The organism is Faecalimonas sp. LCP19S3_D12, from assembly GCF_052121495.1.
GTDB lineage: Bacteria > Bacillota > Clostridia > Lachnospirales > Lachnospiraceae > Faecalimonas.
In genome coordinates this window covers 1-55,810 of sequence record NZ_JBQKED010000012.1, presented here as the reverse complement: position 1 = coordinate 55,810, position 55,810 = coordinate 1, and the positions used below count along the sequence as shown (strand labels likewise).

At 38.0% G+C, this 55,810-nt stretch carries 73 protein-coding genes, 1 tRNA gene and 2 pseudogenes (1 of these 76 cut by a window edge); 71 read left to right on the top strand and 5 right to left on the bottom strand.

What is annotated here, in order from left to right; genetic code table 11:
• From ACTQXY_RS05405 to ACTQXY_RS05295, 23 genes and pseudogenes are all read left to right on the top strand, one after another.
• A protein-coding gene (locus ACTQXY_RS05405) for a glycosyltransferase (RefSeq protein ID WP_441658625.1) crosses the window boundary here: on the top strand, positions 1-159 show its end. Its footprint begins 930 nt before the window's first position; only the last 159 of its 1,089 coding nucleotides appear in the window; its start codon lies off the left edge, out of view; its stop codon occupies positions 157-159.
• Between the two features lie 26 nt (positions 160-185).
• Complete coding sequence (locus ACTQXY_RS05400) at positions 186-1,286, top strand: aminotransferase class I/II-fold pyridoxal phosphate-dependent enzyme (RefSeq protein ID WP_441658624.1); 1,101 nt, start codon at positions 186-188, stop codon at positions 1,284-1,286.
• Positions 1,287-1,292: 6 nt separating this feature from the next.
• Positions 1,293-2,165: a glucose-1-phosphate thymidylyltransferase RfbA gene (gene rfbA, locus ACTQXY_RS05395; RefSeq protein WP_441658623.1), complete on the top strand. Its 873-nt coding sequence runs from the start codon at positions 1,293-1,295 to the stop codon at positions 2,163-2,165.
• Position 2,166: 1 nt separating this feature from the next.
• On the top strand, positions 2,167-3,189 hold the full coding sequence (gene rfbB, locus ACTQXY_RS05390) for a dTDP-glucose 4,6-dehydratase (RefSeq protein WP_441658622.1): 1,023 nt from the start codon (positions 2,167-2,169) through the stop codon (positions 3,187-3,189).
• A gap of 12 nt (positions 3,190-3,201) precedes the next feature.
• A complete protein-coding gene (locus tag ACTQXY_RS05385) occupies positions 3,202-3,858 on the top strand; it encodes a NeuD/PglB/VioB family sugar acetyltransferase (RefSeq protein ID WP_441658621.1) in 657 nt (218 codons plus the stop codon).
• Positions 3,859-3,881: 23 nt separating this feature from the next.
• Complete coding sequence (locus tag ACTQXY_RS05380; protein WP_441658620.1) at positions 3,882-4,829, top strand: glycosyltransferase; 948 nt, start codon at positions 3,882-3,884, stop codon at positions 4,827-4,829.
• Positions 4,830-4,852: 23 nt separating this feature from the next.
• On the top strand, positions 4,853-6,292 hold the full coding sequence (locus tag ACTQXY_RS05375) for an oligosaccharide flippase family protein (RefSeq protein ID WP_441658619.1): 1,440 nt from the start codon (positions 4,853-4,855) through the stop codon (positions 6,290-6,292).
• Between the two features lie 58 nt (positions 6,293-6,350).
• Complete coding sequence (locus ACTQXY_RS05370; protein WP_441658618.1) at positions 6,351-7,265, top strand: glycosyltransferase; 915 nt, start codon at positions 6,351-6,353, stop codon at positions 7,263-7,265.
• 18 nt (positions 7,266-7,283) lie between these two features.
• Positions 7,284-7,682 carry a GtrA family protein gene (locus ACTQXY_RS05365; protein WP_441658617.1) on the top strand — a complete coding sequence of 133 codons (399 nt, stop codon included), beginning with the start codon at positions 7,284-7,286 and terminating at the stop codon, positions 7,680-7,682.
• Between the two features lies 1 nt (position 7,683).
• Complete coding sequence (locus ACTQXY_RS05360; RefSeq protein ID WP_441658616.1) at positions 7,684-9,516, top strand: DUF6020 family protein; 1,833 nt, start codon at positions 7,684-7,686, stop codon at positions 9,514-9,516.
• Between the two features lie 218 nt (positions 9,517-9,734).
• Positions 9,735-10,796 carry an LCP family glycopolymer transferase gene (locus ACTQXY_RS05355; protein WP_441658615.1) on the top strand — a complete coding sequence of 354 codons (1,062 nt, stop codon included), beginning with the start codon at positions 9,735-9,737 and terminating at the stop codon, positions 10,794-10,796.
• 105 nt (positions 10,797-10,901) lie between these two features.
• A complete protein-coding gene (locus ACTQXY_RS05350; protein ID WP_441658614.1) occupies positions 10,902-12,419 on the top strand; it encodes a cohesin domain-containing protein in 1,518 nt (505 codons plus the stop codon).
• Positions 12,420-12,549: 130 nt separating this feature from the next.
• Positions 12,550-14,376, top strand: a complete 1,827-nt coding sequence (glmS, locus tag ACTQXY_RS05345; RefSeq protein WP_441658613.1) for a glutamine--fructose-6-phosphate transaminase (isomerizing) — start codon at positions 12,550-12,552, stop codon at positions 14,374-14,376.
• A gap of 91 nt (positions 14,377-14,467) precedes the next feature.
• Positions 14,468-15,961: a trypsin-like peptidase domain-containing protein gene (locus ACTQXY_RS05340; RefSeq protein ID WP_441658612.1), complete on the top strand. Its 1,494-nt coding sequence runs from the start codon at positions 14,468-14,470 to the stop codon at positions 15,959-15,961.
• Between the two features lie 141 nt (positions 15,962-16,102).
• Positions 16,103-17,338, top strand: coding sequence for a serine hydroxymethyltransferase (gene glyA, locus ACTQXY_RS05335; protein WP_441658611.1), 1,236 nt, complete (start codon positions 16,103-16,105; stop codon positions 17,336-17,338).
• Between the two features lie 181 nt (positions 17,339-17,519).
• Positions 17,520-19,763 carry a heavy metal translocating P-type ATPase gene (locus ACTQXY_RS05330; RefSeq protein WP_441658610.1) on the top strand — a complete coding sequence of 748 codons (2,244 nt, stop codon included), beginning with the start codon at positions 17,520-17,522 and terminating at the stop codon, positions 19,761-19,763.
• 11 nt (positions 19,764-19,774) lie between these two features.
• The gene (locus ACTQXY_RS05325) at positions 19,775-20,074 is read left to right on the top strand and encodes a metal-sensing transcriptional repressor (protein WP_022251226.1); all 300 of its coding nucleotides are present in this window, start codon (positions 19,775-19,777) and stop codon (positions 20,072-20,074) included.
• Between the two features lie 13 nt (positions 20,075-20,087).
• Positions 20,088-20,285, top strand: a complete 198-nt coding sequence (locus ACTQXY_RS05320; RefSeq protein WP_022251225.1) for a heavy-metal-associated domain-containing protein — start codon at positions 20,088-20,090, stop codon at positions 20,283-20,285.
• Between the two features lie 65 nt (positions 20,286-20,350).
• Complete coding sequence (locus tag ACTQXY_RS05315; RefSeq protein WP_441658609.1) at positions 20,351-22,096, top strand: DUF3114 domain-containing protein; 1,746 nt, start codon at positions 20,351-20,353, stop codon at positions 22,094-22,096.
• 12 nt (positions 22,097-22,108) lie between these two features.
• Complete coding sequence (locus ACTQXY_RS05310) at positions 22,109-22,783, top strand: hypothetical protein (RefSeq protein WP_441658608.1); 675 nt, start codon at positions 22,109-22,111, stop codon at positions 22,781-22,783.
• 64 nt (positions 22,784-22,847) lie between these two features.
• Complete coding sequence (locus ACTQXY_RS05305; protein ID WP_004611125.1) at positions 22,848-23,069, top strand: spore coat associated protein CotJA; 222 nt, start codon at positions 22,848-22,850, stop codon at positions 23,067-23,069.
• On the top strand, positions 23,066-23,335 hold the full coding sequence (locus ACTQXY_RS05300; protein WP_441658607.1) for a spore coat protein CotJB: 270 nt from the start codon (positions 23,066-23,068) through the stop codon (positions 23,333-23,335). The genes ACTQXY_RS05305 and ACTQXY_RS05300 overlap by 4 nt, the downstream gene beginning before the upstream one ends.
• A gap of 3 nt (positions 23,336-23,338) precedes the next feature.
• Positions 23,339-23,533 (top strand): annotated as a pseudogene (locus tag ACTQXY_RS05295) (manganese catalase family protein); the annotation flags it as partial.
• Positions 23,534-23,571: 38 nt separating this feature from the next.
• Here ACTQXY_RS05295 and ACTQXY_RS05290 read toward each other — a convergent pair.
• The 3 genes and pseudogenes from ACTQXY_RS05290 to ACTQXY_RS05280 all read right to left on the bottom strand — a co-directional run bounded on the left by ACTQXY_RS05290 (position 23,572) and on the right by ACTQXY_RS05280 (position 26,385).
• Positions 23,572-25,317 (bottom strand): recombinase family protein, encoded by a 1,746-nt coding sequence (locus ACTQXY_RS05290; RefSeq protein WP_441658606.1) that lies wholly within the window; start codon positions 25,315-25,317, stop codon positions 23,572-23,574.
• Positions 25,318-25,494: 177 nt separating this feature from the next.
• Positions 25,495-26,241, bottom strand: a pseudogene (gene dinD, locus ACTQXY_RS05285) (DNA damage-inducible protein D); the annotation flags it as partial.
• 12 nt (positions 26,242-26,253) lie between these two features.
• Positions 26,254-26,385 carry a hypothetical protein gene (locus ACTQXY_RS05280; protein ID WP_441658605.1) on the bottom strand — a complete coding sequence of 44 codons (132 nt, stop codon included), beginning with the start codon at positions 26,383-26,385 and terminating at the stop codon, positions 26,254-26,256.
• Between the two features lie 270 nt (positions 26,386-26,655).
• Between ACTQXY_RS05280 and ACTQXY_RS05275 the strand changes: the two genes are divergently transcribed.
• Positions 26,656-26,853, top strand: a complete 198-nt coding sequence (locus tag ACTQXY_RS05275) for a helix-turn-helix domain-containing protein (protein ID WP_441658604.1) — start codon at positions 26,656-26,658, stop codon at positions 26,851-26,853.
• Between the two features lie 349 nt (positions 26,854-27,202).
• Here the strand turns inward: ACTQXY_RS05275 and ACTQXY_RS05270 are convergent, their stop codons facing one another.
• Entirely contained in the window at positions 27,203-27,589 is a 387-nt protein-coding gene (locus tag ACTQXY_RS05270) for a helix-turn-helix domain-containing protein (protein ID WP_441658603.1), read from the bottom strand.
• Positions 27,590-28,334: 745 nt separating this feature from the next.
• On the opposite strand from ACTQXY_RS05270, the gene ACTQXY_RS05265 reads away from it, so the two are divergent.
• The 4 genes from ACTQXY_RS05265 (at position 28,335) to ACTQXY_RS05250 (ending at position 29,501) form a co-directional block, all read left to right on the top strand.
• A complete protein-coding gene (locus ACTQXY_RS05265; protein WP_441658602.1) occupies positions 28,335-28,493 on the top strand; it encodes a hypothetical protein in 159 nt (52 codons plus the stop codon).
• A gap of 11 nt (positions 28,494-28,504) precedes the next feature.
• A complete protein-coding gene (locus ACTQXY_RS05260) occupies positions 28,505-28,741 on the top strand; it encodes a hypothetical protein (RefSeq protein WP_441658601.1) in 237 nt (78 codons plus the stop codon).
• 388 nt (positions 28,742-29,129) lie between these two features.
• Positions 29,130-29,276: a hypothetical protein gene (locus ACTQXY_RS05255; RefSeq protein ID WP_441658600.1), complete on the top strand. Its 147-nt coding sequence runs from the start codon at positions 29,130-29,132 to the stop codon at positions 29,274-29,276.
• Between the two features lie 24 nt (positions 29,277-29,300).
• Complete coding sequence (locus tag ACTQXY_RS05250; RefSeq protein WP_441658599.1) at positions 29,301-29,501, top strand: helix-turn-helix domain-containing protein; 201 nt, start codon at positions 29,301-29,303, stop codon at positions 29,499-29,501.
• On the opposite strand, the gene ACTQXY_RS05245 is transcribed toward ACTQXY_RS05250, so the two are convergent.
• The gene (locus ACTQXY_RS05245) at positions 29,475-29,681 is read right to left on the bottom strand and encodes a helix-turn-helix domain-containing protein (RefSeq protein WP_441658598.1); all 207 of its coding nucleotides are present in this window, start codon (positions 29,679-29,681) and stop codon (positions 29,475-29,477) included. The two genes, ACTQXY_RS05250 and ACTQXY_RS05245, sit on opposite strands and share 27 nt — an antisense overlap.
• Positions 29,682-29,815: 134 nt before the next feature.
• On the opposite strand from ACTQXY_RS05245, the gene ACTQXY_RS05240 reads away from it, so the two are divergent.
• From ACTQXY_RS05240 to ACTQXY_RS05030, 43 genes are all read left to right on the top strand, one after another.
• The gene (locus ACTQXY_RS05240; protein ID WP_441658597.1) at positions 29,816-30,088 is read left to right on the top strand and encodes a hypothetical protein; all 273 of its coding nucleotides are present in this window, start codon (positions 29,816-29,818) and stop codon (positions 30,086-30,088) included.
• Positions 30,089-30,103: 15 nt separating this feature from the next.
• Positions 30,104-30,367, top strand: a complete 264-nt coding sequence (locus tag ACTQXY_RS05235; protein WP_441658596.1) for a hypothetical protein — start codon at positions 30,104-30,106, stop codon at positions 30,365-30,367.
• Positions 30,364-30,525: a hypothetical protein gene (locus ACTQXY_RS05230; RefSeq protein ID WP_441658595.1), complete on the top strand. Its 162-nt coding sequence runs from the start codon at positions 30,364-30,366 to the stop codon at positions 30,523-30,525. Before ACTQXY_RS05235 ends, ACTQXY_RS05230 begins: the two co-directional genes overlap by 4 nt.
• Positions 30,522-30,740: a hypothetical protein gene (locus ACTQXY_RS05225; protein WP_441658594.1), complete on the top strand. Its 219-nt coding sequence runs from the start codon at positions 30,522-30,524 to the stop codon at positions 30,738-30,740. The genes ACTQXY_RS05230 and ACTQXY_RS05225 overlap by 4 nt, the downstream gene beginning before the upstream one ends.
• A 104-nt stretch (positions 30,741-30,844) precedes the next feature.
• Complete coding sequence (locus ACTQXY_RS05220) at positions 30,845-31,006, top strand: hypothetical protein (protein ID WP_441658593.1); 162 nt, start codon at positions 30,845-30,847, stop codon at positions 31,004-31,006.
• A gap of 190 nt (positions 31,007-31,196) precedes the next feature.
• Positions 31,197-32,078, top strand: a complete 882-nt coding sequence (locus ACTQXY_RS05215; RefSeq protein WP_441658592.1) for a rolling circle replication-associated protein — start codon at positions 31,197-31,199, stop codon at positions 32,076-32,078.
• 11 nt (positions 32,079-32,089) lie between these two features.
• Positions 32,090-32,572, top strand: a complete 483-nt coding sequence (locus ACTQXY_RS05210) for an RNase H family protein (protein ID WP_441658591.1) — start codon at positions 32,090-32,092, stop codon at positions 32,570-32,572.
• 4 nt (positions 32,573-32,576) lie between these two features.
• Positions 32,577-32,936: a hypothetical protein gene (locus tag ACTQXY_RS05205; RefSeq protein WP_441658590.1), complete on the top strand. Its 360-nt coding sequence runs from the start codon at positions 32,577-32,579 to the stop codon at positions 32,934-32,936.
• Positions 32,937-32,938: 2 nt separating this feature from the next.
• Complete coding sequence (locus ACTQXY_RS05200; protein ID WP_441658589.1) at positions 32,939-33,391, top strand: hypothetical protein; 453 nt, start codon at positions 32,939-32,941, stop codon at positions 33,389-33,391.
• Positions 33,392-33,393: 2 nt separating this feature from the next.
• Complete coding sequence (locus ACTQXY_RS05195; RefSeq protein WP_441658588.1) at positions 33,394-33,801, top strand: hypothetical protein; 408 nt, start codon at positions 33,394-33,396, stop codon at positions 33,799-33,801.
• Positions 33,792-34,217: a hypothetical protein gene (locus tag ACTQXY_RS05190; protein WP_441658587.1), complete on the top strand. Its 426-nt coding sequence runs from the start codon at positions 33,792-33,794 to the stop codon at positions 34,215-34,217. Before ACTQXY_RS05195 ends, ACTQXY_RS05190 begins: the two co-directional genes overlap by 10 nt.
• 69 nt (positions 34,218-34,286) lie before the next feature.
• On the top strand, positions 34,287-34,577 hold the full coding sequence (locus ACTQXY_RS05185; RefSeq protein WP_441658586.1) for a hypothetical protein: 291 nt from the start codon (positions 34,287-34,289) through the stop codon (positions 34,575-34,577).
• Positions 34,574-34,801: a LexA family protein gene (locus tag ACTQXY_RS05180; RefSeq protein WP_441658585.1), complete on the top strand. Its 228-nt coding sequence runs from the start codon at positions 34,574-34,576 to the stop codon at positions 34,799-34,801. Before ACTQXY_RS05185 ends, ACTQXY_RS05180 begins: the two co-directional genes overlap by 4 nt.
• A 182-nt stretch (positions 34,802-34,983) precedes the next feature.
• On the top strand, positions 34,984-35,445 hold the full coding sequence (locus ACTQXY_RS05175) for a hypothetical protein (RefSeq protein WP_441658584.1): 462 nt from the start codon (positions 34,984-34,986) through the stop codon (positions 35,443-35,445).
• A gap of 2 nt (positions 35,446-35,447) precedes the next feature.
• On the top strand, positions 35,448-35,792 hold the full coding sequence (locus ACTQXY_RS05170) for a hypothetical protein (RefSeq protein ID WP_441658583.1): 345 nt from the start codon (positions 35,448-35,450) through the stop codon (positions 35,790-35,792).
• A 2-nt stretch (positions 35,793-35,794) separates the two neighbouring features.
• Positions 35,795-36,235, top strand: coding sequence for a YopX family protein (locus ACTQXY_RS05165; protein ID WP_441658582.1), 441 nt, complete (start codon positions 35,795-35,797; stop codon positions 36,233-36,235).
• Positions 36,207-36,764, top strand: a complete 558-nt coding sequence (locus tag ACTQXY_RS05160) for a hypothetical protein (RefSeq protein ID WP_441658581.1) — start codon at positions 36,207-36,209, stop codon at positions 36,762-36,764. Before ACTQXY_RS05165 ends, ACTQXY_RS05160 begins: the two co-directional genes overlap by 29 nt.
• Entirely contained in the window at positions 36,764-37,048 is a 285-nt protein-coding gene (locus ACTQXY_RS05155) for a hypothetical protein (RefSeq protein ID WP_441658580.1), read from the top strand. Before ACTQXY_RS05160 ends, ACTQXY_RS05155 begins: the two co-directional genes overlap by 1 nt.
• Positions 37,045-37,524 carry a hypothetical protein gene (locus ACTQXY_RS05150; protein ID WP_441658579.1) on the top strand — a complete coding sequence of 160 codons (480 nt, stop codon included), beginning with the start codon at positions 37,045-37,047 and terminating at the stop codon, positions 37,522-37,524. The genes ACTQXY_RS05155 and ACTQXY_RS05150 overlap by 4 nt, the downstream gene beginning before the upstream one ends.
• A 118-nt stretch (positions 37,525-37,642) precedes the next feature.
• Entirely contained in the window at positions 37,643-38,443 is an 801-nt protein-coding gene (locus ACTQXY_RS05145; protein ID WP_441658578.1) for a DNA methyltransferase, read from the top strand.
• Between the two features lie 172 nt (positions 38,444-38,615).
• Complete coding sequence (locus ACTQXY_RS05140; protein ID WP_441658577.1) at positions 38,616-39,308, top strand: DNA methyltransferase; 693 nt, start codon at positions 38,616-38,618, stop codon at positions 39,306-39,308.
• Between the two features lie 135 nt (positions 39,309-39,443).
• Positions 39,444-39,677 carry a hypothetical protein gene (locus ACTQXY_RS05135; RefSeq protein WP_441658576.1) on the top strand — a complete coding sequence of 78 codons (234 nt, stop codon included), beginning with the start codon at positions 39,444-39,446 and terminating at the stop codon, positions 39,675-39,677.
• Positions 39,655-40,119, top strand: a complete 465-nt coding sequence (locus tag ACTQXY_RS05130; RefSeq protein WP_441658575.1) for a hypothetical protein — start codon at positions 39,655-39,657, stop codon at positions 40,117-40,119. The genes ACTQXY_RS05135 and ACTQXY_RS05130 overlap by 23 nt, the downstream gene beginning before the upstream one ends.
• A gap of 348 nt (positions 40,120-40,467) precedes the next feature.
• On the top strand, positions 40,468-40,932 hold the full coding sequence (locus ACTQXY_RS05125; protein ID WP_441658574.1) for a hypothetical protein: 465 nt from the start codon (positions 40,468-40,470) through the stop codon (positions 40,930-40,932).
• Entirely contained in the window at positions 40,907-41,161 is a 255-nt protein-coding gene (locus ACTQXY_RS05120) for a hypothetical protein (protein WP_441658573.1), read from the top strand. Before ACTQXY_RS05125 ends, ACTQXY_RS05120 begins: the two co-directional genes overlap by 26 nt.
• Before the next feature lie 56 nt (positions 41,162-41,217).
• Positions 41,218-41,289 (top strand) — tRNA-Met (locus ACTQXY_RS05115).
• Between the two features lie 27 nt (positions 41,290-41,316).
• Positions 41,317-41,490 carry a hypothetical protein gene (locus ACTQXY_RS05110; protein ID WP_441658572.1) on the top strand — a complete coding sequence of 58 codons (174 nt, stop codon included), beginning with the start codon at positions 41,317-41,319 and terminating at the stop codon, positions 41,488-41,490.
• Positions 41,483-41,800: a hypothetical protein gene (locus ACTQXY_RS05105; RefSeq protein ID WP_441658571.1), complete on the top strand. Its 318-nt coding sequence runs from the start codon at positions 41,483-41,485 to the stop codon at positions 41,798-41,800. Before ACTQXY_RS05110 ends, ACTQXY_RS05105 begins: the two co-directional genes overlap by 8 nt.
• A gap of 81 nt (positions 41,801-41,881) precedes the next feature.
• The gene (locus tag ACTQXY_RS05100; RefSeq protein WP_441658570.1) at positions 41,882-42,307 is read left to right on the top strand and encodes a hypothetical protein; all 426 of its coding nucleotides are present in this window, start codon (positions 41,882-41,884) and stop codon (positions 42,305-42,307) included.
• Positions 42,307-44,154 carry a terminase TerL endonuclease subunit gene (locus ACTQXY_RS05095; RefSeq protein WP_441658569.1) on the top strand — a complete coding sequence of 616 codons (1,848 nt, stop codon included), beginning with the start codon at positions 42,307-42,309 and terminating at the stop codon, positions 44,152-44,154. The genes ACTQXY_RS05100 and ACTQXY_RS05095 overlap by 1 nt, the downstream gene beginning before the upstream one ends.
• Before the next feature lie 9 nt (positions 44,155-44,163).
• On the top strand, positions 44,164-45,456 hold the full coding sequence (locus ACTQXY_RS05090) for a phage portal protein (RefSeq protein ID WP_441658568.1): 1,293 nt from the start codon (positions 44,164-44,166) through the stop codon (positions 45,454-45,456).
• The gene (locus ACTQXY_RS05085) at positions 45,440-47,335 is read left to right on the top strand and encodes a phage major capsid protein (RefSeq protein ID WP_441658567.1); all 1,896 of its coding nucleotides are present in this window, start codon (positions 45,440-45,442) and stop codon (positions 47,333-47,335) included. Before ACTQXY_RS05090 ends, ACTQXY_RS05085 begins: the two co-directional genes overlap by 17 nt.
• Before the next feature lie 31 nt (positions 47,336-47,366).
• A complete protein-coding gene (locus ACTQXY_RS05080; protein ID WP_441658566.1) occupies positions 47,367-47,648 on the top strand; it encodes a hypothetical protein in 282 nt (93 codons plus the stop codon).
• A gap of 1 nt (position 47,649) precedes the next feature.
• On the top strand, positions 47,650-47,955 hold the full coding sequence (locus ACTQXY_RS05075) for a hypothetical protein (protein WP_441658565.1): 306 nt from the start codon (positions 47,650-47,652) through the stop codon (positions 47,953-47,955).
• Positions 47,956-48,357 (top strand): HK97-gp10 family putative phage morphogenesis protein, encoded by a 402-nt coding sequence (locus ACTQXY_RS05070; RefSeq protein WP_441658564.1) that lies wholly within the window; start codon positions 47,956-47,958, stop codon positions 48,355-48,357.
• Complete coding sequence (locus tag ACTQXY_RS05065) at positions 48,354-48,692, top strand: hypothetical protein (RefSeq protein ID WP_441658563.1); 339 nt, start codon at positions 48,354-48,356, stop codon at positions 48,690-48,692. The genes ACTQXY_RS05070 and ACTQXY_RS05065 overlap by 4 nt, the downstream gene beginning before the upstream one ends.
• The gene (locus ACTQXY_RS05060) at positions 48,692-49,237 is read left to right on the top strand and encodes a hypothetical protein (RefSeq protein WP_441658562.1); all 546 of its coding nucleotides are present in this window, start codon (positions 48,692-48,694) and stop codon (positions 49,235-49,237) included. The genes ACTQXY_RS05065 and ACTQXY_RS05060 overlap by 1 nt, the downstream gene beginning before the upstream one ends.
• A gap of 12 nt (positions 49,238-49,249) precedes the next feature.
• On the top strand, positions 49,250-50,080 hold the full coding sequence (locus ACTQXY_RS05055; protein WP_441658561.1) for a major tail protein: 831 nt from the start codon (positions 49,250-49,252) through the stop codon (positions 50,078-50,080).
• Between the two features lie 29 nt (positions 50,081-50,109).
• Positions 50,110-50,532 (top strand): hypothetical protein, encoded by a 423-nt coding sequence (locus tag ACTQXY_RS05050; protein WP_441658560.1) that lies wholly within the window; start codon positions 50,110-50,112, stop codon positions 50,530-50,532.
• Positions 50,472-50,708, top strand: coding sequence for a hypothetical protein (locus ACTQXY_RS05045; protein ID WP_441658559.1), 237 nt, complete (start codon positions 50,472-50,474; stop codon positions 50,706-50,708). The genes ACTQXY_RS05050 and ACTQXY_RS05045 overlap by 61 nt, the downstream gene beginning before the upstream one ends.
• 41 nt (positions 50,709-50,749) lie before the next feature.
• A complete protein-coding gene (locus ACTQXY_RS05040) occupies positions 50,750-51,067 on the top strand; it encodes a hypothetical protein (RefSeq protein ID WP_441658558.1) in 318 nt (105 codons plus the stop codon).
• A 77-nt stretch (positions 51,068-51,144) separates the two neighbouring features.
• Positions 51,145-55,140, top strand: coding sequence for a phage tail tape measure protein (locus tag ACTQXY_RS05035; protein WP_441658557.1), 3,996 nt, complete (start codon positions 51,145-51,147; stop codon positions 55,138-55,140).
• Positions 55,130-55,810, top strand: a 681-nt coding sequence (locus tag ACTQXY_RS05030) for a hypothetical protein (protein WP_441658556.1), incomplete at its 3' end; no start/stop codon positions are given. The genes ACTQXY_RS05035 and ACTQXY_RS05030, both read left to right, overlap by 11 nt.

Sequence of the window (55,810 nt, the reverse complement as noted above, 5' to 3'; positions counted from 1 at the left end):
CCATATGATATTGATAAAATGGCAGATGCAATAAATAAACTAATAAAAGAAGAGGCACTTAGAAAGGAAATGTCAAAAAAAAGTAGGGAGAATATTGAAAAATTTAGAAAAGAAAATATATTAAAACAATGGATAGAATTGGTAAACAGTTTGGTATAGAGTTATACTAGAGAGGGAGATAGAATATGAAAAAAATTTTAGTGACTCAATCCTCAATGCCGTCATTTGAAGAATACTGTGAAGAGATAGAGAGTATATGGGATACGATACATTTGACCAATAATGGACCAAAGCACAAAATGCTAGAACAGCAGTTGAAAGAGTATTTACGGGCGGAGAATATGACACTGGTAACAAATGGGCATCTTGCTTTACAATTAGCATTAAAAGTGCTAAATTTAACTGGTGAAGTAATTACAACTCCGTTTACATTCGTTTCTACAGTGAATGCAATTGTGGAGAATGGATTAACCCCTGTATTCTGTGATATTAATCCGGAGAGTTATACGATTGATGCAGACAAAATTGAGGATTTGATTACAGATAGGACAAGTGCAATTTTGGCGGTTCATGTGTATGGCAATGTATGTGATGTAGAGAAATTAGAGAAATTAGCGAAAAAGCATAATCTAAAATTAATATATGATGCGGCACACGTATTTGGGGTAACATATAAAGGGAAGAGTGTTACTTCTTTTGGTGATATATCTATGCTGAGTTTTCATGCCACAAAAGTATTTAATACAATTGAAGGGGGAGGTCTGATCTATCATTCGGAAGAACTGTATTCAAAATTGGATGCCCTAAAAAATTTTGGAATCTCTCAGGAGGGAGATGTTCCACAAGAAAGTATTAATGCGAAAATGAATGAATTTCAGGCGTCGATGGGAATTTGTAATTTACGTCATGTGGATAATGAAATACTAAAGAGAAGAAACGTTGTAAAAAGATACAGAAAGCATTTACAAAATAGGGATGGAATAAGAATTTTAGTTGAACAGAATGAAGTTCAGAGTAATTATGCTTATTTTCCAGTAGTTTTTGAGAAAGAAATTTTTGGGAAGAGCAGAGATGAAGTGGCTGCTTGCCTAGAAAGAGAAAATATATTTGCAAGAAAATATTTTTATCCAATTGTATCAGAATTTTCATATTACAAAAAGAACTGTAGTGTAAATGAAACACCAATAGCCAAAGAGGTTTCAGAGAAAATTTTGTGTTTACCGCTATATGCGAATTTAACCGAAGAAGATGTAGACAGAATCTGTAAAATTATTTTAGGAGAGTGATGATATATGAAAGGAATTATTTTAGCAGGAGGAACCGGTTCAAGATTATATCCGATGACTAAAAGTGTATCAAAACAGTTGTTGCCAATTTATGACAAACCAATGATATATTATCCATTGTCAGTTTTGTTGTTGTCAGAAATAAGAGAAGTGCTGATTATTTCTACATCAGAGGCGATTGATCAGTATGAAAGATTGCTAGGGGATGGAAAGAGATTGGGAATTTCTATTGAATATATGGTTCAGGAAAAGCCAAATGGATTGGCAGAGGCATTCATATTAGGCGAAAAATTTATTGGAGAAGACAGTGTGTGTTTGGTGCTTGGAGATAATATCTTTTTTGGACAAGACTTCTCGAGCATATTAAGAAGAGCTAGAGAGAATAAAGTGGGGGCAACGGTTTTCGGCTATCCGGTAAATTCTCCAAAAGATTTTGGTGTAGTAGAATTTGGAGAAGATGGAAAAGTGTTGTCTATTGAAGAAAAGCCGGAAATGCCAAAATCAAAATTTGCAGTTCCTGGTCTTTATTTTTATGACAATAAAGTTGTGGAGTATGCGAAAAGTGTGAAACCTTCCGCAAGAGGAGAAATCGAGATAACATCAATTAATAACCGCTATTTGGAAGATAATGAGCTAAATGTAGTATTGATGGGAAGAGGTATGGCATGGCTGGATACAGGAACTCCGCAGGGACTTTTAAAAGCTAGCCAGTTTGTAGAAACAATCCAATCAAGACAAGGATTTTATGTATCCTGTATTGAAGAAATTGCTTGGCGAAAAGGATTTATAGACACAGAGCAACTAAGAATGATTGGAGAGTCCTTATCAGCTACAGAATATGGAAGATATATCATTTCTTTGATTGAGGAGGGAGAATAATATGAAAATACTAGTTACAGGTGGCGCAGGATTTATTGGTGGGAATTTTATACATTATATGGTTGAAAAATATCCGGAAGATATGATTGTAAATTTGGATTTATTGACATATGCGGGAAATTTAGAAACTTGTAAAAAGGTAGAGGGCAAAGAAAATTACAAGTTTGTTAGAGGCGATATTGCTGAGAGGAAATTTATATTTGAATTATTTGAAAAAGAGCAGTTTGATATTGTTGTAAATTTTGCGGCAGAGTCTCATGTTGATAGAAGTATCACAGACCCAGAGGCTTTTGTAAGAACCAATGTGATGGGAACTACCACATTATTGGATGCATCTGTTAAATATGGGGTGAAAAGATATCATCAGGTTTCGACCGATGAAGTATATGGAGATTTGCCGTTAGACAGAAAAGACTTATTATTTACAGAATTGACCCCATTGCATACATCTAGCCCATATAGTTCTTCAAAAGCAAGTGCAGACTTATTTGTGCAGGCATATTACAGGACATATGGACTTCCGGTGACAATCAGCAGATGTTCTAATAATTATGGACCATATCATTTTCCAGAAAAATTGATTCCGCTTATGATATCTAGAGCGTTAGCAGATGAAAAGCTTCCAGTGTACGGAAATGGAGAAAATGTGAGAGATTGGCTTCATGTAGAAGATCATTGTCGAGCAATCGACTTGATTGTAAGAAATGGAAGAGTGGGAGAAGTTTATAATGTTGGTGGGCATAATGAAAGAACCAATTTGGAAGTTGTTAAGACTATTCTGAAAGCGTTAGATAAACCGGAGTCTTTAATTGAGTATGTGACAGACCGACCAGGACATGATATGCGGTATGCAATTGATCCGACAAAATTGGAAACAGAATTGGGATGGAAACCAAAATACAATTTTGAGACAGGAATCCAGCAGACGATAGAGTGGTATTTGAATAATCAGGAATGGTGGAAAAATATTCTTTCAGGAGAATATAAACAGTATTTTGAAAAGCAGTATGGTGAAAGGTTATAGAAAAAGTAGCTTATGGCGAAAAAAGATTTAATTATTTTTGGTGCTGGAGGATTGGGAAGAGAGATTGCTTGGCAGATTGAAGAGTGGAACAAAAAGCAAAGTGAGTATAATGTAATAGGGTTTGTTGATGATACACCAGAATACCAAGGAACGGTAATTAATGGATTGAAAGTACTTGGAAATACAGAATATTTGCTTGGATATGAAAAAAAAGTAGCAGTAGCTATTTGCTTAGGAAAATCTCAACATCGACAATATGTATACAATAAAATAAAGGTAAATCGTAATTTGTATTTTCCGACAATTATTGCTGACAATGTTCGGTATGGTAACAATGTAAAATTTGGACAAGGCTGTATTATTTGTTGGTCTGCTGTTATTACAGTAGATACTCAAATAGGGGATTTTGTACTTATTAATTATGACTGTACTATAGGACATGATGTTACATTGGAGAATTTTGTGACACTATATCCAAGTGTGAATGTTTCAGGGAATGTAAAAATTTCTTATGGAGTTGAAATTGGAGTGGGAAGTCAGATTATTGAAAAAAAGAAAATAGGAGAAAATACCATTTTAGGTGCAGGAGCGGTTGTAGTTGATGATATTCCAGCTAATTGTACAGCAGTCGGGGTACCGGCTAAAGTGATAAAATATCACGATATTTGAACGTTTATGTCAGGAGGAAAGATATGGACGAGATAGTTGTAAGCATATGCATAGCGACATATAATCAGGAAGATTATATAGCTGAGGCAATTGAAGGCTGTCTGAGACAGAAAACAAAATACAAAACAGAAATCTTAATTAGAGATGATTGTTCAACCGATGGAACGAGAGCAATTTTGGAAGCTTACCAGAAAGAGTATCCTGATAAGATTCGTTTGATTTTAGAGCAAGAGAATCAATACTCAAAGGGAATAAAAATTTTCCCTTCATTTATAAATTATATGCGTGGAAAGTATATGGCAATAAATGAAGGGGATGATTTTTGGAATGATGAAGGCAAACTAGAAAAACAGATTGATTTTTTAGAAAGTAATGACGATTATGCACTTGTGACAAGTGCGGCATATACAGTTGATGAAAAAGGAAAAAGAACTGGGAAAATCAAGCCGAGACAAGAAGACACAGTTTTGTCAACAGAAGAATTGATTGCAGGAAATGGGGACATGATTGCTACAAACAGTATGGTATTTAGAAGCTGTTTTATGAAAGAGCTGCCACCATTTTATTATAATGCAAAAGTAGAAGATTACCCATTGATTATATTTTTATCAACGAAAGGGAAAGTATATTATCTTTCAGAAGAATTGAGCACGTATAGAACAGAAGCAAAAGGATCTTGGTCGAGAGGTGCTCTAGAGGGAGATATTATTGGGAAGAAGATAGAGAGATGTGAAGATGTTGTAAATTTGCTAAAAGAGATTAATCCTTTTTATAAAGGGCAATACAATGAAGTGATATCAGAGAGGATCGAACATTTTCAATCTAATCAAATTGTTCTGCGAGGAGACTATAGGGAATTGAAGAAAAAATATCCAAAAAGATACCAGGGCATGACGGGAAAAGAAAAAGGGATTATGTTCTTTAAATTTCATTTTCCAAAGTTGTATCTGAAGATAAAAAGAAGAATGTAGCTTATGCGGAATAAGGAGGTATAATGGAACAACATAAAGCTAAGGTTATTACATCGTTATTTTGGAAGTTTTTTGAAAGGATGGGAACGCAGGGGATACAGTTTATCATACAGTTGATTTTGGCGCGATTACTTTTGCCGGAAGACTATGGGGTAATTGCATTGATTACTGTATTTATCTCTTTGGCGAATGTATTTGTCCAAAGTGGATTTAACACTGCATTAATACAACAAAAAGATGTAGAAGAAGAAGACTATTCCTCAGTGTTTGTTGTTAGTGCTGTCGTGGCATTGATTATTTATATCCTGCTATTTGTGAGTTCTGATGCTATTGCAGCATTTTATAAAATGCCTAACTTAAGTAGTGTTATAAAAATATTGGGATTAGTGTTATTTTTCGGTGCATTTAATTCTATTCAGATTGCGAAAGTGTCAAGAGAGTTTCAATTTAAAAAATTATTTTATAGTAGTTTAGGAGCAAATATTTTTTCCGGTATATTAGGAATTATACTAGCATATTACAAATTTGGTGTATGGGCTTTAGTAGCACAACAGTTAAGTAATCAGTTCTTCATTTGCGTTATTCTTCTATTTATTGTGGACTGGAAACCGCATATGCGATGTAATTTGTCGAGAATAAAGAATATGTTTGACTATGGATGGAAGTTACTTGTATCCAATTTAATAGATGTTTTATATAACAATATATATAGTTTGGTTATTGGAAAATTTTATAAATCAGATCAGTTAGGCTACTATAATCGGGCGGATCAATTTCCCAACATATTGGTTACAAATGTGAATGGTTCGATACAAAGTGTGATGCTGCCTGCGTTATCGGAAGAACAGGATAATCTTGCTAAGGTTAAGAGCATGGTTCGAAGATCAATGGTTACAAGTTCGTTCTTTGTATTTCCGGCTATGGCAGGTTTGGCAGCATGTTCAGAACCACTTATAGAATTGTTACTAACTGAAAAATGGTTATTTTGTGTGCCAATTATGAGAATGCTGTGTTTGTCATATGCGTTCTGGCCGATACATACAGCAAATCTTCAAGCTATTAATGCAATAGGAAGAAGTGATGTTTTTTTAAAATTGGAAATCATTAAAAAAATGGTAGGTATTATTTGTTTGATTATCAGTTTACCGTTTGGAGTGATTGTTATGGCATTTTCAAAAGTTGTTTCCAGTGTAGCAAGTACAGTTATTAATGCATGGCCAAATAGAAAACTGTTAAATTATAGCTTTTTAGAACAAATTTATGATATCGCACCATCATTCTTAATCTCATTGGTCATGGGAGGGGCTGTATATTTACTAAATGAGGTTTTGATATTTCATATTGTTGTAAATCTAGCAATAGAAGTTATCGTGGGAGGATGTTTGTATTTGGGATTAGCCAAAATATTCAAATTAGAGTGTTTAGAATATATTCTAAATATATTAAAAAAAAGGAAAAACTGATGTTTCATAATAAACTATGTGGTATTTAAGATAAAATGATGAAAAGAAGGAGATAGGGATGAAGAGAATAGCTGTATTAATACCATGCTATAATGAAAGTGTTACAATAAAAAAAGTAATTGAGGATTATAAAGAAGCATTGCCAGAAGCGACGATTTATGTATATGATAATAATTCGACAGATGGCACAGATGAGATTGCAAAAGCAGCAGGGGCAGTGGTTAGATATGAGTATCGCCAGGGAAAAGGGAATGTGATTAGGAGTATGTTCAGAGACATTGATGCTGACTGCTATTTGATGATAGATGGAGATGATACATATCCAGCAGAACATGCAAGAGAGATGGTGGATAAGGTATTGGATAAAGGGGTAGACATGGTAATTGGTGATCGCTTGTCTTCTACTTACTTTACGGAAAATAAGAGACCTTTTCATAATATGGGAAATCGCATAGTGCGTTTTTTCATTAATAAATTGTTTGGAAATGAGGTTAAGGATATTATGACGGGATATCGAGCGTTCAGTAAAATGTTTGTGAAGTCGTTTCCAGTATTATCAAAAGGGTTTGAAATTGAAACAGAAATGACGATTCATGCAGTGGATAAGAATTTTTTATTGGAGGAAGTTTCAGTTGTTTATAGGGACAGGCCGGAGGGAAGTGATTCGAAATTGAATACCTTCTCAGATGGTATAAAAGTATTACGAACAATTGCAACTTTGTTTCGAGAATATAGACCGTTTGCGTTCTTTTCTCTAATAGCAGCAGTCCTATGGGCAATCACTTTAATTTTATTTGTACCCGTGTTTATCGATTACCTACAGACAGGTTTAGTGCTGAAGTTTCCTACGTTGATTGTGTCAGGAATTATAGCTGTGCTTGGGATGCTTCTTTGGGTATGTGGAATCATTTTAGATGTAATTGTAAAGAAACATAGACAACTATATGAATTGATGCTAAACCAAATGAAATAGATAGTGGGAAGTGAAGAGATGGAGAAATTAGTAAAGCAAATTATGAAATTTGGAGTTGTTGGGGGAAGTGCTTTTGTCATTGATTATGGTATCATGATTTTCCTAACAGAAGTATTTCATATCAATTATTTGATTTCAAGTGGAATTTCTTTTGCAGTATCTGTTATTTTTAACTATGTTATGAGTGTGAAATGGGTATTTGATGTAGGTGAAAATCGAGATAAAAAACAGGAGTTTGTACTGTTTGTTGTACTCAGTATTGTAGGATTGGGGATAAATCAGTTAATTATGTGGCTTACTGTGGAAAAACTTGGTGTTTTTTATATGATATCTAAAATTGGTGCCACAGTGGTTGTAATGGTTTATAATTTTGTTACGAGGAAATTGTTTTTAGAGAAAAAGAGTATTGGGGAATAAGATGAAATTTCATATGATAGGGGAAAACCTAAGAAAAGATGTGGTTCATATTGTTTTGGCAGGAGTTAGTGGACATTTTATTGCATCTTACTTACATTTTAGATTTGAGTATTTAGTAGCAGTGTTAGTTTTGTGTATAATTTTGTTTTGCATTAGGACTAATGAAAAACAGAAATTCAATTCTAAAGTTTCTGTAATTTTTATAGGGATTTTTTCGAGTTTGTTGAGTTTTGCTATTATTTTAGGGGATCATATCCATACACAAGACACTTATTATGGAACAATAATGGAAAATTATATTATTCCATATACGCTAGTGGATGTAGTAGCTTTTTTCTTTATTGCATTTGGCATATTTGAAATGGCTAAGAGTATATATTTTTGGCATGCTAACAATAAAAAATTAAAAAAATATCAATTTTGTATAGAAAACAAGATTTCTTATAAAGTAGTAATAATAGTTGCAGTATGTTTGTTTTTTGCATGGTTGCCTTATTTGCTTGTATATTTTCCGGGGTATATTTTTGGAGATACAATGTCATCTATAGCACAAGCATTAGGAAATGAGCCATTAAATAACCATCATCCAGTGTGTTATACTTTGTTTATAAAACTTTGTTTTAAAATAGGGAGAATATTTGGCGGAAATACAGTCGGTTGTGTATTGTACTGTGTGATTCAAATGGTTTATATGAGCCTTTCAATTTCCTATTTAATATGTTGGCTTTTCTTCCGAATGAATTTGCGAAAAATTCATTTAATAGCTCTTGGAGGATTTTATGGAGTAATTCCTTATTTTGCACAAATGAGTATTGCTATGTGGAAAGATCCGATTTTTGGGGTTACTCTAGTCGTGATTACATTAATGATTATGGAAGTCATATTAAGCAGAGGTGCTGTTATTCAAAAGGATAAGTTTTTCGGAATAAAATATGTCTTTTTACTTCTTGTTTTAATTTTTGTGCGAAATAATGGGATATATATTGCCTTTTTTATGAGTGTTGTTTTTATAATAATGAGTATTTATATGAGAAAGGACTTAATATGTAATGCGCTTAAAAAAATGGCAATTTTCACAATTTTAGTAGTCTTAACTGCTCAATTCATCACGGGTCCGTTATATGATAAATTGGGGATTGAAAAAGAAAAGGTAGAATCTTATGGAATTTTTTTGAACCAAATGGCAAGAGTAGTTGCTTGCGAAGGCAAGATGTCAGAAGAGGATAGAGAATATATGGAACAATTGCTTCCATTAGAATTGTATAAAAGTGTATATACACCGTGCTGTGTAGATTCTTTAAAATGGAATTCAAATTTTGATTCATCAGTGTTGGAGGAGAACTTTTTTAAAAGATATTTTTCTATGTTCAAAAAAAATCCACGCATTTTCTTTGAAGCTTGGGAGTTGCAGACATATGGATTTTGGACAATAAATTGCGATGAAGTTAATTATTACTCTAGAAATATTGTGGGAGGAGTTCCGCGGAATTATTATCTAGAGTATAAAGATGTGCTGGAAGAGTATGATATTAAGGTGGGAAAATATGTAAATAGTGAGTTGTTAACAAAAGTTTTTCCGATTGAGGATATCGGTATTCCTATAGGAATAATTAACTGGTGTGTAGTCTTACTTGTTATCTTTCTGATTTTAAGAAAACAAGAACTTTTAGTAATTGCTTTAACACCTACGATAGGATTGATGATTACACTTATTGTAGCATCACCAATACATTATTGGCCTAGATATGCAGTAGCGGAACAATATTTAATTCCATTTTATATTGCACTATTTGTTTGTTCAAAAAATCAAGAATTCAGTCGTCGTAAGGAATAGCAGCAAAATAAAATGTATTATTTGATTTCAGTCAAAGGTAAAATTGCCTCGTTGCCTCGGTGGGAGTCCATGTGACTGCAAAACTTAGAAAGGTGGAGTGGCAGGAATAGTTGCAGGAAAAGATGCAAATCATATTATAGCAGTGGTAATTCTAGTTAAAGCGATGAAGTCAGAAGATTCAATAGGGGATAGTAAAACTTAAGAAGGGAATTAATTCTATGAAGAAAAAGAGAAAAAAATCAAGAAGAAAAAAGAGAGTTCTTTTTTTGCTCGCAGAGCTTCTGATTCTTGCCATATTGTTAGTAGTCGGTTATGTGATTTTAAAATATGATAAGTTTCAGGTCACATCATTTGATGAGGGAGATATCAAAGTGAATGATGGGGCGAGTCAGGAGGGATATACGACGGTTGCGTTGTTTGGAGGTGATTCCAGAGAAGGACAGTTAGAAAAGGGAACGCATGCGGACTGTATCATTGTGGCATCCATTGATAACCAAACAAAAGAGGTAAAGATGATATCTGTCTACCGTGATACATTAACAGAACAGATGAATGGGGAGATAAAAAAAGCCAATAATGCCTATTTTACAGGCGGACCACAGGATGCAATCAATATGCTGAATAAGAATTTGGATTTGGATATTCAGAATTATGTCACAGTGGACTTTAAAGCATTAGCGGATACAGTAGATCTGCTTGGTGGGATTGAGATTGACATAAAAGAAGAGGAAATACAATATATGAATGAATTTTTGGAGGAGACAGCCCAAGTAGCAGGGAAGGAAACGAATTTTATTGAGTATGCGGGAAATCAGAAACTTGATGGAAGCCAGGCAGTTACTTATGCAAGAATCCGTTCAACGGCAGGTGGAGATTATACAAGAACAGAGAGACAAAGGTTGGTTTTAGAAAAAGTTTTTGAAAAAGTGCTGCACACGAAGCTTGGAACAATCAATAAAATTATTGATGAAGTATTTCCACAAGTGTCCACAAGTTTTTCTCTAAAAGATATGATTGGGCTTGCAGCAGGGGTAACGCAGTATCAACTAGGAGAGACAAAAGGATTTCCATTTGAACTAACTGATGGAAATGTAAATGGCGTAGGAAGTTCAGTTATACCGCTTGGATTTTCAGAAAATGTACAAGAATTGCATGCGTTTTTATATCCGAAGGATGAGTATATAGTCTCTGAAAAAGTAAAAGAGATTGCCGGAGAGATTGAGACACTGACTGGATATACGAGAGCTGATTATACAGAGAGTGTACAGAAAGAAGAATAATGTCAAAGAACTAGACAATTTGAAAAAAACAGTGTAATATGTATAAAGGATGTCAAAAACTGGCATGTAATAATTGTTACGAAAGTAAAGAAAGAGGAAGAACGCATGAAAGTAATGAAAAAAATAGCCACATTTATATTGTCGGTATGTCTGATGGCGCCATGCTTTGGAATGCTGACATATGCAGCAGATGGACAAATTGTATTCAGTGATCCATCGACAAAAGTAGGAGAGACGGTAGAGGTCACAGGAGTTGTCAGAGCAGGAGCGGCAATCGGTGATGCAGACCTGAATCTGACTTACGATACAGAATATTTAAAGTTTAAAAGTGGTGATAATGTAACGGAATCCGGAACGGGACAGCTTGTATATTCCGGAAAAGGAACAGGAAGCGAGACGGAATTGCGATTTAAGATGCAGTTTGACGTATTAAAAGAGGGAACTGCAAAGATTCAAGTCAGCAGCTATAAAGCATGGCTTTATTCGGATGAGAAATTAAACTGTACACAGGGATCTTCGGCAGTCACAATTGCAGCTGGGGATGTAACTGCGACAACAGCTCCAACGGAAGGTGAGAATACAACAGGCGAGACAACTGATGTGAAGGTAACTGTAGAAGGAACAGAGTATACACTTTCTGAAAACTTTTCAGAGGCAGAGATTCCATTTGGATTTGTAGAGGCGACAATGGAATATGAAGGCGCACAGCGAAAAGTGGTAAAACAGGAAACAGAAGATGTATATCTAGCATATTTGGTAGATGCCCAAAATGCAGGGAAGTTTTTCTTATATGAGAGTGAGACATCGTCATTTGTTCCATTTGAACAAATTAATATCTCTCAGACAGCAGCGATTGTACTTCTTTCAGAACGTGGAGATATCAAGCTTCCGAAAGAGTATCAGGAGACCGAGATTACATTGAATGATCAAGTGTTCCCAGCATGGAGAAATGCGAAAGAAAGTGACTATTACATCCTCTATGCGATGAATAATCAGGGAGAAAAGTCATTATACCAATATGATTCTGTGGATGGAACATATCAGAGATTCGATGCACCTTCAGTCGAAGAGGAGCAGAAATCAGTTTCTTTTTTAGGAAAACTTACTTCTGCTATTGAAAGTTATTTAAATTATGTGATTTTAGGTGCAGGTGTACTATTTGTAATTATGCTCGTGTTTCTTATAGTATTAGGTGTGAAGCTTCACAATAGAAATGCAGAGCTAGATGAGTTGTATGATGAATATGGAATTGACATAGACGAAGGAGAGCTTGAGCTTATAGATACAGGTAGAAAATCAGGTGGCATGAGATCTCAAGATGACAGATTTGATGATCATGAAGAGGATGAAGAGCAATCTGAAAGAATTCAAGTTGCCAGTGCGGATATTCAAGATGATGACCTCGAGGATGATTTTGCTGACGACGATTTTGCCGATGACGATTTTACTGACGATGATTTTGCCGAGGATGATTTTGCTGATGACGATTTTGAAGAGAGTGACTTCGAGGAGGAATCGGATTTTGGTGATGAAGATTTGGATGATCAAAAAATGACACGTACAAAAGAAAAGAAACAATCTTATGAAGATTTTGACCTTGATTTTATTGATTTAGACGATTAAGGAAACGAAAAGAGGAACTTGGGATAACTAAGTATCCTCTTTTTTTCTTTACAAATCAGTTCAGGTTTGCTACAATAAACCACATAGTGCAAAAAAAATGGTGATTTGTACAAAAGTGGAGGTAAAAATTATGTGTGGAATCGTAGGATACATTGGAAATGAACAGGCAGCCCCTATTTTGTTAGATGGATTGGCAAAATTGGAATATCGTGGATATGATTCAGCGGGGATTGCCGTATATGATGGAACAAAGGTAGCAACATTAAAATCAAAGGGAAGACTGAAAGTGCTAAGTGAATTATCTCACGATGGTGCAACACTTCCGGGAACAGTCGGAATCGGTCATACAAGATGGGCAACACATGGATCACCATCGGATGTCAATGCACATCCGCATTTCAATAAAGAGGAATCCATTGTTGTTGTTCACAATGGAATTATCGAAAATTATCTAAAACTAAAAAAGAAACTGGAGAAAAAAGGGTACGAGTTTATCTCTGAGACGGACACAGAGGTTATTGCTCATTTACTTGATTATTATTACAAAGGCAATCCGTTGGAGGCAATTACAAAGATTATGCATCGTATGGAAGGCTCCTATGCTCTTGGAATCATCTTCAAAGATCATCCGGAAGAATTGTATGCAGTCCGCAAGGACAGCCCATTGATTGTGGGACATACAGAGAATGGAAATATCATTGCATCAGATGTTCCGGCAGTATTGAAGTATACAAGAGATGTATATTTCATTGAAAATGAGGAGATTGTCCGTATGACAGACTCTACAATGGAATTTTTCACAGTGGATGAAGAGCCGATCGAAAAAGAGTCCACAACAATTGACTGGGACATCAATGCCGCAGAAAAAGGTGGATTTGAACATTTCATGCTGAAGGAGATGTACGAACAGCCGAAAGCAATTCTGGATACATTTTCGCCGAGAATCAAAGGAGACAACATTGTGATTGAAGAATTAAAGATGAGCGATGACGAGATTCGTGCGATTAAAAAGATTATGATTGTTGCATGCGGTTCTGCGAATCATACAGGAATGACAAGCAAATATATTTTTGAAGGACTGGCAAGAATTCCTGTGGAAGTGGACTTGGCGTCTGAATTCCGTTATCGCAACCCGATTTTGGAAGAAGGGACACTTGTTATCGTAGTTAGTCAGTCAGGAGAGACGGCAGATTCTCTGGCAGCGCTGAGAGAGGCGCAGGCTAGGGGAGCAAAAGTGCTTGGAATTGTCAATGTTGTCGGAAGTTCAATTGCAAGAGAGGCGGACAATGTGATGTATACATGGGCAGGTCCGGAGATTGCGGTAGCTACGACGAAGGCATATTCTTCTCAGCTGATTGCATTGTATTTGCTCGCAATGAAATTTGCACATGCAAGAGGTACTTTGGATGACGCAGGCTTGAAAGAGATGCTGGAAGACCTGCAGAAGCTTCCGGAACAGGTGGAATTGCTGCTGAATAATAAAAATAAAATTCAGAAGTTTGCAAACCGCTATCTGGCTGCAAAAGATGTATTCTTTATCGGAAGAGGAATCGACTATGCTATTTCCATGGAAGGTTCTCTGAAATTAAAAGAGATATCTTATATTCATTCAGAAGCATATGCAGCGGGAGAGTTGAAGCATGGAACTATTTCTCTGATTGAAGAAGGAACATTGGTTGCAGCGGTGCTTACTCAGGAAGATTTGTATAAAAAGATGATCAGCAATATGGAAGAAGTGCGTACACGTGGGGCGTTCGTTATGGCAGTGACAAACGAAGGAAATACCGATGTGGAGAGAGTAGCAGATTATGTCATCTATATTCCGGAGACAAACAGATATTTTGCAAATTCATTGGCAATCATTCCGCTTCAACTGTTTGGATACTATGTATCTGTCGGAAGAGGATGCGATGTAGATAAGCCGAGAAACCTAGCAAAATCAGTAACTGTAGAATAGTTTTTCAAAGTTTTTTTGCAAATAAAACACAGTTTTATCACAAATTATTGTTAGACTACTATCATCAAAGGAAATGAAAGGAGTCTTGACAATGGATAATAAATATAATTACGGAAATAATGAAGAAAAAAGAGAGGAACCAGCAAGAATAGAACCGCCGGTACCGGAAGATGGGATAATAGAGGAAGCTGCACAGACGGAACAAAGAACAGAGCAGGAGAATACATCATACTATGAAAAACCGCCGGTATATGAATCTTCCACACAAGAGTCCCGGACACAAGAATCTCGGACACGTGAGTCGCAGTCGTATGAGTCACAGGCATATGGTGCGCCGACATATGAACAGCCAGATGAGCAGTCCAAGAAGCAGACGCGTCGCCATATGAGAAAGAAAAAAGAGAGAAAGCCGATTCATATTGGTGTGAAGTGGGCAACATGCATCTGCATGGCACTTGTATTTGGTTTGTTGGCAAGCGCAGCATTTCAGGCAAGTAATGTTGTGATCAATAAAGTGGTTGGAAATAAAACTACGGTCGCATCATCCGGACAGAAGGTGAATTCCACAAAAGTATCCACGAATACGAGCTCAGATGTAGATTCTGATCTTGCCGATATGGTGGAAAATGTAATGCCGTCGGTTGTATCAATTACAAACTTAAGTGTACAGCAGGTACAGGATTTCTTTGGTGGTGTTCGTGAATATGAAAGCCAGAGCAGCGGTTCCGGAATTATTATCGGACAGAATGATTCAGAGTTATTGATTGTGACAAATAACCACGTAGTAGAAGGAAGCAGTACACTGACAGTTACTTTTGTAGATGAAGAGAGTGTCGAAGCACAGGTAAAAGGAACAAATTCCAACATTGACCTTGCAGTTGTAGCCGTTCAGTTAGATCAGATTAAAGACTCTACTATGAAAGAGATTAAGACAGCAACACTTGGAGATTCTGATGCAATTCGTGTAGGTGAACCTGCAATTGCAATTGGAAATGCTCTTGGATATGGTCAGTCTGTAACAAACGGAATTATCAGTGCAAAAGACAGAACTGTAGATGGCTTTGAGACAACTTTAATTCAGACAAATGCGGCAATCAATCCTGGTAATAGTGGTGGAGCACTTTTGAATGCCAAGGGTGAAGTAATTGGTATCAATACAGTAAAAGTAAATGCAGATGCAGTAGAGGGCATGGGATATGCAATCCCAATTTCAGATGTGACAGATGTTATCAATGATTTGATGAATCGTCAGACAAGAACCAAAGTAGATGAGTCACAGCGAGGAGCACTTGGCATCAGCGGTACAGATGTGGATTCGCAGAGTGCTCAGGTGTACAATATGCCGGAAGGTGTATTTATTTCCGAGGTAACAAAAGATGGCGGAGCTGAAAAAGCTGGTCTCACAAAAGGAAGTATTATCACAGAGTTTGACGGAACAAAGATTGATGGTATGGATACATTGAAAGCTCAGCTGGAATACTACAAAGCAGGCGAGACTGTAGATGTAACTGTTCAGGTGCCAGAGAAGAATGGCGAATATAAAGAACAGACTGTACAGGTAACACTTGGTGAGGCATCTAAGTAAGATAATCGTACTAAAAGATACATGGAATAAATGCAAAATTTATTTCCATGTATCTTTTTGACTGTTCAGACCCGGTTGAAAAATCAAAAAACATATGCTATCCTAAAATTAATTCGAAAAATGGTGAGGAGGTATCTGAAAATGTACGAATTTGATGAATTAAAAATAGCAGATGCTGAAATAGCAGAAGCGATAACGAAAGAGATGGAAAGACAGAATTCTCATATTGAGCTGATTGCATCAGAAAACTGGGTGAGTCATGCGGTAATGGCAGCGATGGGAAGCCCTTTGACGAATAAATATGCAGAAGGGTATCCGGCTAAGCGTTACTATGGTGGCTGTGAGTGTGTAGATGTTGTTGAGAATCTTGCGATAGAACGTGCAAAAAAATTATTTGGATGTGATTATGCGAATGTACAGCCTCATTCAGGAGCACAGGCAAACATGGCGGTATTTTTTGCAATGCTGATGCCGGGAGATAAAGTACTTGGAATGAATTTGGATCATGGCGGGCATCTGACACATGGATCACCGGTTAACATGTCCGGAAAATATTTTGACGTTGTGTTTTATGGGGTGAATGATGAAGGATTCATTGACTATGAAGATGTGAGACAGATTGCATTGAGAGAGCAGCCAAAATTAATTGTGGCAGGCGCAAGCGCATATGCAAGAACTATCGATTTTAAAAAATTCCGGGAGATTGCAGATGAAGTAGGAGCGCATCTTATGGTGGATATGGCACACATTGCAGGACTTGTGGCTGCCGGACTGCATCCATCGCCAATTCCGTATGCAGATGTGGTGACAACCACTACTCATAAGACACTCAGAGGACCTCGTGGAGGAATGATTTTATGCAATCAGGAGGCAGCAGATAAATTTAACTTTAACAAAGCCGTGTTCCCGGGAATTCAGGGAGGACCGCTCATGCATGTGATCGCTGGAAAAGCGGTATCCTTTAAAGAAGCATTGCAGCCGGAATTTAAGGCGTATCAGGGGCAAATCGTAAAAAATGCAAAGGCACTCTGTGACGGATTGATGAGACGTGGGGTGAAAATTGTCTCAGGTGGAACGGACAACCATCTGATGCTTGTAGATTTAAGCGGAACAGATTTAAGCGGAAAAGAATTGGAAAAACGTTTGGACCGTGCACATATTACATGTAATAAAAATACGATTCCGAACGATCCAAGATCACCGTTTGTGACGAGCGGTGTTCGACTTGGAACTCCTGCAGTTACGACAAGAGGTATGGTCGAAACAGATATGGACAAGATTGCAGAGGCAATCGCACTTGTGATGGAAAGTGAAGAAAATATTGAAAAAGTAAAAGTAATGGTGGCGGAATTAACAGAAAAATATCCGTTGTCTTAGATGAGAGAAAAGCCTTGGAGATCCAGGGCTTTTTGTTGTATGCATGGGAAAGTGAGTTCTATTTACATAACAAATGCTCTGTAAGAATCACATTTGCTTCAAAATATCCCTTGACAGATTGTGACAGATGGAATAATATATACACATACCCCCTATATGTATAATGAGAGGAGTGAATGTTATGGTTACAGAAAAATATAATATATCAGGAATGACATGTGCGGCATGCAGCAGTGCGGTGGAGCGTGTCACAAGAAAGCTTGAGGGTGTCTCGGAGAGCAATGTGAATCTGACAACGGGAATTTTGACGATCACGTATGATGAGACAAAGATTACACAAAATGATGTAGTGACAAAGGTGGAACGTGCAGGTTTTGGGGCGGAACTGCATGTGGAGAAGAACAAAGAAGAAAAAGTGAAAGAAGAGGAAGCTTTAGAGCAGGACATCAAAAAGACAAAGCATAGATTGCTCGCGAATGTACTGTTGGCAATTCCGTTGCTTTACATTTCCATGGGGCATATGGTTCCCTTCCCGATGCCGTTGCCGAATATTTTGGACATGCACCATAATCCGCTGAATTTTGCTTTGGCACAGCTGATTTTGACAACGATTATCTTATATAATGGGAAAAAATTCTATCTGATCGGATTTAAAAGTTTGTTCCGCGGACATCCGAATATGGATTCCCTTGTTGCAATCGGAACAGGAAGTGCCTTTTTGTACAGCGTGGTTATGACGATTTCTATTCCGGGCAATGAAAATGCAGTACACAATCTGTACTATGAATCTGCGGCAATCGTTGTTACGCTTGTCATGGTAGGCAAGTATATGGAAGGACGAAGCAAAGGAAAGACGTCAGAGGCAATTCGCAAGCTGATGGAGCTCGCACCGGATACGGCAGTTGTGATACGAGACGGAGAACAGAAAGAGGTACCTGTGGAATCTGTCGCGCTTGGTGAGCTGATCTTGATTAAGCCGGGGAGCCGCATTCCGCTGGATGGAATTGTGGTGGAAGGAAGTACCAGTGTGGATGAATCGATGCTCACAGGTGAGAGTATCCCGGTAGAGAAAGAAAAAGAAGATGAAGTAATCGGAGGAAGCGTAAACTACCAAGGTGCGATCACTGTAAAAGTAACTCATATTGGCGCAGATACGACACTTGCAAAAATTGTGAAGATGATGGAAGACGCACAGGGAAAGAAGGCTCCGATTTCAAAATTGGCAGATACTGTGGCAGGCTATTTTGTTCCGGCTGTTATGACGATAGCAGTTGTGGCAAGTATCATTTGGCTGCTGCTTGGACATGATATTACTTTTGTGCTGACAATTTTCGTATCTGTGCTCGTCATTGCGTGCCCGTGTGCGCTTGGACTTGCAACTCCGACAGCGATCATGGTAGGAACCGGACTTGGGGCAAACCACGGTATCTTGATTAAGAGTGGGGAGGCACTGGAGATCAGCCATAAAGTTGACGCGGTTGTATTGGATAAGACGGGAACGATCACAGAGGGAAAACCGACTGTTATGCAAGTGATAAGTCACAGTGCAAGTGAGGAAAAATTGCTTCAGGTTGCAGCGTCCTGTGAACAAGTGTCAGAGCATCCGCTTGGAGCCGCGATTGTAAATGGTGCAAAAGATCGTGGAATAGAATTAGAAAAAGTGGTTGAGTTCCAAAGTATTACCGGTCAGGGGATTGAGGCAATCATTACCGGAAAGACTTATTATATTGGAAACAAAAAGCTTTGCGTGGAACAGAAGATTGATTTTTCCGAATATGAAGAGGAGGCGCTTCAGATTGCGGGAAAAGGACAGACACCGATGTTTGTAGCTTCAGGTGGTAAAGTAATCGGGATTGTGAGTGTCGCAGATACTGTCAAAGAGACGAGTAAAGCGGCAATTCAAAAAATCAAAGAACTGGGGATTGAGGTACACATGCTGACAGGAGATAACCGTCTGACAGCAGAATATATAGGAAAAACAGTGGGGGTAGATCATGTGATTGCAGAAGTGCTGCCAAATGATAAAGCATCTGTTGTAGAAGTACTGCAAAAAGAAGGAAAATGTGTTATGATGGTAGGAGATGGAATCAATGATGCACCAGCGCTTGTACAGGCAGATGTCGGAGTCGCAATCGGAAGCGGAAGTGATATCGCATTGGATTCCAGTGATATTGTATTGATGAAGTCAAATCTGCAGGATGTATATAAAGCAATTCGGTTGAGCAAGGCAACGATCCGCAATATTAAGCAGAATCTGTTTTGGGCATTTTTCTATAATGCATGCGGTCTTCCGCTGGCAGCCGGAGCGTTATATGCAATCAACGGAACGCTGTTGAATCCGATCTTTGCAGGGTTGGCGATGTCTCTTAGCTCAGTCTGTGTAGTTGGAAATGCTTTGAGACTTAAGACGACAAAGTTGGACTAGGGAGAATGAACATGGAAGAAAACAAATGCTGTGAAAGAACAAAACATCGTTCAGAAAAAGAGAAGAAAGACTTGATCACTCGCCTGAATCGAATTGAAGGTCAGGTCAGAGGGATTAAGAACATGGTGGAGGAAGAACGCTATTGCGTTGAGATTTTAAATCAGGTATCAGCAGTTCAATCCGCACTGAACAGTTTCAATAAAAAGTTGTTGGCAAGTCATATTCATTCGTGTGTAGTAGAAGACATACGAGACGGAAAAGATGAAGCGGTAGATGAACTGTGTGAGGTAATACAAAAATTAATGAAATAGTGGAGGGATTAGTATGACAATCATTAAAGCAGAAGATATGCACTGTGAAAAGTGTGTAGAACGAATCACGAAGGCGATGACAGAGGCAGGACTTGATTTTCAGGTAAGCCTTGCAGACAAGACAGTTTCCATTGATGGATGCGACAGTTGTGTGAAAAAAGCGCTGGAGATTTTAGATGATTTGGGATTCGAGGGAATCGTTCAGAAATAGGGATGTACAAAGGACAAGTATCAGGAAGAAGATGGTACTTGTCTTTTGCCAATATGGGGGATTGTATGAAAGAAAAATGGAAAATAGCAGTGGTATTTCTTGTACTGGGAGTATTGATTGCCGCAGGAAATTTGCGTGTGAGTGCAACAGAATCCGAAGACTTGTTCCTGAAGGAGATTTTGGATGACAGTACGTATGTAAAAGCGATACTCGGAGGAGGGTATCTTGGCAAAACCATTTTGTATGATGTAGATGGAGAGAAGACAGTTGTATATCCAAATGACGGTGAACATAAGACGATTGTAAGAAATGGGGAAAAAGCGACTGTGTTTTATGGAAAGTATCGAGGAAAAGATGAGCATAAGGACTATCGGGATTTGTTCCCGGAACTGGATATTTCATTTTTTTATGATCCGATGAAAGAATTAGGGTTAAAGATGAGTGAAATACAGGAACAGAATTATCAGATTGAAGTAACCAAGCAGGAGCAGATAGAAAACTTCCTTGTTCCGTTATCTTTTGTGGGTGTGATTGACAATGAGATGTTTACGATTTCACAAATCGATATTTTGTTTGATGAGGCATGCCGCCCGATTGAGATCCGGTTTCACATCACATCGGATGTGGCGCAGCAGGATCGGATTACCTATTTAGAGCAGCAGCTGAATCAGAAGTTTGAATATACAACAAGAGAAGTTGTAGAGAATGCTTTTTCTGATGTGGAAGACGAAATTGCACAGATCAAACCGTTTGAGGAGGTTGAAGTAATTGACTATATTGATGAACTGTCAAATGTGGTCAAAGTGACAGATGAGCATTTTCTGCTTGTCCTACAGGCGCAGACGGAAGAGCTGGCGGACCGTGCGGGGTGGGACAAAAGAGCTGTGTTTGCATATCTGGAGGCAGTCGATAATAAGTTTGGGCAGTTTGCCAAGGGATATGAAGGGGAACAGATCACACAGGAGGAGTATCTGGAGCAATTGGACAGAGTGTACAAATCGGCACATTTGGTCGGCTCAGATGTCTATACCTATATGTTTGAGTCCAGTGAGCTTAAAGCAAAGAAGAAAGCGCTGCTTGTCATAGAGCAGATGGGTGGATATCTGGATGAGAACGGGATGTTACAATTGAAAGATGGAGATGAATTTTACCTGAGTATGGAACCACATTCTGTTTTTCTGGAGGATTATGCCCAATGTGTCCGAGATGCTTATCAGAAGAAAAACAAAACGTATAAGCGGTTGGATAATCCGATGATTCACCAATTCCGTATGTATATAGATAAACATAATATAGAGTATGTGCGCAATAACTTTGACGGGAAGACGGACTATGAGAAATTGAAAAATTATGCGGCGGAGTTTGAGTTTTCTTTGTATTATGGGGAACCATCCAGACATCACAATAAAATTCAAAAAGACAGCACATTTGATGGACAAAAGTACGATAAAATTCTGACGCCGAACAGGCTGTCAGAGTTTATCATCAATGTGGAGACGGGAGAATTTGTGACAGAGTGGGATGTGCTGAAAACGAAAGATACACAGACTGTGATGAGCAAAGGCTCTTCCTATAAAAAGGAGAAAGAAAGTTTCCAAAAAAAGGTGGTGGATACGGAATCTTTCAATTATGCTCCGGCGGACTATGTGGAGGCGCATCAGATGCTTGATGTACTGCCGGCATCGCCTGCTAAGGAGAAAAAGCTTTATTTGGAAAATGATTTGAAGAAACTGTTGAAAAAAACATGGAAAAGTCCAGAGAAGAAAGTTTACCGGGAAAAATACAGGAAACCAAGTGATTATTTAAAATAGAGGAGAAAAAGGATGAGAAAAAGAAATAAAGTGCTATTTGGGATTGCAAGCTGTCTGTTTTTGACTGGATGTGCAAAAGAGGTAGATGGTACGGAAAAAATCAATGATATTTTAAAACAGCAGCCATACGTAGATGTTCAGCTGGGGGAGGAATATCATCAAAGTGAGGTGAAATTTTCTGCGGAGGAAGACAAGGCGGTCGTGCCAAAAGATGCTGAGTGGGGAAGAGCAGAGTACCGTGAAAAAGAAGAAGCCGGGATATATTATGGAGAAGGGGAAGGCGGAGAAATCTTTGAGACAGATTCGGAAATTACACCGGAGCTTTATATGGATGCTTATTTTGAGTCTATTCAGAATCTGAATCTGACGGCCGCCCAGGTACAAAAGGAAGAATATGTGATTCAGGTAACAGAAAATAAAAAACTCGAATTATTTGAAGAAGAATTACGGATGCTCACCGGAATCATCATGAAAGACCATTATGAATTGACGGGGGTAGAAATTACATTTGACAAACAATGCAGACCGGTACAAAAAAATTTCCAACTGCAGGATATTGATGAAGATGAACTAAAAAAAGGAACAATTGAAAGTGAGGACTATGTGCAAAAGTTTTCATATGAGACAGGACAGGGGAAGTTTGACAGGACAATCAAGAAAGTGAAGAAAGAAATCAACGAAGAATAGAAGAACCAATTTCAGCAGCATACATACAATATACTATAAGTATTCAAGAAAGGGAAAAATATGTATGCAAAATTATCGCGATAATATCATGCAATACCGGGCGAACAGACAAATGGCTCCGTGCTGCGAAAAAAATGATGCATTAGAGGGAATGCCTCTGGCGATGGCATATGTGCCATGGCAGATGTGGAGAAAGCTTTATGATGCAGAAAAAGGGTTCTCCTGTGGAACGATTTTCGAGGAATTGAATAAACCATTTCGAGGGATGGGAGGGTGTCAGAGATGATGGCAAAACCTTGTAGAAAAGATTTACTGCAATGGATCAATGTAGTAAGTTTTGCGGTAGATGATGTCAAATTGTTTTTGGATACCCATCCGTGTGACCAGAATGCGCTTGCGTATTTTCAGGAATACAGCAGGATGCGAAATGAGGCGTTAAAAGAGTATGCGAAATACTACGGACCGCTTACGATTGACACGGTGGCGGAATCCTGCGCAGACAGATGGAACTGGATCAACGAGCCATGGCCATGGCAGGAAGGGGGATGTTAATCGATGTGGAATTATGAGAAACGATTGCAGTATCCGGTAAAAATTACGCAGACAAATCCAAAGATTGCTCAGGTGATCATTACGCAATTCGGAGGACCTGACGGCGAACTGGCTGCTTCTATGAGATATTTGTCGCAGCGTTACACGATGCCGTATAAAGAAGTGACCGGAATTTTGACGGACATCGGCACGGAAGAATCTGAACAATTATGATGTATGTAAATGACCCTAAAGTGTTAAAAGTCGTTTAAATGCACTTTAAATACAGGCTTGCTTGCATCGTACACAGTGCGGTGCTGATAATCGTGCACAATCTTTAAAATCTTATACTCCTTGCCTATGTGAGATTGAAAATAATGCCAAGCGTCGCTTCTGGTAGCGTTGGCAGCCAAAAGGGTGGTTGTATCAACTGGGGCAGCAGACAAGTCTCCGCGTTTGCGGTAAGTACAAATATAAGCCTTTCCATCCTGCTCTGTGACTTCGGTTCGGTCGTAGTCGATGCGTTTGATAATCGTTTTTAGCAGGGAGTTTTTATGTTTTGCCGAGATGTTGTCATCTCTTAGTGCATTTATCACATCTTTAAAAGTAGCGATCTTCTCGGTGTAGTCTACGGGTTCTGCAGTGTTATCTTGTAAATATTTAATTTGCTTTTCAACTTCTTCTCGTTTGGATTTTAACCGGTCACTTCTCTGTAAAAACACATCTTTTGTATATATTCCATCTTCTAAAAAGTCATATAATTCTTCTTGCTTTGCATTTAATCTTTTTAATTCTTCTCTCTGTTCGGACAACATCTTAGTCTGCAATGCGTAAGTATCCATACTGTTGTCATGCTGCAGCTTAAATGCAAAGTCTTTTACTGTATCCTCTAAACAGTCAATAATAGACTCGTAGGCGACGTCAAATAACACGGATTTTGTATTGCAATGCGATCGGTGCGTACAGATCAGGCGTGCAGCAGAGCGTTCTACGCCGTTTTTATGATAAGAGCGATAAATCATTGCATGGCCGCATTTGCAATAAAGCAATCCGGCAAATGGATTGATTAAAGAGGTGTTAGACTTCTCTTTTGTCATAACGCCAGCTTTTTTGATTAGTTTATGATAAAGTTCAGGCTCCATAATGCCGTCAAAATTACCATCTACAAGCATTGCATCGTCTCCGCGATTTACGGGACGTTTTTTAACTAATTTTCCATCATCGTACATCTTAACTACTTTTCTTGTATTCCACCTTACTTTTCCGATATTTACGGGATTAATGCAAATATCCCGAAGAGTGTAAGGGTTCCAGTGTTCGGCACTGCGTGGCCTATAGCCCATGCGTTCCAAGTCTTTCCCAATAGCTGTCCATCCCATATCATCATAAACACACTTCTTAGCTGCAATATTAACAGCCTCTGCTTCTTTTCGGTTTACAGTCAAAGTAGGCGTTTTGTCAATGATGATTTTGTCAAATCCATACGGAGCAACACTACCGATAAAGTTACCGTTTTTCACAGAGGCAACACGGCCACGTCGCAAGATCTCCTTCGTGTATTCGAGATAATCATTTCCACGGCTCAGCTCCATCTTAAAAAAGTCGTAGTCAAATTTATTATTCAGATCATAGATTTTCGCCGGCGTAAGAATGAGTGTATCGCTATACTTGAAACTAGATAAGATTTTCCCGCCATCTTCCCAGTCACCGCGGGAGAGACGTTGTGGATCAATCACAAATACACCGCGTACAGAGCCGGATTCGATAGCGGAAAGCACCTTTTGAATATCCGGGCGGTCTTGGATTGTTTCACCCGAAACGACCTCACGGAAGATGTTACATTCCGGTATTTTTGCACCAAGCAGACGGATAGCAAAGTTCTGCAGTTCAGTCTCATGTTTTGCAAGCGTTTCTTCGATTGTCTCATACTCGCTGTCGGCGCGAGACTTTCTTAGATACAATAAAAAATCATATACTGTAAATTGGGTAAAATTGTAGTCCATAATCATCCTTCCTTCTGTAAAATATATTAAAAAAGAGTACAAAAAATACACCCAACGAAAATATGTTCCGTTGACGGGTGTTTCCGAAGATGATACAATATTCTTTGAACGTACCATTGTATTCTTCGGAACAGTGGTCTTGCGATTTGCCGTTCCTGTTGGCGCAGGGGCGGTTTTCTATTTATCTTCTAGTTTCTTTTGCTCGCGTTCAATCTGTTTAATGCTTTTGGATGGGGTAGGAAGATCTTCCGGCATAGTTCCTCCCAATTCTTTGATAGTTTGCCGTACTTTTTTCCCAACTTCATAGTGGGTACGGTTTGCAGCTTCCTTTCCGATTATTTTATCATTTCGAAGTTTTTCATCGGTTTGTGTAGCGCGGAATAAGTTCGCAGCTAATTCGGTGCTTCCCATGTGATCCAAAATGTCTTGACTTTTCTTTAAGCCTTTCCGTACGTGGATTTCTTTTCTGCCGAGTCCGCCATATAAACCTTGATACCCTTTGTTTTGAAAGATTGCATAATCTCTCGGATCGGAAATACCTGCAAGATTAGCAGCTTCAGCAAGAGATTTATTGTGTGCTTTCATTTCATTACGAACAGCAAGACGTTTTTTGTCTTCTGTAAGGTCGTTGAAATTTTCAATCAATTCTTGCTGTCTCGTTTTTACAGCGAAATATGTTTTACCAAGTGCAATTATTTTTTTAGAAGCATCGCCATTTAATACAATAAGATAGCAAGCGTACCGAGATAATTGATAACTAGGAAAACCTCTTTTAGCGTTCGAACCAATTTGCACCATCTCGGTAACTTCACCGAAATGGTCGGAGATGGTATAACCACTATTCTCACAGTTTTCCATTGCTTTAAAAATAGTTAATTCAAAATTGCGAAAATCTTTATACTCAAAAACTTTTGAAAGCTCACGAGCATACCAAAACTATTCCCCATATTCATTAATATGCTTGATAGATTCAAACAAAGATTCAGTATAGCTGTTCTGCTCTTCTTCAGTAAGAGCTTTACTAAGAACACGATCATGTAATTCTGTTAATTTGTTTTCTTTCTCCATAAAATTCTCCTAAAAAAATAATACCCCAAGCCTCGTCTATTCCCTTATGGTGGGAGGACTACTGCTAGGGGTATGTTAATCTCGTGTAACTTTTGTTACACCGCTATAATATGCCCTTTACAGTAAAAAATCAATACATTATTTGAAAAAAATTGAAAAAATATTTGATTTTGTTTAAATAAAGTGATAGCAAAATAAAATTTGCCATAGTGTAATTACCATTATTTACCTGTAGTATTCCTCCTTCACAGAAGTTAAAATAAAACAGCTATGAAAATGTTACTCGATAAAATAATGTATAATAAAAACTTGTCTATACGTCAGGTATCTATTATCACAGGAGTTCCAAAATCTACTATAAGCGATATAGTAGCTGGAAAAACCATGCCACGAATAGATACGCTAGAAACAATTGCAAAAGGTCTCAAAATTCGCATTTCTGACCTTTATGAATCTGATTACAAATAAGTGTCCGAGTTCTCGGACAAATCCCCAAAACCGCGTTAGATTTCCGTTAGTCATGTGTATATATAGTAAAGGGATAAATCCTAAGATTATTTCTAAAATAAGAACGAATGTTCGAAAAACCTATTGAAATACATAAAAAAATGTAGTAATATCAAATCAAGGAATTTCGAACGTGCGTTCAATACAACGGACACGGGAGGGGTACATATGAATGATGCAGATTGCAAAAAGCAAAATAACATCAAAATTATTGTTGAATTATTAGAAAAGTCACAACCTGAAAAGGTTGCAGAGATTCTTGAATTTATAAAAAGCTATCTCTCTTAATAATTCACGGAAAAGAGTCAGGTTACTGGCTCTTTTTTAAGTTGTCTATATACTGCATGGCTATTTTTTCTAATGTAGCCTTGCTTGTATCGTCTAATTGCTCATATGTAACGATTAAAGTCTGTATTGCGGTAGCAATAGCAGAATCTTTGTCTTTCAGTAACAGACCTGTATACTTCATTAACTTCTGTTGCTCGGTCAGCTCTTCGAACATTTCACCATCGCCAGTACGAAGCCAATTCTCGTTTACACCATACTCTCGACAAATGGAAAGAATGGCTTGAGCGGAAGTATTTCTTTTCCCACTTTCGATTAATGCCATAGAATTTTGTTTTAAACCGATACGCTTTGCAAATTCTGTCTGAGTAAGTCCGAGTTCATGTCTTATCCGTTTAATCCTTTCATTCACTTTATCACCTCCACGCCTATATTATACAATGTGAATATTGCACAGTCAATAAAATATTTCAAAATCAATAAAAATTATATTGACATATTTGATTTAGCGATATATAATTATTTCAGAATCAACAAAGGAGGTGAAGAAAATAAAGATAAAAGAAATAGTTATAGCAATAGCGGAGGAGTTAAAAGAAAGTATTATTGAAGATGCAAATAGAAAGTGGACAAAAAAAGACACGATTTGCTCAATCGTGTCAGTGATATTAAGTGCTGCAACTTCAGCTATAGTTGTCCTTTTATGCGCAAAGTAATTAGCGTAGTGATGATAGATATGACGATTGGAAGGAGAAAATTTTTAACGAAAAAGAGAGACATAGACTGAAGAGTTAAAAAAGAATTATGAAGTCCCTTTTGAGTTAGATGGAAATTGTAAGTGTTTCCATAGTTGTATTGCAAATAACCGGATGCTACCAATTGAGAAATAATTGAATCTATTTCACGCTCATACTTTTTGTAGCTATATAGCTGACTCATATCGTCGAGACAAAAATAACAATCATCGGAGAGATAAGAAACATTAATTTCGGTATTATTTGTCAATTTTTTCAAATTCTTTAGCACGATTCTACATTGAAGGGTGAGCATAATAAAACTCCTTTCTTTGATACTAGAACATTAACTGCTCTGTAAGTACAGTATAGGAGAAATGGAAGCAAAGGGCAATAAAGAATGAAAGAAAGAGGTGAATGAAAATGTTAGAACTTGAAGAAAAGAAGAAACAGGAAATCAAACACATGGTAACTATTTTAGAGCAAATTGATTTACCGGACATTCTGCTTCTGACAAGAGATGCTAATACACTTTTGATTCGTCAGAGAGAAGCGGAAAAGATGGAAAAGAAAGCGGGATAGGAGATAGAGAGATGGTAGATTGCGAAAGGTTACAAATTCAAATTAAAAATGAGGTAAACACAGTTTACGAAGAGCTGAAACATGAATCTGAAAATTATGCAGAATTTTATGACAAATGCATGAAATTTTACAGGGAAATAAGATTCAAAGATAGAAATCTTGGGCGATATGTGAAAAGCATCTTTGAAGAGCTAATGAGGAATGAATTGAAGGGAGTGCAAAATACACGCCCTTCTGACAACATTTAGTTGTTCTCAATTTTAATAATTGAGTTAACGCAATATGCTGGCGAATCGTTGCTTTTAACATAAAAGAAAGAGCAAAAACATAATGCGTCCATAATAGAAGGAATTAGTCCATCATGAGTGTGCCAATACAATTCAACAGGGACGCTCATTGACGCGAAATTTCCATCTGATGATGTATTTCCAATTATAGGAATAATAACGTCGCATTCAGATAAAACGAGTGTGCTTTTGTCTGAAAAATAAATAGTTGCAGTTCTCATGCAAATATACTCCTTTCGTAATTACTCGGACATGGCGGTGCCCTGTGATTACAGTATAGGAGATTTTGGTGGACAACGCAACAAGTACAAACAGTGATACATACATTCTAAAGATTGGAGGGAGATATATGGAGACAAAGAAAATCGAAACAAATAAAGCGGTTGTATATGTTCATTACAGCCGTTTGCCGACAAAAGAGGATTTAGAAGATGCTTGTGCAAATTTTATGCAGAAAGCATTGCGCGATAGAAAGACAAAGGACAAAACCGCTTAGGCGGTAAAGAGGTGAGGACAAGCAATGGCGAGAGAAAAATTAAAGGAAGCCCGCCAGAAGGCAGGCATGACGCAGAAAGATGTAGCAAAGCACTTAGAAATATCTGAACGATATTATAGGCAAATAGAAGCCGGGCAAAGAAATGGCGATTTTACCTTGTGGGATAACTTGGAAGATTTGCTCGGAATCCATCAAAGATTACTTAGGGAAATCTCTTCCAACTAACTCATCAAGAGAAACGTTGAAATGGTCGGCAAGCCTAATTAGAACAGACAGTTCAGGTTCCCTTGCTCCTAATTCATAGTTACGATATCCACGTACTGTTATACCTAACAATTCTGCCATTTGGCTCTGCGTGCAGTTTAAAGCAAGACGCAATTGTTTGAGTTTTTTTGAAAATTCCATACTAACCTCCATAATATATATTGACAGGAACAAAATGTACCTCTATAATGATGATATGAAAGAGGAACAAAACGTACCTCTAATAAAAATAGTTTTAATTAAATATTTTATCACATTTAAGGAGGAAAAAGCAAATGTTAGCAGAAAAGGTTAAGAAATTAGAGCGGGAAAATACAGAGTTAAAAGAACAGGTTGAGATGTTGGAAGATATATGTGGAAATAAAGTGGGATTTCCGAAAAATTGTGAATATTGCAGTAACTTTATCCAGCATTACGTCAAAATAGGAAAATCATATGTTCCGACTTGTGACGGACATTGTGCAGCTGGAAATAGAACGAAGAAAAGAAAGACGAAAGACACGTGTAAAGCTTTTGTGAAAAAACAATTTGGAAAAAATTTCATATAGACAAGGAGGATGAGCATGTTTGAAAAATACCTAGAATTGCTCGAACACAACCTAAACTGGGTAAAAGACCAGCTAAGAAAAGACAGACGCATGACAGACACAAGGTTTGCTAGAGCAGTATGTAATTCGCACAAATACAGGGTCGTAGGAGCATTGGAACTCATGCTGGATATGAAAGAGATTACATGGGAAAAAGAGCATGAGGAAAGAAAAAAAGTGGACGAGCTGTTTAAGCTCGAGAATCTGCTTAAAGAAATTGAGAAAGAGGGAAAGAAATGAACTGGAACAGAAGAAAAGAACTCCCTGAGTGGGAGAAAAGAAGAATCCGTAACCGACATGAAAAATATCTGAGAAAGGAAAATAGAACAGCTCGCTCAATAGCACTTTTTGTGCTGGTAATATTGCTAATCGGGATTGTGGGAGGTGTAGTGAAATGAATGAGATTATGACAGCTGAAAAACAAGAGATTCAGGTGATGCAGTTCGAACGATCAGACGTGCTCAGACAACGCAGACTGGCGAAACAGCTGCTTAAGAAGGACCTCTATGACGAGATTATGTTTCGGAGGGTTATGACAGTTATCGGCGCAGTGTTAATCGGAGCACTTGGGTTTCTAGCTGGAGAAATCACAGTGATATCGATGATTCGATAAAAAAGCGCCCATAAAAGGTCGGCAAACCTTTGGGCGCTAGTCTAAAAACACAAATTAATTATAAGAAAAACCAAAGAAAAAGTCAATGCCGGAAAGGAGAGTATATGGAGAATCCGGTTAAGATAGTCAGATATTCGCACGCGATTTCATTTCCGAGTGGAAATACAGCGAATATACAGTGCATGATGGGGACTTACGAAGAAGTAAGGGAAAAAGCGGAGAAAATTGCACAAGAGAACAAAGTAGAAGTGATTAGCATCATATAAAAAAGGTGCATCCTTGGCAGAGGGTGCACCGGTGACTTGCGCCACACGAAAATAAATTCTTTTAATTATTATATCGTTGTCATAGCGCAAAGTCAAGAAATACAAGGGTTTTGCACTAATTTTACAAAGGTAATGAAAGTTTTATACGTCCTTGTAATGGGTATTAACAAATCAGACAAGAGGCTAAATTATGAAGACATACGATAATTATAATTACGAAGAAGCATATAGTAAGCAATTACATGTATTAGAAGAGTGGGAAATAGAACAGGAAGTAAAAAGGTTACTGTCGCAGGATAAAGTGAGCTGCATATACAGAACTACCACGAATAAAGCGAAAAATCTTAAGAGTGGAAAAGAATTACTGGAAGTTCAGATTTATCCGAGTTTTAAAAACAAAGAGGATGTCCCAAACACGAGGTCAAAAAAAGAGACAAGAGTATCACAGAGAAACTTGAATGATAAAAATGCAAAAAGATATCTGATACGGTTGGCAAATATCAACTTCGGGCATGGGGATATATGGGCGACTTTTGGGTGGGATAATGATAATCTTCCGGAAGACCGGGTAAGAGCAAAGAAAGATGTAACCAATTTCATAAATCGAATAAAACGATATCGAAAGAAATTAGGAAGAGGAGAAACGAAATATATTTATGTATTGGCGTTCGATGGATATACAAGACCGCACTTTCACCTACTGATCAGCGGAGATGGGACGGACAGGGATGAGCTGGAGGATTTATGGAAAAAAGGAGAACGAAAAAACACTAGAAGAATTCGACCGGATGATAAATTTCTTCTGACGGGGCTTGCGACGTACATATCGCAAAACCCACATGGAACAAAGAGGTGGGTTTCCTCTAAGAATTTGGTACATCCGAAGCCGCCGAGTAGAAGTTATTCGAAGTTTCGGAGCAAAAGGAAGATAGCAGAAATGGCAATTAACTACCATGTACTGGAAGAACAGATGGAAAAAGCGTATCCGGGATATAGATTCTTGGACAGAGAATTATATAGTAATGACAAGAACGGAACATTTTACTTGTATGTAAGAATGATTCGGGATTGAAAGGAGAAAACATGTTCGAAGTAAAGATATACATAGAGACCTCTCTAAAAGGACCATTGAGAGCCGGGACGGGAGAGGGATGGTATGCAGCAGTTATCGAATACCGGAAGAAAAACGGAGAAATTGAAACAAGGGAAGATTTTGTCCGCGAGGAACAGACAACATACCATAAGTCAGTGTTATGTGCTTTCCTAAAATCGTTGAAACGACTGAATAAAGAGTGTGTCCTCGAGGTGCATACAGATTCCACATTTTTGAACAATAATTGCAAAAATGGCAACTTGGAAATGTGGAAAACAAACGGGTGGAAGACGATAAAAGGGGAAAATGTAGCACATAAGGAACTTTGGCAGCAGATTTCTGTAGAGCTGGACAAGCATAAAGTGGAATTTATCTGGGAAAGAAGAAACGAATACAGCTTGTGGATGATGGAACAGGCGAAAACCAGACTAAAAAGTCCGACAAACGCCGAAAAGTCCGAAATCGGAGGGTGATGGCATGGGAAGAAAATGGACAGAAAAAGAACGCAAGTACGTAAAAGAAAATTGGGGGAAAATACCAACACAGGTCATGGCAATGAAAATTGATCGCACAGAGAGTGCAATCAAGAACATGGCACGGAGCATTACAAAGTCGAAAGTGGAGGAGAAGAGAAAAAGCTACGAAGAACAACGGCGCAACGCTGCAAAAAAACGACAACGGTGTAAGACATGCATCTACAGAGCTTATCAAGGAAGAGGATGCGATTACATCCTGCTCACAGGAGAAAGACGTGGATGCAAACCGGAGGAATGCGATAAGTACGTAAAAGGAAAGAAAAAGAGAATGGAAAATGAGCCGGCATGGCAAGGGAGGTAAATATGGCAAAGAAAATAGATACAAGCTATCAAGCGAGAATGGACGGCATGGTATACGCATTAAGGCTGGTAGAAAAAGAGGGAATAGAAGCATTAAAGAAAGACATCGAATTCCGAGGTGCGAATTTTGTCCCGTTGGAAATTAACCGAGAAACAATGGTGGAGATCTATGGAATGTTAGCGGCACGCATTACACAGACAATGCTAACAATGGTGCTGGCAACACTAAGAGATTCCAAAGGTTGGGGCGAAAAACGCTTAAAGGATTTTAAAGAGATGTTTGAAAAAAAGTGCATCGAAGTAGATGCTTTAGATCCAAACGGGGAACATTACGCGCGTATTTCCGACTATGCAAAGCTACTGGAAAAAGAATGTGGAATCAAGATGGACCTGGAAACGATTTTGAAGGTGCAGCAGGATACAGACAAAACAGATAAAAGGTTGGAGGAAAAGTAAGCATGGCAAATTATAAAAAGATTTATGCAGTGGACTTTGACGGAACATTACATAGGGGAGTGAGATATCCTCTTATCGGAACTCCGAATTATTATTTAATAGAGTTCTTAAAAGAGAAAAGAAAAAAAGAGGATATAGTGATTCTGTGGACATGTAGGGAAGGAGAATTACTGAAAGATGCTGTAAATTGGTGCAGGAAATACGGATTAGAATTCGACTATATCAATGAAAATACGGAAGAGAATAAAAAGAAATTTGAAAACGACTGTAGAAAGATATTTGCTCACTACTACATAGATGACAGGAACATGACTGTAAATGATTTACATGTGCAGGCAGCAGGGCTAGATATGAAAATATGGGAACGATCATGCGAACTGATGCTCAAGGAATCGGAATCATGTGTATAGATTACAATGCATTTGCGTTTCCGAAAGCGAGCTGGAAACGAGAAAAAGTGTCTAAACAGAAAGGGAGACATGGCAACAGTAAGAAACGTAAAAAGCACAGAAAAAGTATCATGCATCCCAAGGGAAGGGGTTACTGTTATTTATGCGCCGTACTGCACAATGACTATACATACAAACCAACGCAAGAGCATCACGTGATGTTTGGCTCTGGCCAACGTGAGCTGAGTGAGGAATATGGGCTCACAGTCCAACTTTGCATGGAACACCATAAAGAGGGACCGGAAGCAGCGCACAATAACCAAGCGATACGAGAGCTACTGTGCAGGGATGCACAAGCAGCATTTATGATGGAGTATCCGGAACTGGAATGGATGAAGATATTTAAAAAGAACTATTTGGAGGCACCAACTCTGTAAAGGGGTTGATATATATCACAAAATTGTCAATACCTCCTGGCTGAATGGCTGGGAGGGAAAGGAGGTATTATGGCACTATACAGAAAATTTGTCCGAAGAGGAATGATAACAAACAAACTAATATACAGAGGGAATGAGTTTGTAGAGAGATGGGAAAAAGATGTTGTATTGATGTGCAAAGGAGATACAATCTCAAAACAAGTAAATAATACATTCGATAACCTGAGTGTAAAAGAATTGGAAATCATAGAAAACTTGGGATTTTATACAGATTTCAACCTAGAAGAAAAAATAAGTGAGCTATCAGATTATGAGGCGTTATATCAAGCCGAAGGTGGCAGCAGTAAGGAGAGAAGATGAAACCACAACACGCAGCAATAAAAATGGCAATTATAGAATACATACAAAAACATGGCTATCCACCAACAGTACGAGAGATAGCTAAGATGACAGGATATAAGTCAACATCAAGCGCGCAGGGGCATTTGGTAAAGATGTTCGAGCTTGGTATTTTGGAGACAGACGAAAAACCGGGAACATCAAGAGCGATAAGAGTCCCGGGATACAAATTCGAAATGAGGTAATAGAGTGATAGCATTAATTCAATTTTTATTATTAATATTTTGGGTATTAGACATAACAAATATGCCGTTCATGGAGATGTTTGATACAACATATCCGATGAATGGGTTATTTTGGCTATTGATTTGGATTTTTGTATTGGGGTTTGAAGTTAAAATAAAAAAAGAATGATGGAGGATTAAGCATGGAAAGATTAACAGAATATCACGGTGGAAAAGCTGTTATTAAGAATAAAAGCGAACTTGGACAGGGTATGGAGAAATTAGCCAAATACGAGAATATCGAGGAACAGAAAGAAAAAGCGAAAAAATTGAGACCAGACTTCCCGGTACTGAGAAACAACGACCAGCGTAAAGAGTTTTTAAAAGGTTTCCACGATTGGCCAGTGTGGTTCACGATACCAGAGGCGAACGAAACATACTACAGATACAATCTACCTGATGGCAGCAGTATTGTAATCTGCGAGTATAAGCGATGGCTGTTTTGGAAAGTTCAATACACGGACGAGAATCCGGAATCGAAAGAAACTAGATTGTATTTGCTCAAAAATAGATATCACTACCTGAATGATTGTAGGACGAGTGAGACCGACATCGTAGATCATCTCAAGAACGTACGGAAATGGATACAGGAAGGACAGGTGTAGAGATGAACAGATTAACACAGACAGATGACATTGGTAATTGGTCACTAGAAGGATTGCCTTGGAAAGATACATACGTAGGACAGGTAATTACGAAAAATACGAGTGAGAAGATATATGCAGCACTGTGCAAATTGAAAGATTATGAAGATACCGTATTAACTCCAAATCAGGTGCAGGAACTGAAAGAACGTGATACGGCGAAGAAACCGATTAAGACTAAGGGATTGAAAAATTTTCATGGAAATATTTATAAAGTAGTTGGCGAATGTTCTAACTGTGGCTGTGGTGTAAATAGCTTTATGATGTTTTGCGACTACTGCGGACAGCGGTTAAAGTGGGAGGAATAACAATGCGAGAAATACTTTTTAAAGCAAGAACAACTAAAAAACATAATGAAAAACATGCATTTGATAATGTTTGGGTCGAGGGAGATTTAATAAGGAGTGGTGGAAAGTATTATATTCATACAACAGGAAACAAAGTTAATGTTGACGAAGAGCTAGGGAAAATAATTGTCATGCATGAAATTGACCAAACCACTCTCTGCCAGTACACCGGACTTGTAGATAAGAACGGTCAGAAGATTTGGGAGAATGATATTTTGCGTATAGGCGAAAATGAAAAATTAATGGTATCATGGCATCATTTTAAGGCAAGCTGGGTATTAAGCAAGAAAGGTTGGATGTACAATCATTTCTTTGGAGAATCCGTTGAGCCGGAAGATGTAGAAGTGGTTGGAAATATTTTTGATGGAGGTTTAAATGACGGTAAAGAAACAGAAGAAAATTAACTTTGTAAATGATTGTGAAGCAATTGTAGATTATAAAGAATTAGAAAATGCTATTTTATGGTACTCGGATTCACAAGTTACTTCAGTTAAACATATTTATATGCATGGGAAATATCCTGCTGTAAGTATCGGAAAAGATAAAATACATATTCATAGATTATTAATGATGTATTGGTTGGATTCTAAAATACCCACAGAATTTTCGGTACATCACATTGATGAAAACAGATTAAATGCTTCTAAAAATAATTTGTCTGTTGTATTAAATTCTGTTCATAACAGTAATCATAATAAAGGTAAAAAGATTACTCAAAAGATGATGGATAGACTCTTAGAAATGAATCATGCAAGAAAAGGAACGAGACAACCTTTCCACAGAAAAGATGTTTCAATCAGCGATGTTAAAGAGTTGCTAGATAAGGGATATAGCATTAACAAAATAGCAAAAGAACTCGATTGTGATTGGAGTACAGTTAAAGCACGAGAAAAGGATATTTTTGATAATGCAGATTTGTTGGAGGTGGAGTGATGAAAGTAAATCAAGAAGAAAAGGTAGACAGATATGGAATTTACCCTCATATTCGCGTATCTGGAAAAGATGCAAACCCTCAGAATATCCATGAGTGGCTGTATAGTCATTATGGGACAGGATATAAATTTGTGATGATTTTTGATTGTACGGCAGATGAATGGGAGAAGCCTGAAAAAGAATATCCAGTTTACCACATGGATGCAATTGACGAGGAAATTATGGAATACATAGGGACGGAACGTGTCAAACAGTGGCTTAAACGAAAAGGAGTGATTCAATGAACGTACTAGAGAAGATTTTGGAAGAGATAAAAGAGAAGAATAGATTTGTCAAGAGTGACCTCGATTTAGGATACAACAGTGCAGTGTATGATTGCTCCAAGATTATAAGAAACTATTTGACGAATTGTAGAGATACGAATGTTACTAGCAATGTCGGTTGGATTCCGGTAGAAGACGGATTGCCGGAAGAACATGATTCTATATTTGCAAAATTTAAAGGAACAGACATGTGGTCAAATGCAATGTTTGAAAAGTCGTCGGACAAAGTAAATGTAACTTTTGAATTTGAAGACGGAACACGAAAATCCGGAACATCTTATACGATTGATGGAAAATGGAAGTGCGAAAAGGGGAATTGTGCTGTGAAACGAAAGGTTATAGCATGGCGTCCACTTCTGGAACCATACAAGCCTAAGAAAGACCTTCCGGCAGCAGGAAATGAACATATTATGAACAAATTTATGAAAGTGGAGTAGAAAATTTTAGAAAGGAGACCGAATCCCCGGCCGGGAAAGACATGTCGGATTCCTTAAAAAAATGGAGAAATTAAACAATAGAAAAAGAAAAATAAAGCGTGAAATATATAGAGATTCTATGCAGAACTATAAAAAATATGCAATACCACCGGCGCAGCTTATTATTGCAGATGTGCCGTATAATGTTGGGAATAATTTCTACGGAAGTAATCCGATGTGGTATAACGGCGGTGATAACAAGAATGGAGAGAGTAAACTGGCGGGAAAAGCAGCATTTAACTCAGATTTTAATTTTAACTTGTATGAGTATTTCCATTTTTGTAGCAAGATGTTAAAGAAAGATGACACAAAACCGATAAAACGGGGCAGGAGCAGTAATTCTCCGTGTATGATTGTATTTTGTTCCTTTGAGCAAATACATACACTTATCAAGGCGGCTGAAAAACATGGGTTCATACATTACATACCGCTTGTATTCTGTAAAAATTACAGTCCGCAGGTGTTAAAGGCGAATATGCGTGTCGTTGGTGCAACAGAGTATGCACTTGTATTTTATCGAGACAGGCTACCAAAATTCAGAAATGGAGTACAGACGGATGAGAATGGTAAAACAATCAGAGGTACTGGAAAAATGATTTTCAATTGGTTTGAATGGGAAAAAGACGGAAAAGATATTCCTAAAATTCATCCAGCACAAAAGCCAATTAGAGTTCTGAAGAAATTGATTGAGATTTTTACAGATCCGGGAGATGTAGTGATAGATCCGTGCTGTGGAAGTGGAAGCACGCTAAGAGCAGCAGCAGAACTTAACAGGAATGCATTTGGATTTGAAATTGACCGAACATTTTATAACAGGGCAAAAGATGAAATGCTTGTATTTGAAAAAGATAATCAGATGAGCATAGAGGACTTTCTGTAAACAGAGGAGAAGCCGGTACAATGACCGGCTAATTATGAAAAAGAAAATCTATATAAAAAACTAAATGTCTTTGTTTGATTATTACTATACACAGGATTTGTGATAATCCTGTGATGAAAAGATAGAAAGAATGTGAACGAAGTTTTAAAGATTTGTGAAAGAGGTGTAATAAATGCTTGATTTTGGTTATTACAATATGGATTGCATGGACGGAATGAAGGAATTTCCAGATAAATATTTTGATATTGCAATTGTAGACCCTCCGTATTTCAAAGGACCGAATAGTAGGAGTTTTTATGGGAGAAGAATCAGTCCCATAGGAGTTCAAAGAATTTATAAAAAGATAGATGACTGGGAAATTCCAACAGAAATGTATTTTAATGAACTGGCCAGAGTGTCAAAACATCAGATTGTTTGGGGATGCAATTATTTTAATTATCCTTTTGGAAGTGGAAGGATTGTATGGGATAAATGTAATGATAAAACAGATTTTTCGGATTGTGAAATTGCGTTCTGCAGTTTACATAATTCGGTTAGAATATTCCGATATATGTGGAACGGAATGTTTCAGGGAAAATCAATTACTGAAGGAACGATTCAGCAAGGAAATAAGAAACTGAACGAAAAACGTATACACCCAACGCAAAAGCCGGTTAATTTATACCGATGGATATTACAGAAATATAAGATACCGTCAGAATGGAAAATTCTTGATACTCATGTAGGAAGTGCAAGTAGTCTGATAGCGTTTAATGAGAATGGAAATTCATTTGTTGGATTTGAAAAATGCAAATATATGTACGATTTGTCATTGAAACGATACAAAGAAGGAACAGCACAAATGAAGTTACAGGATTTTTTATAGAGGACAGCGGAGCACGGTCTTAAGTGCAGTTGCCCCGACCTCACAGTATTATAGGCTCCTCTACTATATATACACGCGAACTTGAAAAATCTAACGCTATTTAAAAAAATATAAAATTTGAAGGGAAGTGATAATTTGAGCTATGGAAGAACACGGAAGCAAGCAAAGCTGGATGAGGAAAAGACCTTTGATGATATTATAAAGCAAGGACCATCGGAGAGTGCAAAGTGGCACATGCAGCGGAAAGCATACACAACATGCAGACATCGCAAAGAAAGAAAACAGTTGACGGAGTATAGTAGTGTGGCGGATTTTTATGAGGCAAGACTTAAGGGAGGTGGTGCTGGTGGACAGAACAATATTAATTGAGTACGCAGATATGAAAGAGGAAATAAAAGACTTACGAAGAAGGATAGAGAAAGATAAAAGAGCATTGGAAAAACTCGATAAAGAAACTGTAATAGATGCAGTGTCCTGTGGAAAGAAAGGGAGAAAGTCACTTGGCACTGTAAAAGTTGAAGGAAAACCACGGGTAATGATTGAACTTAAACAAAGTGCGTATAAAAAGAAAATAGCACAGCTAGAACGCTTAGAAATAGATTTGCTAGAGAAACAAGTGCAGGTAGAAGAATACATACAGCAAATCGAAAAAAGCAAGTTAAGAGTAATGTTTCAGTTATATTATATCGATGGATTGACTTGGGAGATAGTGGCAATGAAAATGAATAACATGTTTCCAAAAAAGAAAATACCATTTACAAAGGACAGTTGCCGGATGATGCATAATAGATTTCTTGAAAAAGTTTTGTAAATGTTCGCCACTGTTCGCTTTAAATGTGCTAGTATGGTAAAAACGCAAAGATTAATAAAAACAATCTACAGGAATGACACGTTTGAAGTTCTGCAATGCTATAAAATGTGTAGAAAACTTTATCAAAAGGAAAAAGACAAATTCGGTGATTGCAGTAGTCCGAATGCTTTTGATAACATCCCGGAAGTGATAAATGATTGGCGAACGAACAATCCGTGTAGTTTATAGGGGATGTGCTTTGAATATAGCTCACACAAAGAGACGTTCTACTAATTCAGTAGGGCGTTTTTGATTGTATTTTTTGGAAATAGGAAGTATGATATTAAGAAAATGTGTGAGGTATATGTTATGAAAATTGAGAACAAAGAAATGCTTTTGTATAGCATGAATCAGGCTTACGATGAATTGTATGAAACGATAAAAAGGCGAGACGCAGATGAAAGTGAAGTTTATTTCAGACTTGGAAGTTGTCTTCATTGGATGGTGGATTGCTACGATAGAGCAAAAGACTACGGAATTACAGAAGAAGATGAAAAGATTTTTAAAGCGGTTAAGGCTGCGAATAATGCACAAAAACATATAAAGGAATTAAATAAACTTCACGAAGTAAGTACTGGGGGTTATCCAAGAAGGTATTCAAGGAGCTATGGTATAAAATATGTATGGCAAAACATAGAAGATATTCCGTTGAAGCATAATAATGAGAAAAAGAGTTATCAGGAACTTTTTTGTGGAAGAAATATAATAGACACATTAGAAGAAACGAAAAGACTTTTAGAGAGGTATTATGAGAGATGTGATGAAAATGCATGAACTGGATTTTGATAGGGATGAACAATTACAACATTATGTTATTCAAAAATACAGAAAATTACTAGAGAGAATATCAGACAATAGGGTATTTGCGGTAATGACTGGAGAAAACGAAAAATTTTTCTTGCTGGAGTGTTGTGATGAGCATTTCGGTTACGATCTTACAAAAGAAGAGTGTATAGAACTATCTGAATTATTCAAGGAACTTGCAGAAGAATATGAGAGATAGAAAATATATTTGATGTGAAAGTGGCAGCAGGCAGCAGTCTGTTGTCATTTTTATTTGGATACTTAGTTCAGTGGTAGAACAACCGTCTCATAAACGGTAAGTAGTCGGTTCAATTCCGGCAGTATCCAGCAAAAAAATAAAAAGGAGAAAGCGATATGGATGGAATTGTATTAATAAAACCAGGAAGTACATTAGTATTACAAGCGAGATGCGCAATGAGAAAGGAAGAAATAGAAAAAGAAAGAGCATGGCTTAAAGAGAAAATGGATTTAGATGTCAAGATAATAGACAGTGCATACGAGATAAAAGCGGTGCAGGAAGATGGCTAGAGAATTTGCAAAAGGATTTTATAATTCAAAAGCTTGGAAGAAGTGCAGAGAGGCGTACATCAAGCATAGAGAAGCGATAGATGGAGGAATGTGCGAGACATGCCATGAAGTACCGGGATATATTGTGCATCACAAAGAAGAGCTGACGCCTAAGAATATAAATAATTCAGACGTCGCATTAAACTTTGATAATTTAAAATATGACTGCCATATTTGTCACAATAAAGAGAACAAGCAAGAGGAAATTAATGGACTTGTGAGAGTAGAATTTGATGAAGAGGGGAATGTAATCTGTCAAGCCCCCCCTTAAAATAATAATATTTTTTAGGGGAAAAGACCGAGAGTCCTCATTCATTTAACACAAAGGTTATCATAAGGGGGGTGTGGTATATTGATAAATTATGATGAATTTGAAGAAGAGCAAAGACGAAGAGAGGCTGAATTTGACAGCGTTGCGGAGTATTTAGAGAAAAAGAAACGGATTGACAAAGAGGTGCGAAGATTAAAAAGATTGTTCTCAAAAATAGATGAAAATAAAAAGAAATTGGTATTTGCAACGATAGAAGACGTAGCTTTTTTGACAATTACAATGCAAGATTTAAGGGAGTCGATCATAAGGGATGGGACAACGGTGGAATACAAGAATGGAGAAAATCAATATGGCACAAAGCAAAGTCCAGATGCACAGCTATATCTGCAAATGTCACAGAAGCAAACACAAGCAATGAAAATATTGGTTGAGTGTTTACCTAAAACGGAAAAGCCTATACAAGAAAATGACGGTTTTGATGATTTCTTGCGGGAGCGGATGAAATAATGAACGCAGCTAGAAAAATTATCTATGAGAAAAATTACAATCCGATAAGAGAGTATTGGGAGAAGATAAAAGAGAAACCGTTATTTGCAGAAATAGAAAAATTACAAACAGAGATACAAGAAGCAGAGTTGAAGGAAAATGTCAGCTCTGCTTTTTTGGAACGAAGAAAAGAAGAACTTGAAAAGAAAATAAAGCAACGGAGTAATTTCCAAAAACAATATGGAGCAATCAATACAAGCTGGAAAGTATACCGAATGTACAAGGAAATCATTCGTTTTTTAGATGATCTGGAGAGCGAATGGGAATATAGTTCGGAAAGAGCAAATCATGCCATTGAATTTGTAGAAAATTATTGTAAGCACAGTAAAGGGAAGATGGGAGGTCAACCCTTTATTTTGGAACTATGGCAAAAGGCATTGGTAGCAGCAACATTTGGAATCGTACATAAAATAACAGGATTAAGAAAATACCGAGAGGTATTGCTTATGGTGGCACGTAAAAACGGTAAGTCCACTTTATCAGCCGCAATTGGTTTATATATGCAAATGGCAGATGGAGAACCGGGAGCGGAAGTATACGCAGTTGCAACGAAAAAAGACCAAGCAAAAATCATTTGGTTGGAAGCAAAGCGAATGGTGAAAAAGAGTGGAGCGTTACTAAAGCGGAATAAACCGCTTGTCGCGGAACTGACCGCAGAATTTAATGATAGCTTTTTCAAACCGCTCGGACGTGATTCAGAGACATTAGATGGATTGAACGTACATTGCGCAACGATGGACGAAATACATGCGTGGACAGATGATAACCTGTATGACGTAATTGTGGACGGCACAAGCGCAAGAGAAGAACCTTTGATTTTTATTACGACAACAGCCGGAACAGTGAGAGAACATGTTTTTGACAGGAAATATGATGAGGCGGAGAATGTGATAAATGGATTCGAGGACCCGGAAGGCTACAAGGACGAACATCTACTTGCATTGATATACGAACTGGATAATCGGAAAGAATGGACAAATCCGGAAACGTACATCAAGGCGAATCCGGGACTTGGAACAATTAAAAGAATAGATCAGCTTGAGGCGAAAGTTGCAAAAGCGAAACTAAATTCGCTGCTTGTAAAGAATTTGTTATGTAAAGATTTCAATGTACCGGAGACGACAGCGGAAGCGTGGCTGACTTTGGAAGAAGCGAACAATACCGATGTTTATGATCTAAAAGCTCTGAAACCTCGTTATGGAATCGGAGGAACGGACCTATCAGAAACGACCGACCTTACAGCGGCGAAAGTATTATTTATGGTGCCGGGAGACCCACATATCTATGTACTGCAAATGTATTGGATACCGGAGGACTTGGTTGAAAAACGAGTGATGGAAGATAAAATCCCGTATGACATTTGGATCCAAAAGGGATATGTAAGAACCTGTCCGGGAAATAAGAATCATCCGAAGTATGTAACGGAGTGGTTTAAAGAAGTGCAAAATGAATTGGACATTTATATCTATGCAGTTGGATATGATGCATGGTCGGCTGCTTACTGGGTAGACGAAATGGAGATGGAATTTGGAAAAAATGTAATGATACCGATAAGACAGGGAAAACAGACATTATCAGCTCCAATGAAAAACATGAAAGCGGACTTACAGGCAAAACTGATAAATTACAACAACAATCCAATTGACAGATGGTGCTTGTGCAACACAGCAGTTGATATTGATAAAAATGACAATATACAGCCACATAAAACGAGCAACCAAAGAAGACGAATTGACGGAACGGCGGCTTTACTGGATGCATATGTAGTTTTGGAAGAGAAAATGAATGAATATTTGAGTGTGATATAAGGAGGAAACGTGAAACTATTTAGAAAGAGAGAACCAACAAAAAATCAAGGAGATCAGGCGAAAAATACAGTATTGAAAATGGTGACTACGCTTGGGGATTTTTACTATGCATGGGATGGGAAAATGTATCAAAGCGATATTGTAAGAGCATGCATCAGACCGAAGGTAAAAGCGATTGGGAAGCTGGCTGGAAAACACATTCGGGATGACCCGGCAAACGGTGGACTAAAAGTGAATCCGGATGCGAATATTCGGTTTTTACTGGAAGAGCCGAATCCGTATATGACAGGGCAGCAGATGCAAGAAAAAGTAGCTAATCAATTATGCCTGAACAATAATGCCTTCATCTTGATTGTGCGAGATGAAAATGGAAAAGCACTACAATTATATCCGATACCTTGCGTAACAGCAGAAGCAAAATACAACGGCAGTGGAGAATTGTTCCTAAAATTCCAATACAGAAATGGAAAACAGGGAGTGTTTAGATATTCAGATATCATACATTTGAAACAGGATTACAATGAGGATGATATCTTCGGAGAAAGTCCAGCACAAGCAATAACAACGATGATGGAAGTAATCGGAACGATAGATAAAGGCATCATAAGAGCGATAAAAAACAGTGGAGTAGTAAGGTGGCTGCTGAAATATACAGCATCAATGCGAGATGAGGATATTAAAAAGAATGTACAAAGTTTTGTTGACAATTATCTTGCAGTAGAAACGGATTCGTTTGGGGCGGCAGGAGTAGACGCAAAAGCGGACGTACAGCGCATTGAACCAAAAGATTATGTACCAAACGCTGCGATTACAGATAGAACGATAGAAAGAATTTATTCGTTTTTTAATACAAATAAAAAAATTGTACAGAGTTCTTACAATGAGGATGAATGGACCGCGTACTACGAAGCGGAAATAGAACCGGTAGTGGTACAGATGCATCAGACATACACTGTGAGAGTATTTTCACGAAAAGAAAGGGGTTTTGGAAACAGAATCACATTCGAAGCGAATAATCTGCAATGCGCAAGTCTTACAACAAAACTTGCATTTCAAGCAATGGTGGATAGAGGCGCGATGACACCAAACGAATGGAGAGCAACCATGAATATGGCACCAGTACCAGGAGGAGATCGACCAATCAGAAGACTGGATACGCAGGTTGTGAATATGCTGGAGGATTGCTTGGGGAAAATGAACCAAGAAAACTATGTGCAAATGACAAATGTCATGGGACAAATCTTAAAAAGCGCATATTTAGATATGCATGGAGGAGGTGAGAAGGTTGAAAAGGCGAATTGACATCAGAGGAGTTATGATTCCGAATGATTATAAGTTTTTTTATGATTATTTCAAAATGGACAGCACATGTCCGAATGACGTAAAAAAAGTATTGAATACAATGCAACTGGGAGATGAAATTGAGGTGTATATCAACTCCGGGGGTGGCGTGATTGATGTGGGAAGTGAAATTTACACGATGCTTCGAAGTTGTGAGAATGTAAAAATCTATATTACAGGAGAAGCCTGTAGCGCAGCATCAATTGTGGCAATGGCAGGATATTGCGAGATGTCACCAACAGCGCTTATGATGGTACATTGTGTATCGACTGGTGCACGGGGAAACCATAGCGCAATGGAGCATACGGCGGAAGTTTTACGAACGGCAGACAGGGCGCTTTGCACCGCATATACAACAAAAAGCGGAATGAGCGAAGATGAAGCGCTGAGCATGATGGAACATGAAACATGGCTTACGGCGGAACAAGCAAAAGAAAAGAAGTTAATTGATGCAATCATGTTTGAGGAAAAAGAAGAAAAAAGCTTCATGGTTGCAGGAAACTTTGAACTTCCAAACGAAGAGATGTTAGGAAGAATCAGACAAATTATGGGACAAACAGAAGAACCAAAACAAGGAGATTCTGTTTTTTTTGTTACAACAAAAACTAAATTTTTTGAGAATGAAGGGAGAAACAAGATGAATAAGAAACAGTACGAAGCAATGAGAAAAGCACTGATGGACGAAGCGCAGAACCTATTAAATAACGGAGACGCAGAAGGTGCAGAAAAGAAGATGGACGAAGTGAAAGATTTAGATAACAAATGGGATGCAATCGCACAGGCGCAGGCGGATTTTAATGCGTTAAACAATGAACCGCTTGCAATGAATCCATTTGGACAAATGGGAAGCATGATGAATTTTACAGGAGAAATTGAGGAACAGGAAAACATTTATGATTCGACAGAGTACAGAAATGCATTTATGAATTATGTGTTAAGCGGAAAAGAAATTCCGGAAAAATTTAAAAATGAAGCAGGACCAACAAAAACAACGGATATCGGATCTGTGATTTCACCGGTAGTAGTGCAAAGAATTATCGAAAAAATGGAAAGCATTGGAATGATTCTGCCACTTGTAACAAAAACGGCATATCCGGCAGGAGCGACGATTCCGACATCAACCGTAAAGCCGGTGGCGACATGGGTTGCGGAAGGCGCAACGTCTGAAAAACAGAAAAAAACAACCGGTCAAATTGATATTAAAGGATACAAATTAAGATGCGCAATTTCTATGACATTGGAAACAAGTGTAATGTCGCTGCAGGTATTCGAAAATGTTTTTGTAAACAGCGTATCTGAGGCAATGGTAAAAGCACAAGAAATGGCATTTATCAGCGGAACTGGTACAGGACAGCCAAAAGGAGTATTAAAAGAAACTGTAGAAACAGGACAAAATGTGGACATTGCGGCGACAGGGGATGTTACTTATCAGACGCTAGTTGACGCAGAAGCAGCTCTTCCGTTGGCGTACGAAAATGGAGCAGTATGGAATATGACGAAGAAAACTTTTATGAAATTTATCGGAATGTTAGATACAAACAAACAGCCAATCGCGAGGGTGAATTACGGAATTAACGGAAAGCCGGAAAGAACGCTTTTAGGAAGAAGAGTGGTGTTAAACGAATACATGACAAGTTTAGGATCAACGATTTCGGGGGATACGGTTGTAGCGTTCTTGTTTGACTGGTCTGATTACATGTTTAACACAAATTATGCAATGCGAGTAAAAACGTATGAGGATGACAATACAGAAGATCAGATAACGAAAGCTGTTATGATCTGCGATGGAAAAGTGATCGATAAACATTCGCTCGTAACGGTAACGAAGAAAAAAGTATAATAAAAGGTGTTGAGTAACAGGCGGTGAAGCAATGCAGGAAATAAAGCGTGAAGTGATTGAAAAGTTGATGCAGAGGGTAAGAGTTGGAGAACTTGCAGCAGAGGAATTAGAGGATTTAGCTAAAACCTGCATAGGAGAGTTAGAGATGTCGGGAGTTTACGGGGGTGTAGATGACCCGACATATTTCCAAGCAATGGTTTTATACTGTAAAGCAAACTACGGATATGATGAGAAAACAGAAAGATTTCAAAGTGCCTTCGAAAAACTCAAGGACGCGATGAAACTTTCGGGAGATTATGAAAAGGAAAGCTAATATGGAAATTAAATTGGTTATAACAAAAACAGAAAAGGATAAAGATGGATTTCCAAGCCAAATAAAGAAACTGATCAGAGTATTCGCGGAAGAAAAATCTGTTACTAGGACGGAAACTTATGAATCCATGAAAGCTGGAGTAAATGTTAAAACGGTGTATGAAATAAGGCAGGAAGATTGGGAATATGCAAAAAAACTAGCAGACAGAGGATGTATAGAAAAGATAATCGGATGCGATGAAAAAGAATATAAAATCGTGAGAACTTATAAAGTTGGAAAAGCGAAAATAGAAGTGGTGTGTGGTTAAATGTTTGAAGAGTTTGGGTTTGATGATTTGGCAAAAGAATTAGAACGACTAGGGGACATTGACAAATACGCGCCGGAATTACTTGCGGAAGCCGCTCCGATACTTGAAAGAGAATTAAAAAAAGAGGTATCCAAAGAAACGAATAGAGGATACGCAAAAGGAGATTTGAAGAAATCCATAAAACCCATGGAACCGGGAAGGAATAAGTATGGGCATTATATAGCGGTGACAGCTACAGGGAAAGACCGAAAAGGAGTGCGCAACAATGAAAAACTTGCATACTTAGAGTATGGAACATCAAAGCAAGAGGCGAGACCGGTAATTGGGAAAGCAGTACATCATTCAGAGAATGAGTGCTTGCAGATTATGCAGGAGAAGTTTAATGAGGTGGCAGGGAAATGAACGTAAACCAAAAAATTGAACAGGCGCTTTCGGGAGTCGTGACAGAAATATACCCACTAACCTATCCGTATGACGAAAGCAAACCAGAACTTTATATTGTGTATAACCCGGAATTAGATACGCCGGGGTTTTATGCGGATGATGAGGATCAGGAATGGACACAGTACATGCAAATTCATCTATACAAAAAGGGAAATTACATCGAGAAGAGAAAAGAAATCAAGAAAAAGTTAAGAGAGCATGGAATGGTTGTAACAGACATTGAAACGATGTATGAAAAAGATACAGGATACAATCATCTGTGCTTTAGCTGTTATGTGGAGGAGGATGAATAATGGCATTTGTAGGGGTTGCAAGCCCGATAATTGCAAAATATGAGGAGAATGATGGAAATGCATGGTACTCGGAAGGCTTTCGGTTTGGGAAAGCGATAAAAGTAGTGATATCGCCGAATTACGAGGACATAAGCGAGTACGGAGGGATAAATGACACAGATGAAGAACAGGAATTTGCTTACGCAGATATAACGATGAACACAAGTGAAACGCCAAAAGAGGCGGAATGGATTATGTTTGGGCATTCTGTAAATGGAGATGAAGTGATTTCAGGAGTAAGTGACAGAGCGGGATATGTCGGGATGGGCATTAGAGTTGCGGAAGTGGTATCAGGGAAGAGAAAATATGCAGCAGTATGGATACATAAAGTAAAATTTTCTGATGGAGAACAGGAACATGAGACGAAGGGAGATTCCATCAAATACGGAACGCCAGAGATAAAAGGAAAGGCAGTTCCGGATTGCAATGGAAAATGGAGAACAAAAAAACAGTTTTGGACAAAAGAAGAAGCTGATGAATGGTTACAACGAAAAGCAGGAATATAAGGAGGAAATAAAATGGCATATGTAGGACTTAGAAAACCAATTGTAGCAAAAATGACAGGGGAAAAGACATATGATGAACCGTTTGCTTTTGGAAAGGCAGTAGGGTTACAAGTTACACCAAATTATGCGGAAGGAAGCTTAAATGCGGATGACGAGCAGGCAGAATACGACAAGGAATTTAATTACGCAGAGGTTACGCTAAATACAAGTACAATTCCAATCACGGCACACGAAAAAATGTTTGGGCATAAAATCAATGAAGAAATGAATGGTGTCACATTCAATAAAGACGATCAATCAAACTATGTAGGTCTTGGTTGGATATCAGTTGAAAAGGTCAATGGGAAACGTTCATTTATTGGAAATATATTGTATAAAACAAAATTCTCAGAGCCCTCAGAAGACTATGCGACAAAGGCAGATGCGATTGAATACAAGACACCGTCCATCACAGGAAGAGCGTTGGCAGCAGGCGATGGGGATTGGAAAGACACACGAAGTTTTGATACAGTGCAGGAGGCATTGAATTGGGTTTATGAAAAGCTAGGAGCTACATTAAAGGAGCTAGCGATTAAGAGCGCTGCAAGTGCGACGGAAACAGGAAAAACAAAGATTACGGTAACGGGACAGAAAGATGAAACAAATACATATTTTTATAAAACAGGAGCATCGGTAACGATGCCGGCTTATAATGAGGTGTGTAGTGCGACAACGGGGTGGAAAACATGGGATGGAACGGCTGAAATTGTGGCGAAAACAGGAGATAAAATTGTGATTGTGGAAGCTACAGCAGAAGGAAATCTTGCAAAGAAAGCAGGAGAGACTACCGTTACATCAAAATAAACGTTAAATACAAGTGAGGACAAGTAATAATGTTTGAGAAAGTAAATTATATTGAATTATCAGGGGATAGCTATCCCCTGAAATGTGATATTTTAGTATTGGAAAAAATTCAAGAGGAGTACGGAGATCTGACAGAGTTTGAAAACAATTTAACTGGATTTGTACCGAAGCGCGATGAAGAGGGAGAAATTGTAAGAAATGAAGAAGGATTCATGGTTGGAGCATATGGAATTCCGGATGCCAAAACACTAAGAAAAGCGTTGATGTGGATGATACAGGAAGGGCTAGAAATCGAAGGCGCACAAATGGAAATCACAGAGGTTGACCTCGCAAGGAAAGTAGATATGTCCCCGGTTGAACTTGGACGTGTATTAAGAGATGAATTTTCAAAGTGTTTCAAAAGAAAAAACGGGGAGACCACGCAGAGGGAGACGGAGGAGACTCAGAAATAAACTTTGCGTGGATCGTATATGTCGGAATGGACATCGGATACAGCGAAAAAGAAGTAGCTCATATGTATTATGGAAAGTGGTGCGATCTGTTTGAAGAATGGAAAAATATGCATAATATCCGGATGAAAAGAATGACATTTGAAGAAGAAAAAGTGCAATCTCTTATGGATTTATAAAAGAGAATGTGGTATGCTAATAATATACAGGGAGTGAAGATATGGAAAAGAGAAATTCTTATTTTGTAGCGATTTATGTATTGATAAAGGCAATCGCAAGTTATTTTATAAAATTTCATCCGTATAAGACAACATGGACTGTCATATGGATTGCAGGAGGTATTATACAAAGCGTATTGAAACGAGACATTGCACCATTTGTCATCTCATTTGCAATTATGCTGATTCCGTATATTGTACAATGGCTTATAAAAAAACTAGATGGATTAGATGCAGTTTGGAGAACGGAGCAGCGATTAAAAAAAGAAAGACAAAGAGAACTGTTTAAAGAGTACGTAAAAAATCATATGCAAAAATAAAAGTTTTGAAGAGAACATCTATCATAAGTGGTAGGTGTTCTTTTTATACCAATTTTTAAGTAAAGGCAGGTGAGAAAATGGCAAAGAAAAAAATAGGCGCTTATATCACATTGGATGGAGAGAAAGAATTTCGGTCAGCGGTAAGTTCTTGTAATAAAAATCTTGCGACGATGAAGTCTGAGATGAAACTCGTAGAAGCACAGACGGCAGGAAGCGCAAATACGCTTGATACACTGAAAAGAAAGCACGAAGTACTATCAAACACTTTGGAAGAGCAGATGAAAAAAGAGGAAGCTGTAAGGATTGGATTAAAACATGCAGAACAGCAATATGAAAAAGTCGGAAAAGAACTTGCGGAATACAAAGAGCAATTGCAAAAAGCTCAAGACGCAATAAACGAAATGGAAAAGGCTTCTGATGCATCAGGTGAAGAATTGAAAAAGCAAGCAGAGCTGATTGAGTCACTTTCAAAGGCGGTAGAAAAAGGGGAAGCGACTTACCAAAGAGCTGGGAACCGGGTACAAGATTGGAAAAAGCAGCTAAACAATGCAGAGTCTCAGACGATCCGTGCGACGAAAGCGGTAAAAGAAAATGAAAGCTACCTACTAGAAGCAGAGAAAGCAACGGATAAATGCGCAAAGAGCATCGATAATTTCGGAGAAAAGACAGATAAAACGGTTAGTGAACTTACAAAATTTTCGACGTTACTAAAGACGGATGTGAAGAGGAGCCTGATTGAAACAGGAAAAGAACTTGGGAAAGACTTATTTAGCAGCGCAGTACAAGGAACACTAGAGCTCCAGGACGCTCAAAACCAGCTAAGGGCAAGCACAGGAACGGCAGCGGAGGCGACAAAAGAATATAATGCTCAGATGCAGGAATTATATAAAGGTGGATATGCGGATTCGGTGAATGATGTTGCAAATGCGATGGCTCTTGTAAAGCAGTACACGAATGAGACGAATCCGACAAAAATAAAAGAACTGGCTGAAAATGGAATTGCGTTGCAAGATGTTTTTGAAATGGATTTAAGCGAATCCATACGAGGAATAGATGCGCTCATGGACAACATGGGATTGAGTGCGGAACAAGCGTTTGATTACATGGCAGCAGGCGCACAGAATGGTTTGGATAAATCGGGAGAACTTGCAGATAACATTGCGGAATACAGTCAGCTGTGGGGACAAGCAGGATTTTCTGCAGAAGAAATGTTTTCGATTCTACAAAATGGACTTGATTCAGGAGCGTATAACCTAGATAAGATAAATGACTACGTCAAAGAATTTGGCATAAGCCTAGCAGATGGAAGAATTGAAGAGAACATAAACGCTTTTTCCGTGGAGACGCAAGGACTATTCCAACAATGGAAAAACGGAGAAGTGACAACGAAACAGGTATTTCAATCAGTAATTTCGGATTTGGCAAGTACGGAGAACCAGCAACAGGCTCTTACGATCGCAAGCAACACATGGAGTTCGCTTGGAGAAGATAATGCTATGAAAGTAATCACCTCGCTGAACAATGTAAATAATACATACAAAAATGTTCACGGCACGATGGAAGATATCAAGAAAATAAAGTACGACAGCGTGTCAAACCAATGGAAAATGTTAGGGAGAACATTTCAAACAGATGTGATGCAGCCGATTTTAGTAAAATTTTTGCCGACCGCACAAAAAGGAATGAAAGCGCTGGCAGACAACATTGAAACAATTGTACCGATTGCAACGACTACAGGGGCAGCAGTTGGAACAATATTTGTTATAAATAAAAGTAAAAAGTTTATTGGAGAAGTAAAAGAAGCCGGAAAAACAGTTGCGGATTTCGGGAAAGAGTTATTAAAATTTACAGGAATTAAGACAGCGGAAACGGCGGCAGATGTGGCATCTACAGCGGCAAAAGGAACACAGACAGCGGCTACGGTTGCACAAACAGCGGCAACGGCAGCACAGGCAACTGTGACAACTACAGCGACGGCAGCTCAAGAAGGATTAAATATGGCAATGGCTGTAAACCCAATAGGAATCATAGTTGCAGGAATAGGGCTTGCAGTAGGAGCATTGACCGTGTTTTCTTCTGTAACAGATGAGGCATCCGAAAAAGCAGATGTATTAGGAGAGAAAACAGAGGAAGTTAATAAGAAAATAGAAAAATCTTCAAATGAACTTTCAAAATCTTTTCAGGAAATGAAAACATCTATGTCAAGCATAAGTGCGAAAGAAACTGTAGCAGAAGATCTTGTTGATGAGCTGTACAAATTAGAAAAAGCATCAAAGAAGACATCTGGACAGATCAGCAGAATGGATATGATAGTGAGAGAATTGAATACAATGTTTCCTGAACTTTCACTATCAGTAGATAAGAACACAGGTGCTTTAAATAAAAACGAACAGCAAACTAAAAGTTCAATTGAAACATCGTTGAAGTTTGCCAAGGTGCAGGCTGCACAAGAAAAAATGACTGATATCACAAAGAAGATGGTAGAAGCAGACTTGGCACGGGTGGAAGCTGAGAGTAATCTCAATGATATTGGGGAAAAATTGAAAGATTTGGAAAATGAAAAAAATCAAATCATGGAGAAGAGTGAAGAGACGATGAAAAAGGGGATTTCATCTTATGTTGAATACAATGGACAGATGATAGATTCCCAAGAAGCTCTGATGAGAATCTCAGAATCTGAAAATGCATTACTAGAAACTAAAGAGAAGCAGGAAGAGAAACTCACATCCCTTAATGAAAAGTATAATGAAGCAAACGAAAAGTACGAAACAGCATATGAGTATACAGAAAGTTTGACGGATGCAACGATAAAAAATACAGAATCAGTACAGAAAAATGTAGAAGCAAAGCAAGCGGCGCAAGAGGTGGAGAGTACAAGCATTGAGATGGCTGGGCAAGAATTGGAAGCATATAACAGTCTATCTTCAGCACAGCAAGAGATGGCTGCCAATGTAACAAATGCAGTTTTAACTATGCAGGAAAGTGTACAGGGAGCGTTAGAATCTCAAATGAATATGTTCGAGAGATTTGATGGGGGAGTGCAGATATCGACAGAGACATTGCTTTCTAATATGCAAAGCCAGATAGATGGTGTAACGCAGTGGGAACAAAATCTATCAGCATTGGCAGAAAAAGGAATTAATCAAGGAATTTTGCAAAAGCTTGCTGAAATGGGACCAGAAGGATCTGGTTATGTGCAGGCATTCAACAACATGACAAGTGAGGAAATCGCAAAAGCAAATGAATTGTGGAATCAGAGCATTGATATAAGGGGGATGACGAACGAATGGGGGCAACAATTGCTCACATCAGGCGCAGAAAATATCGCAGGAGGAATAGAGAATTTAACACCAATCATGCAACAGAGTGGAGCGAATACCGTTATTGGACTTGTGCAGGGAATGCAGAGAGCACAGAAGATGTCAGAGGCGGCAGGTAAAGATTTGGGAGTAAAGACAATTGAATCAGTAAATAACGGACTTGGAGTACACTCACCATCCATAAAAATGAAGGAATCTGGAAAGAATGTAAATCTTGGATTAGTTTTAGGGATGCATGAAAATAAGGAAGCGGTACAAGAAGCAGCAAAAGGGGTCGCAGTAGCAGCAACACAGACGATAAGCACAATACTAGATAAGAGAAAGTTTGAAGGGTATGGAAGAAATATTTCGCAAGGACTAGCGCAAGGGATTGCGAGTGGGAAATCCGTTGTAATTTCCGCAGCGACGAATGTAGCGGAAGAAAGTATTCGTGCAGCGAAGAGAGCTCTTGATATCAATTCGCCATCGAGAAAATTTAGAAAATTGGGACATGGAACAATAGAAGGGTATGTAGTAGGAATACAGGAAAAAGCAAGCATGGTAAAAAAGACAGTTACAAGTGCTTTACATTTTGGGGATTTAGAACGAAATATTGATACAAGAAATGGAAATATTGCAGAAAGAGAAAATCGAAAATTAGTTATGGAGCTAGGGAATATTATAAGGCAAATGAAGGTAAATACATATTTGAATGGAAGAGAACTTACTAGAGGTTTGTCTGATCTGGGGGTGGTTTTTCGTGATGATTTATAAAAGTGGCAGTACAGGGGAGTTGCTAGAATTATCAGGAGAGAGAATAAAAGCCCACTTAAGGACATCAGAGCTATACGACTACGAATGGGAGGTAGATGCGATAGAACAACACATGGGAAGCAGAATAAGGTCATTTAGGAGGAAAGCTTCGGAAAATGAACTTGTTGTTGATTTTTCGGGAAATAAAATAGAAAGAAAAGAAGCAGCTGATAGATTTTTTAGTTTGGTTGAGGCAGATATCATACAAGAGAAACCGGGGAAATTATTCCTTGGAGAATATTATAAAACATGTTATATGATAAAGGCTAAAAATGATGGACAGCAGGAGAGAAGTAATATCGTACGAATAAAAATGGGAGTCTATGCAGAGTATCCATTCTGGATCAAAGAAACTAGTTACACTTTCAAGTCTGCAGATATTACATCCACAAGCAACAAACGGTATGGATATCGGTATGGATACCGGTATGCAAGTGGAATGAAAGATACATACATCTTAAATGAACATTTTGCGCCGGCGCAATTTCGACTTAGAATTTATGGACAATGTGTAAATCCTTTGATTGCTATCGGGGGACGTATCTACACCGTGCATACTATCTTAGAGGATGGAGAGTATCTGGAAGTTGACAGCATGGCACAGACCGTCATAAAAACCATGATGAATGGA

Bases quoted from the DNA above. Each gene is read 5' to 3' on its own strand.
- ACTQXY_RS05280 (WP_441658605.1), bottom strand. From the start codon at position 26,385: ATGGAGAAAGAAAACAAATTAACAGAATTACATGATCGTGTTCTTAGT.
- ACTQXY_RS05155 (WP_441658580.1), top strand. From the start codon at position 36,764: ATGAAAGTAAATCAAGAAGAAAAGGTAGACAGATATGGAATTTACCCT.
- ACTQXY_RS05365 (WP_441658617.1), top strand. From the start codon at position 7,284: ATGGAGAAATTAGTAAAGCAAATTATGAAATTTGGAGTTGTTGGGGGA.
- ACTQXY_RS05305 (WP_004611125.1), top strand. From the start codon at position 22,848: ATGCAAAATTATCGCGATAATATCATGCAATACCGGGCGAACAGACAA.
- ACTQXY_RS05315 (WP_441658609.1), top strand. From the start codon at position 20,351: ATGAAAGAAAAATGGAAAATAGCAGTGGTATTTCTTGTACTGGGAGTA.
- ACTQXY_RS05080 (WP_441658566.1), top strand. From the start codon at position 47,367: ATGCAGGAAATAAAGCGTGAAGTGATTGAAAAGTTGATGCAGAGGGTA.
- ACTQXY_RS05140 (WP_441658577.1), top strand. From the start codon at position 38,616: ATGCTTGATTTTGGTTATTACAATATGGATTGCATGGACGGAATGAAG.
- ACTQXY_RS05110 (WP_441658572.1), top strand. From the start codon at position 41,317: ATGGATGGAATTGTATTAATAAAACCAGGAAGTACATTAGTATTACAA.
- ACTQXY_RS05325 (WP_022251226.1), top strand. From the start codon at position 19,775: ATGGAAGAAAACAAATGCTGTGAAAGAACAAAACATCGTTCAGAAAAA.
- ACTQXY_RS05375 (WP_441658619.1), top strand. From the start codon at position 4,853: ATGGAACAACATAAAGCTAAGGTTATTACATCGTTATTTTGGAAGTTT.
- ACTQXY_RS05215 (WP_441658592.1), top strand. From the start codon at position 31,197: ATGAAGACATACGATAATTATAATTACGAAGAAGCATATAGTAAGCAA.
- ACTQXY_RS05290 (WP_441658606.1), bottom strand. From the start codon at position 25,317: ATGGACTACAATTTTACCCAATTTACAGTATATGATTTTTTATTGTAT.
- ACTQXY_RS05120 (WP_441658573.1), top strand. From the start codon at position 40,907: ATGAGAGATGTGATGAAAATGCATGAACTGGATTTTGATAGGGATGAA.
- ACTQXY_RS05360 (WP_441658616.1), top strand. From the start codon at position 7,684: ATGAAATTTCATATGATAGGGGAAAACCTAAGAAAAGATGTGGTTCAT.
- rfbA (WP_441658623.1), top strand. From the start codon at position 1,293: ATGAAAGGAATTATTTTAGCAGGAGGAACCGGTTCAAGATTATATCCG.
- ACTQXY_RS05105 (WP_441658571.1), top strand. From the start codon at position 41,483: ATGGCTAGAGAATTTGCAAAAGGATTTTATAATTCAAAAGCTTGGAAG.
- ACTQXY_RS05185 (WP_441658586.1), top strand. From the start codon at position 34,287: ATGGCACTATACAGAAAATTTGTCCGAAGAGGAATGATAACAAACAAA.
- ACTQXY_RS05250 (WP_441658599.1), top strand. From the start codon at position 29,301: ATGGCGAGAGAAAAATTAAAGGAAGCCCGCCAGAAGGCAGGCATGACG.
- glmS (WP_441658613.1), top strand. From the start codon at position 12,550: ATGTGTGGAATCGTAGGATACATTGGAAATGAACAGGCAGCCCCTATT.
- ACTQXY_RS05400 (WP_441658624.1), top strand. From the start codon at position 186: ATGAAAAAAATTTTAGTGACTCAATCCTCAATGCCGTCATTTGAAGAA.
- ACTQXY_RS05310 (WP_441658608.1), top strand. From the start codon at position 22,109: ATGAGAAAAAGAAATAAAGTGCTATTTGGGATTGCAAGCTGTCTGTTT.
- rfbB (WP_441658622.1), top strand. From the start codon at position 2,167: ATGAAAATACTAGTTACAGGTGGCGCAGGATTTATTGGTGGGAATTTT.
- ACTQXY_RS05170 (WP_441658583.1), top strand. From the start codon at position 35,448: ATGAACAGATTAACACAGACAGATGACATTGGTAATTGGTCACTAGAA.
- ACTQXY_RS05255 (WP_441658600.1), top strand. From the start codon at position 29,130: ATGGAGACAAAGAAAATCGAAACAAATAAAGCGGTTGTATATGTTCAT.
- ACTQXY_RS05245 (WP_441658598.1), bottom strand. From the start codon at position 29,681: ATGGAATTTTCAAAAAAACTCAAACAATTGCGTCTTGCTTTAAACTGC.
- ACTQXY_RS05225 (WP_441658594.1), top strand. From the start codon at position 30,522: ATGAATGAGATTATGACAGCTGAAAAACAAGAGATTCAGGTGATGCAG.
- ACTQXY_RS05175 (WP_441658584.1), top strand. From the start codon at position 34,984: ATGGAAAGATTAACAGAATATCACGGTGGAAAAGCTGTTATTAAGAAT.
- ACTQXY_RS05220 (WP_441658593.1), top strand. From the start codon at position 30,845: ATGGAGAATCCGGTTAAGATAGTCAGATATTCGCACGCGATTTCATTT.
- ACTQXY_RS05180 (WP_441658585.1), top strand. From the start codon at position 34,574: ATGAAACCACAACACGCAGCAATAAAAATGGCAATTATAGAATACATA.
- ACTQXY_RS05235 (WP_441658596.1), top strand. From the start codon at position 30,104: ATGTTTGAAAAATACCTAGAATTGCTCGAACACAACCTAAACTGGGTA.
- ACTQXY_RS05205 (WP_441658590.1), top strand. From the start codon at position 32,577: ATGGGAAGAAAATGGACAGAAAAAGAACGCAAGTACGTAAAAGAAAAT.
- ACTQXY_RS05355 (WP_441658615.1), top strand. From the start codon at position 9,735: ATGAAGAAAAAGAGAAAAAAATCAAGAAGAAAAAAGAGAGTTCTTTTT.
- ACTQXY_RS05240 (WP_441658597.1), top strand. From the start codon at position 29,816: ATGTTAGCAGAAAAGGTTAAGAAATTAGAGCGGGAAAATACAGAGTTA.
- ACTQXY_RS05210 (WP_441658591.1), top strand. From the start codon at position 32,090: ATGTTCGAAGTAAAGATATACATAGAGACCTCTCTAAAAGGACCATTG.
- ACTQXY_RS05330 (WP_441658610.1), top strand. From the start codon at position 17,520: ATGGTTACAGAAAAATATAATATATCAGGAATGACATGTGCGGCATGC.
- ACTQXY_RS05385 (WP_441658621.1), top strand. From the start codon at position 3,202: ATGGCGAAAAAAGATTTAATTATTTTTGGTGCTGGAGGATTGGGAAGA.
- ACTQXY_RS05230 (WP_441658595.1), top strand. From the start codon at position 30,364: ATGAACTGGAACAGAAGAAAAGAACTCCCTGAGTGGGAGAAAAGAAGA.
- ACTQXY_RS05070 (WP_441658564.1), top strand. From the start codon at position 47,956: ATGTTTGAAGAGTTTGGGTTTGATGATTTGGCAAAAGAATTAGAACGA.
- ACTQXY_RS05380 (WP_441658620.1), top strand. From the start codon at position 3,882: ATGGACGAGATAGTTGTAAGCATATGCATAGCGACATATAATCAGGAA.
- ACTQXY_RS05340 (WP_441658612.1), top strand. From the start codon at position 14,468: ATGGATAATAAATATAATTACGGAAATAATGAAGAAAAAAGAGAGGAA.
- ACTQXY_RS05200 (WP_441658589.1), top strand. From the start codon at position 32,939: ATGGCAAAGAAAATAGATACAAGCTATCAAGCGAGAATGGACGGCATG.
- ACTQXY_RS05145 (WP_441658578.1), top strand. From the start codon at position 37,643: ATGCAGAACTATAAAAAATATGCAATACCACCGGCGCAGCTTATTATT.
- ACTQXY_RS05040 (WP_441658558.1), top strand. From the start codon at position 50,750: ATGGAAAAGAGAAATTCTTATTTTGTAGCGATTTATGTATTGATAAAG.
- ACTQXY_RS05125 (WP_441658574.1), top strand. From the start codon at position 40,468: ATGAAAATTGAGAACAAAGAAATGCTTTTGTATAGCATGAATCAGGCT.
- ACTQXY_RS05075 (WP_441658565.1), top strand. From the start codon at position 47,650: ATGGAAATTAAATTGGTTATAACAAAAACAGAAAAGGATAAAGATGGA.
- ACTQXY_RS05370 (WP_441658618.1), top strand. From the start codon at position 6,351: ATGAAGAGAATAGCTGTATTAATACCATGCTATAATGAAAGTGTTACA.
- ACTQXY_RS05190 (WP_441658587.1), top strand. From the start codon at position 33,792: ATGTGTATAGATTACAATGCATTTGCGTTTCCGAAAGCGAGCTGGAAA.
- ACTQXY_RS05265 (WP_441658602.1), top strand. From the start codon at position 28,335: ATGTTAGAACTTGAAGAAAAGAAGAAACAGGAAATCAAACACATGGTA.
- ACTQXY_RS05060 (WP_441658562.1), top strand. From the start codon at position 48,692: ATGGCATTTGTAGGGGTTGCAAGCCCGATAATTGCAAAATATGAGGAG.
- ACTQXY_RS05300 (WP_441658607.1), top strand. From the start codon at position 23,066: ATGATGGCAAAACCTTGTAGAAAAGATTTACTGCAATGGATCAATGTA.
- ACTQXY_RS05055 (WP_441658561.1), top strand. From the start codon at position 49,250: ATGGCATATGTAGGACTTAGAAAACCAATTGTAGCAAAAATGACAGGG.
- ACTQXY_RS05160 (WP_441658581.1), top strand. From the start codon at position 36,207: ATGACGGTAAAGAAACAGAAGAAAATTAACTTTGTAAATGATTGTGAA.
- glyA (WP_441658611.1), top strand. From the start codon at position 16,103: ATGTACGAATTTGATGAATTAAAAATAGCAGATGCTGAAATAGCAGAA.
- ACTQXY_RS05350 (WP_441658614.1), top strand. From the start codon at position 10,902: ATGAAAGTAATGAAAAAAATAGCCACATTTATATTGTCGGTATGTCTG.
- ACTQXY_RS05260 (WP_441658601.1), top strand. From the start codon at position 28,505: ATGGTAGATTGCGAAAGGTTACAAATTCAAATTAAAAATGAGGTAAAC.
- ACTQXY_RS05275 (WP_441658604.1), top strand. From the start codon at position 26,656: ATGAAAATGTTACTCGATAAAATAATGTATAATAAAAACTTGTCTATA.
- ACTQXY_RS05035 (WP_441658557.1), top strand. From the start codon at position 51,145: ATGGCAAAGAAAAAAATAGGCGCTTATATCACATTGGATGGAGAGAAA.
- ACTQXY_RS05320 (WP_022251225.1), top strand. From the start codon at position 20,088: ATGACAATCATTAAAGCAGAAGATATGCACTGTGAAAAGTGTGTAGAA.
- ACTQXY_RS05050 (WP_441658560.1), top strand. From the start codon at position 50,110: ATGTTTGAGAAAGTAAATTATATTGAATTATCAGGGGATAGCTATCCC.
- ACTQXY_RS05150 (WP_441658579.1), top strand. From the start codon at position 37,045: ATGAACGTACTAGAGAAGATTTTGGAAGAGATAAAAGAGAAGAATAGA.
- ACTQXY_RS05095 (WP_441658569.1), top strand. From the start codon at position 42,307: ATGAACGCAGCTAGAAAAATTATCTATGAGAAAAATTACAATCCGATA.
- ACTQXY_RS05065 (WP_441658563.1), top strand. From the start codon at position 48,354: ATGAACGTAAACCAAAAAATTGAACAGGCGCTTTCGGGAGTCGTGACA.
- ACTQXY_RS05195 (WP_441658588.1), top strand. From the start codon at position 33,394: ATGGCAAATTATAAAAAGATTTATGCAGTGGACTTTGACGGAACATTA.
- ACTQXY_RS05165 (WP_441658582.1), top strand. From the start codon at position 35,795: ATGCGAGAAATACTTTTTAAAGCAAGAACAACTAAAAAACATAATGAA.